At 61.9% G+C, this 57,081-nt stretch carries 57 protein-coding genes and 2 pseudogenes (2 of these 59 cut by a window edge); 19 read left to right on the top strand and 40 right to left on the bottom strand.

Annotation, left to right across the window (positions count from 1 at the left end):
- Positions 1-1,175 carry the 3' portion of a hypothetical protein gene (locus NF699_02445; protein ID USU05581.1) on the top strand. It extends 70 nt beyond the left edge of the window, so 1,175 of the gene's 1,245 nt are visible here — the last part of the coding sequence; its start codon lies beyond the left edge, outside the window; it ends in the stop codon at positions 1,173-1,175.
- Positions 1,176-1,211: 36 nt separating this feature from the next.
- Here NF699_02445 and NF699_02450 read toward each other — a convergent pair whose 3' ends face one another.
- Together NF699_02450 and NF699_02455 are read right to left on the bottom strand one after the other, a co-directional pair.
- Positions 1,212-1,916 carry a DUF4238 domain-containing protein gene (locus NF699_02450; protein ID USU05582.1) on the bottom strand — a complete coding sequence of 235 codons (705 nt, stop codon included), beginning with the start codon at positions 1,914-1,916 and terminating at the stop codon, positions 1,212-1,214.
- Complete coding sequence (locus tag NF699_02455) at positions 1,913-2,938, bottom strand: DUF4238 domain-containing protein (GenBank protein ID USU05583.1); 1,026 nt, start codon at positions 2,936-2,938, stop codon at positions 1,913-1,915. The genes NF699_02450 and NF699_02455 overlap by 4 nt, the downstream gene beginning before the upstream one ends.
- 148 nt (positions 2,939-3,086) lie before the next feature.
- Between NF699_02455 and NF699_02460 the strand changes: the two genes are divergently transcribed.
- Complete coding sequence (locus tag NF699_02460) at positions 3,087-3,290, top strand: hypothetical protein (GenBank protein ID USU05584.1); 204 nt, start codon at positions 3,087-3,089, stop codon at positions 3,288-3,290.
- A 673-nt stretch (positions 3,291-3,963) separates the two neighbouring features.
- Here NF699_02460 and NF699_02465 read toward each other — a convergent pair.
- A pseudogene (locus NF699_02465) lies at positions 3,964-4,113 on the bottom strand (LysR substrate-binding domain-containing protein).
- A gap of 53 nt (positions 4,114-4,166) precedes the next feature.
- Here NF699_02465 and NF699_02470 point away from each other — a divergent pair.
- Complete coding sequence (locus tag NF699_02470) at positions 4,167-4,889, top strand: IS6 family transposase (protein USU05585.1); 723 nt, start codon at positions 4,167-4,169, stop codon at positions 4,887-4,889.
- A gap of 10 nt (positions 4,890-4,899) precedes the next feature.
- Here the strand turns inward: NF699_02470 and NF699_02475 are convergent, their stop codons facing one another.
- Complete coding sequence (locus NF699_02475; GenBank protein USU05586.1) at positions 4,900-5,658, bottom strand: hypothetical protein; 759 nt, start codon at positions 5,656-5,658, stop codon at positions 4,900-4,902.
- A 381-nt stretch (positions 5,659-6,039) separates the two neighbouring features.
- On the opposite strand from NF699_02475, the gene NF699_02480 reads away from it, so the two are divergent.
- From NF699_02480 to NF699_02505, 6 genes are all read left to right on the top strand, one after another.
- On the top strand, positions 6,040-6,972 hold the full coding sequence (locus NF699_02480; protein USU05587.1) for a ferritin-like domain-containing protein: 933 nt from the start codon (positions 6,040-6,042) through the stop codon (positions 6,970-6,972).
- Entirely contained in the window at positions 6,969-8,000 is a 1,032-nt protein-coding gene (locus tag NF699_02485; protein ID USU05588.1) for a ferritin-like domain-containing protein, read from the top strand. The genes NF699_02480 and NF699_02485 overlap by 4 nt, the downstream gene beginning before the upstream one ends.
- Before the next feature lie 294 nt (positions 8,001-8,294).
- On the top strand, positions 8,295-8,915 hold the full coding sequence (locus tag NF699_02490; protein ID USU05589.1) for a porin family protein: 621 nt from the start codon (positions 8,295-8,297) through the stop codon (positions 8,913-8,915).
- Between the two features lie 175 nt (positions 8,916-9,090).
- Complete coding sequence (locus NF699_02495) at positions 9,091-11,316, top strand: hypothetical protein (protein ID USU05590.1); 2,226 nt, start codon at positions 9,091-9,093, stop codon at positions 11,314-11,316.
- A 186-nt stretch (positions 11,317-11,502) separates the two neighbouring features.
- Positions 11,503-12,012, top strand: a complete 510-nt coding sequence (locus NF699_02500) for an RNA polymerase sigma factor (GenBank protein ID USU05591.1) — start codon at positions 11,503-11,505, stop codon at positions 12,010-12,012.
- Positions 12,009-13,013: a FecR domain-containing protein gene (locus tag NF699_02505; GenBank protein USU05592.1), complete on the top strand. Its 1,005-nt coding sequence runs from the start codon at positions 12,009-12,011 to the stop codon at positions 13,011-13,013. The genes NF699_02500 and NF699_02505 overlap by 4 nt, the downstream gene beginning before the upstream one ends.
- A gap of 39 nt (positions 13,014-13,052) precedes the next feature.
- On the opposite strand, the gene NF699_02510 is transcribed toward NF699_02505, so the two are convergent.
- The 6 genes from NF699_02510 to NF699_02535 all read right to left on the bottom strand — a co-directional run bounded on the left by NF699_02510 (position 13,053) and on the right by NF699_02535 (position 18,566).
- Positions 13,053-13,634: a TetR/AcrR family transcriptional regulator gene (locus NF699_02510; GenBank protein USU05593.1), complete on the bottom strand. Its 582-nt coding sequence runs from the start codon at positions 13,632-13,634 to the stop codon at positions 13,053-13,055.
- Positions 13,635-14,012: 378 nt separating this feature from the next.
- A complete protein-coding gene (locus NF699_02515) occupies positions 14,013-14,765 on the bottom strand; it encodes an IS5 family transposase (protein USU05594.1) in 753 nt (250 codons plus the stop codon).
- A gap of 134 nt (positions 14,766-14,899) precedes the next feature.
- Entirely contained in the window at positions 14,900-15,502 is a 603-nt protein-coding gene (locus tag NF699_02520) for a TMEM175 family protein (GenBank protein USU05595.1), read from the bottom strand.
- Positions 15,499-16,728 carry an MFS transporter gene (locus tag NF699_02525; protein ID USU05596.1) on the bottom strand — a complete coding sequence of 410 codons (1,230 nt, stop codon included), beginning with the start codon at positions 16,726-16,728 and terminating at the stop codon, positions 15,499-15,501. The genes NF699_02520 and NF699_02525 overlap by 4 nt, the downstream gene beginning before the upstream one ends.
- Positions 16,729-16,861: 133 nt before the next feature.
- Positions 16,862-18,247, bottom strand: a complete 1,386-nt coding sequence (locus tag NF699_02530; GenBank protein USU05597.1) for an NAD-dependent succinate-semialdehyde dehydrogenase — start codon at positions 18,245-18,247, stop codon at positions 16,862-16,864.
- 61 nt (positions 18,248-18,308) lie between these two features.
- A complete protein-coding gene (locus tag NF699_02535) occupies positions 18,309-18,566 on the bottom strand; it encodes an Atu4866 domain-containing protein (protein ID USU05598.1) in 258 nt (85 codons plus the stop codon).
- A gap of 105 nt (positions 18,567-18,671) precedes the next feature.
- Here NF699_02535 and NF699_02540 point away from each other — a divergent pair, with 105 nt between their 5' ends.
- Both NF699_02540 and NF699_02545 read left to right on the top strand, forming a co-directional pair.
- Positions 18,672-19,577, top strand: a complete 906-nt coding sequence (locus tag NF699_02540) for a LysR family transcriptional regulator (protein ID USU05599.1) — start codon at positions 18,672-18,674, stop codon at positions 19,575-19,577.
- 282 nt (positions 19,578-19,859) lie between these two features.
- Positions 19,860-20,675, top strand: a complete 816-nt coding sequence (locus NF699_02545; GenBank protein USU05600.1) for a MipA/OmpV family protein — start codon at positions 19,860-19,862, stop codon at positions 20,673-20,675.
- A gap of 102 nt (positions 20,676-20,777) precedes the next feature.
- On the opposite strand, the gene NF699_02550 is transcribed toward NF699_02545, so the two are convergent.
- The 5 genes from NF699_02550 to NF699_02570 form a co-directional block, all read right to left on the bottom strand.
- Positions 20,778-21,848 carry a retropepsin-like domain-containing protein gene (locus tag NF699_02550; protein USU05601.1) on the bottom strand — a complete coding sequence of 357 codons (1,071 nt, stop codon included), beginning with the start codon at positions 21,846-21,848 and terminating at the stop codon, positions 20,778-20,780.
- A gap of 246 nt (positions 21,849-22,094) precedes the next feature.
- On the bottom strand, positions 22,095-22,712 hold the full coding sequence (locus NF699_02555) for a hypothetical protein (protein USU05602.1): 618 nt from the start codon (positions 22,710-22,712) through the stop codon (positions 22,095-22,097).
- A 295-nt stretch (positions 22,713-23,007) separates the two neighbouring features.
- Positions 23,008-24,414, bottom strand: coding sequence for an FAD-containing oxidoreductase (locus tag NF699_02560; protein USU06967.1), 1,407 nt, complete (start codon positions 24,412-24,414; stop codon positions 23,008-23,010).
- A 67-nt stretch (positions 24,415-24,481) separates the two neighbouring features.
- Complete coding sequence (locus NF699_02565) at positions 24,482-24,907, bottom strand: organic hydroperoxide resistance protein (protein USU05603.1); 426 nt, start codon at positions 24,905-24,907, stop codon at positions 24,482-24,484.
- Positions 24,908-24,991: 84 nt separating this feature from the next.
- Positions 24,992-25,594 (bottom strand): DUF308 domain-containing protein, encoded by a 603-nt coding sequence (locus tag NF699_02570; protein USU05604.1) that lies wholly within the window; start codon positions 25,592-25,594, stop codon positions 24,992-24,994.
- Between the two features lie 178 nt (positions 25,595-25,772).
- Here NF699_02570 and NF699_02575 point away from each other — a divergent pair, with 178 nt between their 5' ends.
- On the top strand, positions 25,773-26,351 hold the full coding sequence (locus NF699_02575) for a TetR/AcrR family transcriptional regulator (protein ID USU05605.1): 579 nt from the start codon (positions 25,773-25,775) through the stop codon (positions 26,349-26,351).
- A 62-nt stretch (positions 26,352-26,413) separates the two neighbouring features.
- On the opposite strand, the gene NF699_02580 is transcribed toward NF699_02575, so the two are convergent.
- From NF699_02580 to NF699_02600, 5 genes are all read right to left on the bottom strand, one after another.
- Positions 26,414-27,226 carry an NAD(P)-binding domain-containing protein gene (locus NF699_02580; GenBank protein USU05606.1) on the bottom strand — a complete coding sequence of 271 codons (813 nt, stop codon included), beginning with the start codon at positions 27,224-27,226 and terminating at the stop codon, positions 26,414-26,416.
- Positions 27,227-27,302: 76 nt separating this feature from the next.
- Positions 27,303-27,722, bottom strand: a complete 420-nt coding sequence (locus tag NF699_02585; GenBank protein USU05607.1) for a nuclear transport factor 2 family protein — start codon at positions 27,720-27,722, stop codon at positions 27,303-27,305.
- A 178-nt stretch (positions 27,723-27,900) separates the two neighbouring features.
- The gene (locus tag NF699_02590) at positions 27,901-28,674 is read right to left on the bottom strand and encodes a molybdopterin-binding protein (protein USU05608.1); all 774 of its coding nucleotides are present in this window, start codon (positions 28,672-28,674) and stop codon (positions 27,901-27,903) included.
- Positions 28,671-29,453, bottom strand: a complete 783-nt coding sequence (locus NF699_02595; GenBank protein USU05609.1) for a cytochrome b/b6 domain-containing protein — start codon at positions 29,451-29,453, stop codon at positions 28,671-28,673. The genes NF699_02590 and NF699_02595 overlap by 4 nt, the downstream gene beginning before the upstream one ends.
- A gap of 136 nt (positions 29,454-29,589) precedes the next feature.
- Positions 29,590-30,207 carry a hypothetical protein gene (locus NF699_02600; GenBank protein ID USU05610.1) on the bottom strand — a complete coding sequence of 206 codons (618 nt, stop codon included), beginning with the start codon at positions 30,205-30,207 and terminating at the stop codon, positions 29,590-29,592.
- A 205-nt stretch (positions 30,208-30,412) separates the two neighbouring features.
- Between NF699_02600 and NF699_02605 the strand changes: the two genes are divergently transcribed.
- Positions 30,413-31,141: an aspartate/glutamate racemase family protein gene (locus NF699_02605; GenBank protein USU05611.1), complete on the top strand. Its 729-nt coding sequence runs from the start codon at positions 30,413-30,415 to the stop codon at positions 31,139-31,141.
- Positions 31,138-32,772, top strand: coding sequence for an alpha/beta hydrolase (locus NF699_02610; GenBank protein USU05612.1), 1,635 nt, complete (start codon positions 31,138-31,140; stop codon positions 32,770-32,772). The genes NF699_02605 and NF699_02610 overlap by 4 nt, the downstream gene beginning before the upstream one ends.
- A 5-nt stretch (positions 32,773-32,777) precedes the next feature.
- Here NF699_02610 and NF699_02615 read toward each other — a convergent pair whose 3' ends face one another.
- The 5 genes from NF699_02615 to NF699_02635 all read right to left on the bottom strand — a co-directional run bounded on the left by NF699_02615 (position 32,778) and on the right by NF699_02635 (position 36,457).
- Entirely contained in the window at positions 32,778-33,179 is a 402-nt protein-coding gene (locus NF699_02615; GenBank protein USU05613.1) for a RidA family protein, read from the bottom strand.
- Positions 33,180-33,289: 110 nt separating this feature from the next.
- Positions 33,290-33,820 carry a VOC family protein gene (locus tag NF699_02620; protein ID USU05614.1) on the bottom strand — a complete coding sequence of 177 codons (531 nt, stop codon included), beginning with the start codon at positions 33,818-33,820 and terminating at the stop codon, positions 33,290-33,292.
- Positions 33,821-33,838: 18 nt separating this feature from the next.
- Complete coding sequence (locus tag NF699_02625; GenBank protein USU05615.1) at positions 33,839-34,687, bottom strand: alpha/beta hydrolase; 849 nt, start codon at positions 34,685-34,687, stop codon at positions 33,839-33,841.
- A gap of 49 nt (positions 34,688-34,736) precedes the next feature.
- Positions 34,737-35,561: an oxidoreductase gene (locus tag NF699_02630; protein USU05616.1), complete on the bottom strand. Its 825-nt coding sequence runs from the start codon at positions 35,559-35,561 to the stop codon at positions 34,737-34,739.
- On the bottom strand, positions 35,558-36,457 hold the full coding sequence (locus tag NF699_02635) for an NAD(P)-dependent oxidoreductase (GenBank protein USU05617.1): 900 nt from the start codon (positions 36,455-36,457) through the stop codon (positions 35,558-35,560). The genes NF699_02630 and NF699_02635 overlap by 4 nt, the downstream gene beginning before the upstream one ends.
- A gap of 95 nt (positions 36,458-36,552) precedes the next feature.
- Here NF699_02635 and NF699_02640 point away from each other — a divergent pair, with 95 nt between their 5' ends.
- Positions 36,553-37,455 (top strand): LysR family transcriptional regulator, encoded by a 903-nt coding sequence (locus NF699_02640; GenBank protein ID USU05618.1) that lies wholly within the window; start codon positions 36,553-36,555, stop codon positions 37,453-37,455.
- A 266-nt stretch (positions 37,456-37,721) separates the two neighbouring features.
- On the opposite strand, the gene NF699_02645 is transcribed toward NF699_02640, so the two are convergent.
- Positions 37,722-37,844 carry an SDR family oxidoreductase gene (locus NF699_02645; GenBank protein ID USU05619.1) on the bottom strand — a complete coding sequence of 41 codons (123 nt, stop codon included), beginning with the start codon at positions 37,842-37,844 and terminating at the stop codon, positions 37,722-37,724.
- 120 nt (positions 37,845-37,964) lie between these two features.
- Positions 37,965-38,576 (bottom strand): TetR/AcrR family transcriptional regulator, encoded by a 612-nt coding sequence (locus tag NF699_02650; GenBank protein ID USU05620.1) that lies wholly within the window; start codon positions 38,574-38,576, stop codon positions 37,965-37,967.
- A gap of 105 nt (positions 38,577-38,681) precedes the next feature.
- Between NF699_02650 and NF699_02655 the strand changes: the two genes are divergently transcribed.
- Entirely contained in the window at positions 38,682-39,884 is a 1,203-nt protein-coding gene (locus NF699_02655; GenBank protein USU05621.1) for an MFS transporter, read from the top strand.
- A 130-nt stretch (positions 39,885-40,014) separates the two neighbouring features.
- Positions 40,015-40,893: pseudogene (locus tag NF699_02660) on the top strand (alpha/beta hydrolase).
- Positions 40,894-41,193: 300 nt separating this feature from the next.
- Here NF699_02660 and NF699_02665 read toward each other — a convergent pair.
- The 7 genes from NF699_02665 to NF699_02695 all read right to left on the bottom strand — a co-directional run bounded on the left by NF699_02665 (position 41,194) and on the right by NF699_02695 (position 47,040).
- Entirely contained in the window at positions 41,194-41,958 is a 765-nt protein-coding gene (locus NF699_02665; protein USU05622.1) for a hypothetical protein, read from the bottom strand.
- 166 nt (positions 41,959-42,124) lie between these two features.
- Entirely contained in the window at positions 42,125-42,283 is a 159-nt protein-coding gene (locus NF699_02670; GenBank protein ID USU05623.1) for a hypothetical protein, read from the bottom strand.
- Between the two features lie 288 nt (positions 42,284-42,571).
- A complete protein-coding gene (locus NF699_02675) occupies positions 42,572-43,318 on the bottom strand; it encodes an SDR family oxidoreductase (protein ID USU05624.1) in 747 nt (248 codons plus the stop codon).
- Positions 43,319-43,433: 115 nt separating this feature from the next.
- Complete coding sequence (locus NF699_02680; GenBank protein USU05625.1) at positions 43,434-43,733, bottom strand: EthD family reductase; 300 nt, start codon at positions 43,731-43,733, stop codon at positions 43,434-43,436.
- 231 nt (positions 43,734-43,964) lie between these two features.
- Positions 43,965-45,611 (bottom strand): acyl-CoA dehydrogenase, encoded by a 1,647-nt coding sequence (locus NF699_02685; GenBank protein USU05626.1) that lies wholly within the window; start codon positions 45,609-45,611, stop codon positions 43,965-43,967.
- On the bottom strand, positions 45,608-46,201 hold the full coding sequence (locus tag NF699_02690; protein USU05627.1) for a cysteine hydrolase: 594 nt from the start codon (positions 46,199-46,201) through the stop codon (positions 45,608-45,610). Before NF699_02690 ends, NF699_02685 begins: the two co-directional genes overlap by 4 nt.
- A 101-nt stretch (positions 46,202-46,302) precedes the next feature.
- Positions 46,303-47,040, bottom strand: coding sequence for a hypothetical protein (locus tag NF699_02695; GenBank protein USU05628.1), 738 nt, complete (start codon positions 47,038-47,040; stop codon positions 46,303-46,305).
- A gap of 214 nt (positions 47,041-47,254) precedes the next feature.
- Between NF699_02695 and NF699_02700 the strand changes: the two genes are divergently transcribed.
- The gene (locus NF699_02700; GenBank protein USU05629.1) at positions 47,255-48,208 is read left to right on the top strand and encodes a LysR family transcriptional regulator; all 954 of its coding nucleotides are present in this window, start codon (positions 47,255-47,257) and stop codon (positions 48,206-48,208) included.
- Between the two features lie 15 nt (positions 48,209-48,223).
- Here the strand turns inward: NF699_02700 and NF699_02705 are convergent, their stop codons facing one another.
- From NF699_02705 to NF699_02730, 6 genes are read right to left on the bottom strand one after another with little or no spacing between them, the layout of a single operon-like run.
- Positions 48,224-49,831, bottom strand: a complete 1,608-nt coding sequence (locus NF699_02705; protein USU05630.1) for a long-chain-fatty-acid--CoA ligase — start codon at positions 49,829-49,831, stop codon at positions 48,224-48,226.
- 2 nt (positions 49,832-49,833) lie between these two features.
- The gene (locus NF699_02710; GenBank protein USU06968.1) at positions 49,834-50,646 is read right to left on the bottom strand and encodes an isocitrate lyase/PEP mutase family protein; all 813 of its coding nucleotides are present in this window, start codon (positions 50,644-50,646) and stop codon (positions 49,834-49,836) included.
- A 44-nt stretch (positions 50,647-50,690) separates the two neighbouring features.
- A complete protein-coding gene (leuD, locus tag NF699_02715) occupies positions 50,691-51,341 on the bottom strand; it encodes a 3-isopropylmalate dehydratase small subunit (protein ID USU05631.1) in 651 nt (216 codons plus the stop codon).
- Positions 51,342-51,345: 4 nt separating this feature from the next.
- Positions 51,346-52,758, bottom strand: coding sequence for a 3-isopropylmalate dehydratase large subunit (gene leuC / locus NF699_02720; protein ID USU05632.1), 1,413 nt, complete (start codon positions 52,756-52,758; stop codon positions 51,346-51,348).
- Positions 52,759-54,039, bottom strand: coding sequence for an MFS transporter (locus tag NF699_02725; GenBank protein USU05633.1), 1,281 nt, complete (start codon positions 54,037-54,039; stop codon positions 52,759-52,761).
- 56 nt (positions 54,040-54,095) lie between these two features.
- The gene (locus NF699_02730) at positions 54,096-56,468 is read right to left on the bottom strand and encodes a TonB-dependent receptor (protein ID USU05634.1); all 2,373 of its coding nucleotides are present in this window, start codon (positions 56,466-56,468) and stop codon (positions 54,096-54,098) included.
- Positions 56,469-56,617: 149 nt separating this feature from the next.
- Between NF699_02730 and NF699_02735 the strand changes: the two genes are divergently transcribed.
- Positions 56,618-57,081 carry the 5' portion of a GntR family transcriptional regulator gene (locus tag NF699_02735; GenBank protein USU05635.1) on the top strand. 217 nt of this gene lie beyond the right edge of the window, so only the first 464 of its 681 coding nucleotides appear in the window; the start codon lies at positions 56,618-56,620; its stop codon lies beyond the right edge, outside the window.

Here is a 57,081-nt window from a genome sequence, read left to right on the forward strand (position 1 = left end):
GCTATGGCGCGGCAGCGGAAAAGCTTGGTGCCGCCGCCGTCGGTACGCCGCTCGCCAGCCTGATCGGTCAGGCCACCGCGCGCGTGCTCGAAGCGGTGATGCCGTTCCGGCCACCGCGCGTTTCGTTGAGTGACACAGCCGATGCCGACGCCGTCGCCCGCTTCTCGCTCGAGGATGACGACGCCGATTTGCCGGATGACCAGCGCTTCGCCCGGATCAACGAAAGCGACGAGGCGTTCGCCGCGCGCCAGAAGGCCGGGTGGGATCGCTTCCAGGCGTTCGAGGCTAAGCTCACCAAAAGCGGTGCCGAGCTGATCCTGCGCGATATCGGCTCGAATGCGATGCGCGCGATCGCCGAAACCGACCTCGCCGCGCTTCAGGCCATTGCCAGGCAGTTGCTCGATGTCCCGACCAGCCGGTTGCCGCGCATCGCTAATCTCGCCTCTCGCATCGCCCGGGCGCTGTCCACCGCAGACCCGGATCTCGCCGTCGCGCTGTTCCGCCGTTGCACTGGCCGCGAGGCCTTTGTCCGCATCACGCGTTCGGCGGGTTCGATCCCGCTGATGACCTGGGATATCTGGCACAGCGAGGATTCCGGCGCGATGGAGGCGTTGCGTCGCGACCGGCTCGCGCGCTGTTCGAGTGACCACGCGCTGGCAAGTGAAGTGCTCGCCGCCTACCATGCCGGACGGCAATCCTGGCTGGAAGATTATGCGACGCGCGAGATCGCGACCGGCCATCCCGTCGCCACCGCTCGGGCGCTGACGATCCTTGGCTTCGCCGATGAGAGCGAGACCGCCGGCGCGACGATCGCGCGGTTCGACAATCATGGCGGAATGGTCGGGCGGGCCGCCGAGGCAGCGCGGTTCGCCTATGATCGCAACCGCTGGTCACGCATCTGGTATCAGCGCCTCGCCGAGACCGGCGACCGCGTCGACTTCTGGCGCTATGGCACCTTGCTCGCCAAGATCGCCGATGCCCGCATGGTGTTGTGGACCGGAGACTATGTGGAAGGCCCGCTGCTCGACCGGTTCGGCTATTCGCTCAACCGGCCGATCGAACGCCGCATCGAGGCGTGGAAGAAAAAGCGCGACGGCAAATTGTTCGGCCAGGACCAGCCACGCGATGTCTATCTCGAACCCGCACCCGACGGCTTCGATCTGAGCGAGGAATGATGTGCGATCCTGCGAAATGGTCGGAGCTGGGCGTCGCTATTCGGCGAAGCTTTCGGTGGATGAATAGAGATACTGCCAGGCGTTCTTGATCGTCGTGCGATTGATGCCGGCGATCTCGTCCGCGTCCGGCGTGCGAGTCACCGGTCCGAAATTCCGGTGCGCGGGGTCGTTCGACAGAAACAGGCAATGGCGGCTCGACAGCGGCAGCAGCATCGTCGGCTTGTTGGTGAAGTCGATCAACGGATTGCTGGAGGTCAGGAATCGTTGGTCGCTGCCCGGCGGGATCACGTTGAGCGCATAATAGAGCGGAATATAGCTCTCCCAATTGTCGAGTGCGGTCTTCAGCCGGACCACAAGCCAATAATCCTCGCTCCAGTGGCCGACCTTGTCGGGATGGACCGTCTCCAGCTCGTGCCGCAATCGCGGCTGGTTATGGTGCATGAACGAAATCGCCATGGCGAGCTTGCGGATATCGGCCGGGAACTGACCCTCGAGAATCTCCGTGATGACCTTCGACGCCATACCATCGATCACCGCGATCTGCTTCTCCGCCCAGTCCGGCGCATAGCCGGGCGGTGGATTGCGCAAGCTGTTCCAGCGCTTCTTGAACCCGAAGCGCTCATTATTGCCCTTGGTGATCTTCCCCGTCTCGCTGTCGAGCCGCCACAGCGCGCCGGCCTCGGTCTCGAACCGCTTGAGATAATAGCGCGGCGTATAATGGTGCCGCTTCGAGACCGTCATGGCATCGCCTCCGGTTCATCGGCAGGGGCTTCCCGAACCGCCGACTTCCGGTCGCGCTCGCGTGGTCCGTTCCACTTCGGCTTGTCGGGACGCGGGCCGAAAATGAACTGACCGAACGCATAATAGCCGCCTTCGGGCGACGGCACGCGGTCGAGCTGTGCCACCGGCGACAGCGCAGCGGAGCCCGCGATCAGCGACGCTTCGCGCGTACCGGACGCGAAGATCGTGTGGTAGCCGAAGCGGCAGATCAGCCGATTGATCCTGGCAATCGCCTTGCGGTCGGTGATCGTGCGGTGGCCGATGTCCGGCCGGCGCGGACGGCTGCGACCGCGCAGGACCATCCGGGTCGTCACCGGAAACAGCAGCTCGATCCGGCCGGCGTCCTGCGCAATCTTATAGGGTCGCATCGCCGGCGTCGGGACGCGCGGGTCATAATAGATCACCGGATTGTCGCTGGTGAGGAACGCGTGATCGGACGCGTTGTGCAGCACATCGAAGCTGAGCGTGGCGAACAGCTTGCCCATGTCGTTGAGCGCGCGCGCCATTATCTCGAGCGATTTTTGCGGGTCGATGGTGACCTGGATCTTCTCCATCAGGTCCGGGAAGCCCTCGGGGAGCGGCGGCAGCTTCCCGGCGGCGTGCATGAGCAGCGCCTGTGTGTGCACCGAGTGGCCGAGGTACAGCTCGGCGGGATCGCGGAACGCCGGCACCCGCACGCGCATGAGGCCGAGGAAGGTGATGATATGAGGCGCGGCTTCAAACATCGCCTCGCGGTTGGCGAGGGCTGTGACGATTGTCGGCCACTTCGTCTCGATCTCGCTGAAGATCGCCTCGAGTCGATCGTCGTTGCGCATACCCTCATCGTCGAACTGCGAATAATAATAGCGCTCGAACCCGGTCGACTCCGGGCGCTGCCGGAAGGGCCGAGCAGGATCGTCCTTGCGGAAGACCTGCAGCTGCCCCGCGGCATCACAGAAATTCTTCAGGTAGGTGACCGGGACGTAGTGGTGACGTTTCGGCATCGAGTGGAACATAACCAAAACATTGCCGCGCTGCCAGGCTGATCTTGGCCGCACCAATCATTTCGGTTGAAATTGAGTGACTTAGTGGCTGCGGATAACGCGAGGGTGCCCATCTATAACGGGGCGGCACGCTGGGCGATTCGGCTCGATGCGGGTGACCTCATTTCAGGCCGACTATAACGCGTGGCTGGCGGCCGATCCGCCGCACGACATCGTGCTGTTGCGCGCGCAGGTTGCCTTGGCTTGGCTCGATCGCGGCTGGGCCTTGCGCGGTGCGGTCGAGAAAGATGTCGCGGAGGCAGACATGCCAGAGTCGGAAGATCGGGCACCGCGGATCATTGGCTGCGGCTAGACGGGTGCGATTGGAAAGCCTTCACGACGACAGACACTGATAACAAGCTCGGCATCGGCGGCAATGGTCAGAAAACAGGTGGGTGAACTTCGTTTAAAAATGTCTGCAAGTAACATCACCATGCCTCGCGTTGAGGTCGCGGTGGAGTCTTCATTCTTACGTTGTCTATCAGAAGCCGCCAGTTGGCTTGCGGCCCAATTTCAGTCGGCCCATGAGAACAGGGGTGCGATCGCTGAATGTCGGCATTTGATAAGACCCGCCGTTCGCCGCGTCGCCGGTGAACGGCAGAAATGTCCCAAATCTAGCCGTGTTAGCATAGGAAGCACCTGGGCCTTCGAACCCGATTTAGAAAATGAATGAATGGCAGGAGTTGGGGAGCGGGGATGGCGGTCTGAATGACCGCAATTGGGTCGGAGCAGCCGCAATCTGCCGGTCGGTTTCCGACCCAAAGGTGGTCGTAGCCGAGGCACCGTGCCGATCTCGGGAGCGGACATTCCGACCCGGGTTTCTGACACACGCAAACCCTCGAAAGACCGTGGTAGGTTCTGCAGCGTCACAACCGACCGGTTCTGACACCTTCGGCTGTTATTTGTTGCACGCCATCGCCCTCAACCAAGCGGTCCTGATACGCACTGTGAAGGCTCTCGATCTTTGAACGAGGTTCAGTCGCAGACTAGCTCCTGAGGCGCAGCGCATCGACCAGCAAACGGAACGCCAGCGAGTTTTGCCGCCGACTGGGATAATACAGGTGATAGCCCGAAAAGGGCGGACACCAGTCAGCCAGCACGCGCACCAGCCTGCCGGAGGCGAGATCATCCTGAACGGCTCCGTCAAACCAACGTGGCAGACGGGGCAGGGGGCTGATATTGACGGCGAATGAGCCGGAAATCGAGGGCGCTGCCGCCCAGTCCGTTTCGCCGTTTCAACTCGTCGCCGGAGGTGGTCCGGCTGGTGGTGCTGATGTACGTGCGCTTTCCGCTGTCGTTGCGGAACGTGGAAGATCTGCTGTTCGAGCGCGGGATCGACATCTGCCACGAGACGGTGCGGCTGTGGTGGAACAGGTTCGGTCCGCTGTTTGCCAGCGACATCCGCCGTGCACGCGTCAGCCGCATGCGAGGTTTCCGTCACTGGCGATGGCACCTCGACGAGATGTATGTGAAGCTGAACAGCGAGATGGTCTACCTGTGGCGAGCGGTGGATCATGAAGGCGAGGTGCTGGAAAGCTACGTCACGCGCAGTCGCGACAAGGCGGCGGCGCTGGCCTTCATGAAGAAGGCCCTGAAACGCCACGGCTCGCCCGACACTATAACGACTGATGGTCTACGCAGCTATGGTGCTGCCCTGGACGAGCTGGGCTGCCGCGCCCGCCAGGACATCGGCCGCTGGGCGAACAACCGGGTCGAGAACAGCCATTTGCCTTTTCGACGAAGGGAGCGGGCGATGCTGCGGTTCAGGCAGATGAAGACGCTGCATAAGTTCGCCTCGGTTCACGCCAACGTTCACAACCACTTTAGCCTGGAGCGCCACCTCACCGACCGACAAACCTACCGGGAACGACGCTCCGCCGCGCTGGCGGAATGGCAGAATCTTGCAAGCTAGGCGGCAGCCATCAAAGACCGGCATGCATCATGTGGAGAGCGGTTCGCGTTAGACTGACAGCACCGATCGCGGCAATGGACGCGCCAAAGCCGTTTTCCAGAATGTCGCGAGCTGAGGCAAGCGATGAACCGGTGGCAAAGATGTCGTCCACGACGAGAACGCGCGTTTGTGTGAGATCGGGCCCCTCGCCATCGACGGCGAACGCCCTGAAAAAAGGCCTCAAGACAATTTCGGTGTCCTTGGCCTGAAAAATCGCGTCGGGGTTTGTGCCCTCCCAAGCGTGCATCTGTGAGCCCCAAACGCTGCGTTGCCGTGGCGACATCCTCGCCGGTGGATTAGCCTTCGCTTCCGCAAGCACTTCGCCAACGGTGCGCTTGCGAAGGAACGTTGGTTCCAAAATTGGCGTGCCGGACACGTCCGACACCATAGCTGCAAACTCCGCGCAGAACGGTGACGAAGACGGTAAAGGCAGCACAAAATCGAACTTCTCGAGGTCCGCATGTGGCGCCTCGAGGATCAAGCGCGCGCGTGCCATGAGTTGGCTCTTCCAAAAGGGCAGGATCGAAAACCCCCTGCGCCCCTTAAGGGCGTGGATCAGCGGATTGCCGTCATCGCGCCGTTGGCCGCGCTGGTTTCGACTGAACACATGCAACAGCGGCATGCCTTGGAAACGTGCTCGGTAGGGGGTTCCCGCCACCGACGTGTCGACGCCATTCTCATGCTGATCGTTGATCGTGACGGCTTTTGCCGCCGACACCTCAATGCCCATTTCGTCTCCAGCCCGCCGTCAGGAACCCATGGGCATTCGGAGCAGGGAGCCTCTGGAGTGTCCACTCGAGCAACGCATGTGCTTTGCTGACCGCTGCAATGCAAGCGTGGCCGGGTGCACCGCCGCGTCTCGGCTAATCCGACACCGGGCGATCAAGGGCAGAGTTGACAACATCCAGACTACCTACTAGTCGGCATACATCGCGGGGCGAACTACCGGGCTCCACGTTGGTCGCGCGTTTTAACGGATTTGCAAAACGGCTCGCTGCCAACCCTGCAGTCGAAGTAATCTTCCTGCCGGACGGATGTCTGCGTGCTCGCTAGGCGATCACATCATATGGCATCTCTAAGATATGCAGAATGTAAGGCGGATGTTCTACAGATGAAGACTTATTTGAATCAATCTCGTCGTGCATTCATGCGGAAAGCCGCCGTTTTCGCGAGCTCGTCGGCTGTTGGTACTGTGTCAACCGCAGCGCTTGCGGCAAACGACAGTAGCTCCGATGCTGACGAGATAAACCTTGCTATAAACCTCCTTTACCTTCAAGCCCAGTATTACACCCGCGCTTTAGGTTCGACGATACCGGCAACCCTCCCCGCTGGGTCGGGAGCAGGAGGTAGCGTAGAGGGAGGCACCGCTGTCACCTTTGCGGACCCGCTCATACGAGCTTGCGCTGAAGAACTCGCAGCGGACAAGGTTGCCCATATAGTGCTCCTACGCCAGCTTCTTGGAAGCAACGCAGTATCACAGCCTGCTATCGACGTGTCCGCCAAGCCTTCGGGCAGTTTCTCGACGTTTATGCGATTTGCTGGACTGATTGATGGGGCGTCGGCTTTCGATCCGTATAGCAGTGATGACAGTTTCCTGCTTGGCGCATTCATAACAGAAGACGTCATGCCAACGTTATGGCGTGCCAGTGTCGCGCAGATCGTAAATCCCGCTGCCCGGGAAATCGCCGCGGGGATGCTTGCGACCTCCGCGCACCATGCTGCTCTGATCCGCAGCCTTATCCTTGATCGCGCAATTGTCAGTCCCGGGCTGATCGCGGCAGTCCAGGCCATCTCGGATACTCGCGATCGATTCGACGGCGGCACGGAGATTGACCAAGGGCTTGGCCAGATGTCGCGCGCTCCGGGAGCAGCTGCTTCTACAATCATTGCGAACATCGCACCGACCGATGCCTTCGGATCCGTGTACAGTCGCGGTTCCGGCCCGACGCTGGGGATCATGTACATGACGGCAGGCACCGCCTCGAACGGGGGCTTTTTTCCTGCGGGTGTCAATGGAACCCTCAAGACGAGTGCACCGGCATGAAACTCCTTAATGATCTAGATGTGTTGCCCACTCAGGCACCGTCCACGACGATAACGCACGAACGTGCGCGCCGTTCTGTAATTGCCCGGTCGGTACTCGTCGGAAGTGCGCTCCTTGCGGTGTCGCTAGCAGGCTGCAATGACTCAGGCCAATCAGGCTCGTCTACCCCACCCAATGGTGGCGCCAATCCGGGAACAGGCTCCGTTCGACAGGAAGATGTTGATATTCTCCATTTTCTGCTGACGTTTAAGTATCTGGAAGCGGAGTTTTTTTCGCAAGCGGCTTTTGGAGTCGGGCTGCCCGATGCGTTGCTGGGTCGGATCGGCCAGCGGGGTGATGTCGTGGGGCCACGCCTCGTCAACTTCTCTAGCGCCGCCATCGCTGCCCAAGTGCGTGAGATCGCGTTCGACAAGATCGATCAGATCTCTGTTATTCGGCAGCTACTGTTTCCGATCCCGCAATCTGATCCCACATTGGACACGACGGTCGCGAGACCTGCCATCGATCTCGCGGGAAGCCAAAATGGCGCGTTTTCGCAAATGGCTCGACGCGCTGGCATCGTCAGTGAGGCTGCCTCGTTCGACCCCTATCTGAGTGATGACAATTTCCTTCTGAGCTCATTCTTTCTGAGCGATGTTGCTGTTGGTCTTTGCAAGCAACTCATCGGTAAGGTGCAGCAACAGGCGTACGCCGGCATCCTTGCCGGGATACTTGGATGCGATAGCTATCACGCCGCATCGATCAGGTTCAATCTGTATCGAGCGATATCCAAGAACCCCGACCTTTCCCGACAAATCGACGCCGTTTGCCGCCTTCGCGATACACTTGCGGGAACGCGTGGGGATCAAGGTGTTGTCGATACGGCATCCAAGCCTAACCTTTCGCCTACCGATGGCTCTGGACTTGTGTATGCAAGAACGCCGGGTCAGGTGCTCAACATCCTATATCTAAACAGCGGCAGTGTGCAAATGGGTGGATTTTTTCCCGCAGGCATCAATGCGAACATAAGAAAATCCGGCAGTCAGTAAGTGATTGATACGCCAACAGCCCCCTGACGCCCGTTTTTTCCGATTTTTCGCTTCAGCAATCCGCATGCGGCAAGAGGGCCGCGTGTTGACGACAGGGATGCCTATAGTTCCGCCAGACTACCATCCAACGGGAAATCGTTGAGGCGGTAGCGGCAGACCTAGGGCCCCGGGATTTTTTTGGCATCGCGTTGCGGGTTCCTACCATCGGCTCCGTTGGCGCAGAACAGGTTGCTTGAACACAGGAGCCTGCGGCGGTCGGCATCGTTCACTGCCCATCATCATCTAGGAGGCTTCATGCCGTTCGTTGCGCGTGCACTTATTTTGACTATTCCTGCCCTGATCGCCACCACGGCGCAGGCGCAGACCTTTTCTGGCCCCCACGTTGAGGCAGTCGCAGGACTGAACCATGACAAGCGTGAAGTGCTTGGCCGCGACCTCAAGGATGACAGCTTCGTATATGGCATCGGTGGTGGCTACGATGTCAGAACCGGAAATGTCGTGATCGGCGCGCTTGGCGAGATCACGGGAACCACGAACAAGAACTGTGGAACCTACGACATCAAGGCCACAATGCAGACCCCTAGCTTCGCTGGGCGTGTCTGTACTCGAGGGCAGCGATCGCTGTTCGCCGGCGCCCGCCTCGGTTATGTCGTAGGAGATCATACGCTGGGCTATGTTCTCGGCGGGTACGAGAATGTCCGTTCGAAGTCCTCGGTCGACGGTACACTCGGAGGCGTCATGGAAAACCGCGATAGCCATATAAACGAAAACGGTTTCCGGCTGGGTGCCGGCCTCGAGCATGCGCTCTCCAGCCATGCCTTCATCAAGGCAGAATACCGGTACTCCCGCACGGGACCTCAGGGGCCAACCTCAGAGCGTCATCAACTCCTCAGCGGCATCGGGTTCCGCTTCTAAAGTGCCCCGGTAATTGGTTTTGGCGCGGTTGGATCGGGCTTTTTGCAGAGGTCGCTGGCTCCTGCACATCGGCTGCCTTTCGGCCGTCTGCGTTCCGGCTCGGACCTTTGCGTCCGAGCCGGAAACGTTCAACATACCATCGCTGTCGATTGTTGAAGCGATCGAACGATTAAGCATGCAATCCGACCTGTCGATCGGAGGCATGCTGCACGTCGATCCGCGCCTTCGTACCAAGGCTATTAAGGGACGAGTGTCTGAAAAGACGGCCCTGAAGCATATGCTTAAAGGTACCGGGCTGCGCGCGGTGCAGGTTGGCCAGCATAGTTTTCGGCTGGAGCGGGAAGCTCCGATCCCAAAGTCTGTAGCGCCGGACCGTCCTTCGTCTCCACCACTGGAAGAACCACCGCAGGACATCGTTGTCATTGCAAAGCGATCGTTACCTGCCTCGCTGCTCGGCGGAAGCGTTGACTATGTCGCTTTCGACAGCGCGCTTAGCAACAATGATGCTCGCCGTGGCCCGGCAGAGTTAGCCAGCCGCATTCCCGCCATCTCGTCAACAGCTCTAGGTCGCGGCCGCGACAAGTTGTTCCTTCGCGGGATCGCAGACTCAAGCTTCGCAGGCGCTACTGAAGCAACGCTGGGCGAATACCTGGGCGAAGCCAGGCTCAATTTCAACGCTCCGGATCCGGGATTGCTTCTCTATGACATACGCCGTGTCGAGCTGTTAAAGGGCGCACAAGGCACCTTGTATGGAGGGGGGACCCTCGGTGGCGTCTTGCGCATCGAGCCTGAACGGCCCAACCTATCCCGCAGTGCCGGTTTTGTAGATGGTTCAATCTCGACAACACAGAACGGTGAGCTTGGCGGGGCGCTAGCCGGCGTCATCAACTTGCCGATCATTTCAGAGAGTGTTGGGGCTCGCCTGCTCGCCTACCGAACACGCGACGGCGGCTACATAGACGACGTGAAACGGGACCTAAAAGACGTCAACCGCACAATCACGTCGGGAGGAAGAGGCCAGATTCGCATCGAGCCCGGCACCTGGCGGGTCGACGTCACTGGAACCTACCAGCGCACCCTGTCGCACGACAGCAACTATGCCGTGGCGGGCGAGGGATCGCTCGAGCGAAGAACTAGCGTTGCACAACCATCCTCGAACCGATTTAGCCTGCTCGACGTCGAGGTCCATGGCCCGGTCGGAGAAGCCGAGCTTGTCTCCACGACGTCCGTCGGGCGCAACGTTCTCAGCGCAACATACGATGGGACGGAAAAGGCCGGCGTACCGGCAGCCTTTCGCGATGATCGTCGCCTTACAACGTTGAGCCATGAAACGCGCTTCGCACGATCGTCCGCTAAAGGCAGCGGTTGGGTGATCGGTATTGCAGCTTTTGCAGAGCGCGATGTGGCACAACAGGTTGGCGACCAAACGATCCTCGCTAGCCTTGCGTCCAATCTCCACAGCAACCGCCTTAACGTCGCCCTGTTTGGTCAACGTTCTATTCGCGCGAGCGAATTCTTGTTCACGGCAGGGCTCCGATCGACTTTCTCGCGGCAACAAGCTGACACTACGCTCATCTTAGCATCAAACGGGTTCTCGAGAGGCGGCCAGACTGAACGCAATGCCTCCCCGATGGCGGAAGCGACGTGGCTTATCGATGCGAATTCATCGCTTTCCCTCTCGCTTAGACAGGGATTTCGGTCAGGTGGAAATTCGATCTATCGGGTCGATCAAAAATTCGCCAACGTTCTAACGCCAGGCTTCTACTCGATATACTACGAGCAGGACCAGATACGCGCGACCGCGTTGGAGTATACTTACAGGTCCACCGGAGGGCAGCCGTTAGATCTCAAGGCATCGTTGACAGCTGTGAGATGGAACAGAACGCAAAGCAGCGTAGTCGATGAATATGGCTTCCTGTATACCACGAATTCGAATGGATCGTCCTTACTTAATGCAGATCTGTCGGCATCGTGGCTTATCAAATCCGACACGACGTTACGGGCCGGCAGCTCATTGACCAAGCGCATAGGCATCGGTCCCGGCTCCGCCGTCTCCGAAGTCCCGAGCGTACCGAGTGTCGCTACCTTTGCCGGTATCGAATGGCAGAAGACCATTGCAAATGGCTGGAAAGCCAGTCTCGAAGGGCGCCTCGCGTATCGAGGAAAATCGCGCCTCGGCTTCGCCTTCCTGCATGACGTTAGCCAAGGCGACGCGATCTTTACTAGCCTGGCGGCGCAAGTTTCACACCGGCACTCCTCCCTCACGCTGTCTGTGGAGAACATCCTCGACGACCGCTCTAGTCTGTTCGGCTATGGCAATCCGTTTACCCTCAGATCTGAGCAGCAGCTGACGCCGCAGCGCCCTCGCACGCTCACCTTGGGTCTGCATGCAAGTTTTTGATCGCGCCCATGCGGGTTCATCAGTCACGTGTCGTTTGACCATCACAAGCAGGTGGAGCGATATAAATTGTCCGGACGGGCGGCTAATCATGCCTTATTCAGGCGCAACGACACGCGACCCTATGAGCGGCGTTCGGTGGTCTACTTGGTTCCCAAGGGGCTTACTCACGTGATTTCCGCTCCGACGTTGATCGACCTGTTCCATGCGAACCGCGACATGATCCTACGGTACATGCGAGCGCACGGTTTTGCCGATCAGGCTGATGATCTGCTGCAAGAGCTATGGCTTAAAATAGGGCGCACACCTCCTGTCGCCGAGGTCTCGCGAGCGTATTTGATGAAGATGGCGCACAATCTCATCATCGACGAGGCGCGAGCGGCTAAGCGGCGGAAAGAACGCGACCACATGTGGCAGGACGGCGAGACAGGCCTTCTAGAAGCAGACCCAGCGCCAAATGCCGAGCAGATCGCGATAGTTCGTGACGCCCTTCGGAGAGCTGAGGAGGTGCTCCGTCAGCTTGGCCCAAAAACTGAACGCATTCTTCGTCGTCATAGGATCGATGGCGTTTCACAAAAACAGATCGCCCTCGACGAGGCGTTATCACTCAGTTCGGTGGAGAAGCATCTGCAAAAAGCCTACCGAGCGATAGCATTGATGCAAATTGATTTGGACGGGGCTGTGGGGGCGCCACGATGACCAAGCATGTCCGCGGTGACGACCTGTCAGACGCACTTGACTGGGTCATCCGCATCCAATCGCAGGAGTTCGATGACTGGGAAGCTCATGCGGCTTGGCTTGAGGCAGATCCCGGCAATCCCGTACTATATCATCGGGCCTCTGAGGCACTGACCGATGGCATATCAACCTTGCAACAGCTGGCTCGCGAACCGTCACCTATCGCCGCGAACGATACGTCCGTTCGACCCGGCACCTTCCGCACCCATCGAGCCTGGTGGACAGGAGCCGGCCTTGCACTCGCAGCATCGATAACCGCCTTCGTCATGTTACCCCAAAGAGGAGTGGAGCCGGAGCGAGTATATCAAACAGCAGCAGGTCGTAATCGACAGGTCACGCTCGCCGGTGGCACGTCTTTGGCTCTAAATGGCGATACGCGAGTGGTTGTGTTGGGTAGAGCACAGCGGATGGTTGTCGTGCAGAAGGGTGAGGTATTTCTCCGGGTTGGTCACGATGCCAGACACCCTTTTGAGGTCGTGACAAGCGGGCAATTGTTTCGTGATGTCGGAACCGAGTTCAACGTTAGCGTACACGGCCGCGCAACACGCCTTGCAGTCGCCGAGGGCGCGGTGGCGTTCGATCCAGACGGCGAAAACCTTCGCATCGGCGCAGGTGATGCGCTTGTGGTATCAGGTCGAAACGTGACGCTCTCCAAAGTGGCTTCGCACAGCGTCGGTAGCTGGCGGCATGGGCGGCTTGTCTACGTGAATGACACCTTGGACATCGTGGCAGCTGACTTGACGCAATCGTTGGGTGTGCCGGTCGACATAGCTCCCGAGCTTGCTCATGCGCGCTTTACAGGTGTGCTGCCGCTAAAATTGGGTCCTCGCGACGTGGTCTACCGTTTGGCAAACCTACTGGATGCAAAGGTAGTGAAGACCAAGTCAGGTTGGTCTGTTGGGGGTTCGGCATCAGAGACTAGGGCAAGCCAATACAATATGTTACGGCCAATCACGAAATAGTGTCAGAGACAAATTTTCTGTGCGTAGGTTCCCAGGCAATTACACGCGCCCCGGGACCTGCATGCGGTTGATAAAGGCATCAACAACAAGACTGAATTTGGTCGGATCCTTGTAGGCCCGGGCCATGATCATGGCGCCATAAACTGCTGTTTGAAAGAATTGAGCAGAGAACTTCGGCTCGAGTTCCAGCCGAATGTCGCCCTTCTCAAGACCTAGCGTCAGCACGCGCTCGATCCAGCGACCGAGGTCATTGAAGTGCCCCTGTACAGAGGCGCTCACTTGCTCGGGCAGCCCGGGCAGTTCGGCCGCAAGGACGCCGGCAAGGCAGAAGGTCGCGGAATCGTTCTCAATGCAACGCTTCCAGTAATCTACATACGCTACGAGTTGCGCCATTGGGTCGGGATTGTGATCTTCCAGCAAGCTGAGTTGAGCGCGGATGTGATCACGCTGCTGCTCGACGACTGCGACAACGAGGTCAACCTTGGAGGGAAAGTGGTGGTGGATGCTCGGCTTCCGGATGGCAAGCCGCTCAGCGAGATCCGCGTAACTAAAGCCGTTATAACCGACATCGGTAATGAGCTTGGTCGCCTCCTCAATCAGCTTGTTGGCGGTGCCGCTCATGCCCACTCCTTCACTACCTACTAGAAGGCCGATATACCTAGCCTCATCGTGTTTACAAGCTACCTATCGCTTCAGACCGGCGCCTGCGCCTTTCTGCACGGCACAGCAGCCAACTCATGTCTGCCCCCAGTTAAATTGTGAAACGATCTAGGGCGGGAACCCGCCATCCTAAGGTCTTGATGCTTAAGATTGTTGAGCTACCTGGGCGGCGCCAAAGCCGATCGGGTGCTGCTCGGCGGAACAAATCAAAAAGGCCGGCATCGCCTATTTGTCTCAACGCCTGCACGACCGCGATGGGCTAAAAGCGTGACGCCGGCTGATTGCCAGCAGCTTTATGTCGTAAAGTCTCGGTTGCCGTCCTCTAGGGTTCAGACTCATTCAGAGCCAGAACGCCAAAGCGGTTGCCAGCGCGACGCCTGACAGGAAGTTGGCCGCGAGCTTGTCGTATCGGGTGGCGACGCGGCGGAAGTCCTTCAGGCGGCAGAAGGCGTTCTCGATGAGGTGGCGACCGCGATAGCGGTCCTTGTCATAGCGGATGATGCGCTTGCGGTAGCGCCGACCTGGGATAACGGGGACAGCCCCTGCATCGCGCAACGAGCGCCGCAACCGGTCGGCGTCGTAGCCCTTGTCGCCCAGCAGGTAGCGCATGTGCCCGGCGCGCTCGAGAAGCGCGGGTGCGGCCTTGATGTCGCTGACGTTGCCGGGCGTCAGCATCAGCGCATACGGGCGGGCCGATGACGTCGGTGAGCGCGTGTACCTTGGTGGTCCAGCCACCGCGCGAACGGCCGATCGCTTGGCTCGATCGCCCCCTTTTGCGCCGAACGCCGCGCGCTGTGCCTTGACGTAGGTGCTGTCGATCGCGGTGCTTTTCGTGACCGCGCCGGTATCCACCAAGGCATCGAGCAGCTTCAGCCAGAAGCCCCTGTGCGACCAGCGGTTGAAGCGGTTATAGATTGTCGTCGACGGACCATAATCGGCCGGGCAGTCGCACCACCGGCAACCGACCTTCAGCACGTGCAGGATGCCCGAGATTACCCGACGATCATCCACCCGTCGGGCACCGGGCTGGTTCTTTGGCAAATGCGGTTCGATCGCCGCCCACGCCTCGTCCGAAAGCCAAAACAGCGCCATCCCGCACCTCTTTTGATCCACACCGCCTGTGAATCAGGAAAGCCGCACGCCTTCAAGCAGATGATTGGGTTTGGACCCTAGTCTATCGGTATCGGTCAGTCCTGCTTTCAGAGTGTGTGGGCCAAATCTTGAGGTTACGAGAGGGTGGCTTCGGGTATCCTCGTGACCGCGTCGTCTCTCAGCAGATAAAACGCCATGCAACCGATGATTATCGCAATGCCCATCAGGGGGCTAGCCGCTGACACCGCAGTAGCAAGGATGAACAAGCACAGGGTTAACTGCGACAGTCGCTCGATCTTCGCTCGTTCCCTCCGGGTCACAACTTGGACTGCGATATCGCGAAGTATGCGGCGTTGAAGGAGCAGATACGTTGCGTTAACAAGAACGAAGGCCGCCGAATAGAGCATGGTTGGCCAAGCCGCCATCCGTGACTGCGCCATCCAGGCGGTAGTGAAAGGCAGGAGTGACGTCGAGAATAGATGCGCGAAGTTCTCCCAAATGAGGAGGCGCGTCACTGTTTGGGTGTGACGCAATAGATTGTGATGATTGATCCAGACCGTCGCGACAAAGAGATAACTCAGCGCGTAGCTGACGGCGGTTGGCCAAAGATCGATTAGGCTGGCCAAAGACGCGCTAAGGGGTGGTCTGAGCTCAAGAACTAAAACGGTGATCAGGACCCCAAAGATCGCGTCGGAGAACAGCACCATCCGATCATAGGAGCCTTTATGAGTCATCATGACCGTGGCTTCGGCAAGCCAGCTCCGGCATCCTTGTTTTGATGCGAAGCGGTTAAGTGCCGGGACGATCGTTCATGATACACAGTTACCAGAAAGGCTGCGAGAGACCAGCTGCAAAGCGCCGCTGCCGCACCCTGCCATCCGCCAGCCTGCCAAGCCATAGTACCTGAGGCAGTCCCTATTGCGCCTCCGATGAAGAAGACGATCATGAAGGCGGCGTTGATCCGGCTGTGCGCGTTTGCATCGAGCCCGTAGAGTTGGGCGAGGTTGTTGACCTGGGTACCCTGAACACCAACGTCGATCACAAAGGTCGCAACGACCAAGGCAACGATCGAGCTTGGTAGCAATGCCGCAACCAGACACCCTGCGAAAAGCAATCCTGTCGTGAGCAACTGCGCTCGCTGAGGACTGCTCTTATCAGCTTGCCGGCCAAACCACGGTGCCGCGAGGGCACCGCCAATCGCGACGATGCCGAACAAACCGATGCGGTCACTGTCAAAGTGGAAGGCCGGGCCGCTCAGCTGGAAGGTCAGTATCGTCCAGAAGCAACAGAACGCTGCAAAAGCGAGACCGCCCATAAGCGACAGGCGGCGTAGCTCAGGGAAGCGCCCCAATTGTCGAGCTGTGGAGACGAGCAGCGTCGCATAGCCGTCGCGATGCCCGCCGCGCTGCGATGGCAGCGTGAATTGGACTAACATGGCGACCGCGATCGCCGCACAGCCGGACATCCCGTAGACGAGCCGCCAGCCGATCCAGTCTGCGAGAAGGCCGCTTATGATCCGGGAGCTCAGGATGCCGATCAAAGTCCCGGTGAAAACCAGCCCGACGACTCTTCCGCGCTCGTTCGGCGCGGCAAGTGACGCGGCCATTGGGACAACGATCTGAACTGCGGCCGTGCAAACGCCAAATAGGAGACTGATAAGTCCCGCCGTGCGGATGTCCCGCGTGGCAGTCATAGCGATTAGGACGACACCCAGAGCAAGCTCCAACACCACGATGAGGCGTTTGCGGTCGAGCATATCGCCGAGCGGCACGACAGCGAGGATGCCCAAGGCCATGCCCCACTGGCTGAGCGCCGGGAGGAAGCCGACGCCGGCGGCCGAGGTCCCGAACGATGCGCCGATTTGGGTGAGAATAGCCTGCGCGTAGTAGATGTTCGCAATCGTGGTACCGGTGGTCACCGCCATGATCAGGAGCTGCGCGCGGGAGAGTGAGGTGGTGGTCATGAGCTACCGTGGGTCGTGCAGCCGCATGCCCACCGCCGCCCTGAGCGCGGTCGGAGGGATCGACTTGGTTTGAAGAAGGTGGGCGCCTTCGGCCCCCGGCGGTGGGGGGGGAGGGGACCGAAGGCGCGGTCCGTCAGGCCTTGCGGGTGAGGCCGGCCATCAGGACGTACTTGACCTCAACGTATTCCTCGATGCCGTAATAGCTGCCTTCGCGGCCATAGCCGGATTGCTTCACGCCACCGAACGGGACCGACGCCGTGCCGACCGAACCCGAGTTGAGGATCACCATGCCCGACTCGATCTCCTGCGACAGGCGGAACGCCCGTCCGAGGTCGCGGGTGAAGGCGTAGGCGACCAGCCCGTACTCGGAGTTGTTGGCTCGCGCGATCACCTCCTCCTCGGTGTGGAAGCGATAGATGGGCATGACCGGACCAAAAATTTCGGTCTGAGCCACCGCCGCATCGTCACCGATATCGGCCAAGATCGTCGGTTCGTAGAACAAGCCGCCAAGCTCGTGCTGCTTGCCGCCGACAACGACACGGGCACCGTGGGCGCGAGCATCGTCGACCAGCGCCGCGACCTTATCGAAGCCGGCCTGGTTGATCAGAGGGCCGACCACGAAGTCCTCGCGCATGCCGTTGCCGACCTCGATCTTGGCAACCCGTTCCGCGAACGCTTCAACGAAACGATCGTAGATCGCATCGTGCACGTAGAAGCGATTGGGCGAGATGCAGACCTGGCCCGAGTTGCGCAGCTTAGCTGCGACGGCGCCGGCAACGGCTTCCTCGAAATCGGCGTCGTCGAAGACGATGAAGGGTGCGTTGCCGCCTAGCTCGAGCGTCATCTTGGTGAGCGTAGCGCCGCTGGCGCTTGCCAGCAGCTTGCCTACTCCTGTCGATCCCGTGAACGAAATTTTGCGGATGCGCTCGTCGCCGGTGAACAGCTCGCCGATTTCCTTAGGGTTGCCGGTCACCATCTCGAATACGCCCTCGGGGATGCCGGCCTTCCGGCCATATTCCAGGAGCTTGTAGGCGGTGAGCGGCGTCAGCTCCGACGGCTTGATGATCATGGTGCAGCCAGCTGCCAGTGCTGTGGCGATCTTGCGGCAGATCATCATGAACGGGAAGTTCCACGGCGTAATTGCTGCCGTCGGTCCAACCGCCTGCTTGATAACCAGCACGGACGCGCCAGCAGCGTGGGTCGGAATGGTGTCGCCGTAAACACGCTTCGCTTCCTCGGCGTACCACTCGATGAAGCCGAGACCGTAGTCGATCTCGCCCATGGCTTCGGAGATGCACTTGCCATTCTCCTGAACCATCACTTCGGCGAATGCGCGCTTGTCTGCCCGGACCAGCTCAAACCAGGCACGAAGCAGCTCGCTACGCTCCTTGGCAAGCCGGCGCGACCATGCCGGGAACGCATCGCAGGTCCGATCGATAGCTGCCTTGACCTCATCGAAGGACATTTCGGGAGCTTCGCCAACAACCGAGTTGTCAGCCGGATTATAAACCGTAATCATGATATACCTCTTTCTGGTTTGTCATGGGTGGTAAGAAAGCGTCAGATATCTTTGGAAACGATCAGTTTGCGGTGGGCTCTCGAAAGAACTTCATGCCGACATGATGGAGAACGCCGTTGACGAACTCACCGTCGGCTTCAAAGCCTGTGTCATCCCAATAGTTGATGTGCGAACCCTCGACCTCATAACGGCCTTGGTAAGCGCTCGCCTTGTTGCCTCTGGCTTCGTCGTACCGGCCGTTCGGGAGAAGTTCCTGACGGATATAGCCATCCGCCGTGACCCACATTCCAACAACCGTGTCAGGTGGCGTCGATGCCATTGATTGTCTCCGCATTGACTGTGCGGAGGTTCAATTAGCGAGCCGCCAGCGACACTTCCAATATATCAGCTATCAAACTTGATACGTTTGATGTATCGGATGACTATGGACCTTCGTCACCTTCGGTACTTCTTGGCAGTTGCCGAGGAACTGAATTTTCGCCGCGCGGCGGAGCGCCTGAACATGGCGCAGCCTCCCCTGAGTTCGCAGATTCATGACCTGGAGAGGGAGATGGGGGTATCGCTGTTTCGGCGAGTCCCCAAGGGCGCGGAGCTGACGGAGGCGGGAATAGCGTTTCTGGCCGAAGTGCCCGCTGTGTTTGAACAGGTCGAGCGCGCAGTGGGAATGGCGCAGCGTGGCGGCCGTGGTGAAGTTGGTCGGCTCCGGGTCGGCTACACCGGCTCAACGACCTTTAACGAAGTTGTACCGGAGTCGCTTCGTAAGTTCCGACGGGCCTACCCAGACGTCGAGCTCGCACTTGACGAGCTGAACAGTAGCTTCCTGCTCGACAGGCTGCTTCATCAACGGCTCGACGCAGCGTTTATCCGGCCTGGCAAAGAGCCGCCCGCTAATGTTAATATTCTATCGCTCCCATCAGAAAGTATGATGGTCGCGGTGTCTAGCGAGCACCGGCTTGCAGGGCGCTATGCCGTGGAACTTCGGGAACTCGAAGGTGAGCCTATGGTCCTATTCTCTCGAGCGCTTGGATCGGCCTTTTACGACGAGATCATCGAGAGCTGTCGGGAAGCCGGTTTCGAGCCCAGGGTCGAACAGGTCGCTCCCCAAATACCATCCATCTCAAACCTCGTAGCTGCCGAGATCGGCGTTTCGATTGTTCCAGAACGAGTGGCCGCTGCGGCTGTGACGGGAGTGTCCTATCTACCGATTAAGGGGATCGCTCCGGTCGCTCGTATTGCTTTGGCCACGCGGATCGACGACCGCAGCGTCATCACGAAGAATTTCAGAGCGCTTGTGCAGCATGCCTCGAGGCAATCTCGAAATCAGAGTTAGGCTCGATGGGATCAGTTTAATGCAACTCAGCACAAACCTTCTCTCTTGAAACGGTAGGTAGATTGATCGCGACACGCGCATCCGGGCCCAAACTCAGGCTGTGATGAGTACCTTCTGCTGCCGCCTTTCAATTGAGCGCGAAGGCGAGTCGCCGGTCGTGGCCTATTAGCCCTTCGTTCCAACGCGAGCTCCCCGCCCAAAAGCTAATTGACTAACTACCAACCAGTAGGTAGGCAGCGATAGGTTTGCTGTAGCGGCCGCGGGCCGACTGATGGAGCGTTTATGAAAGCTGGTGATTTCGTCCACATATGGAGCTCGGCATCCGTCGCCGTCGGAATTCTTGCCTTGCCGGCTCCCGCTCTTGCCCAAGTGCAGACGGCTGTGTCGATGGCGACTGAAACACCCGACGATGCGAGCAGGCGCAATCACGTCGTCATCGGGATAGGAGCTGCGGCGGTACCGGTGCTGCAAGGTTCCAAGGACTATCGTGTCCTCCCCGTACCTGCGATTGACGTGCAGCAGGGATGGTTATTTGCCAATCTTCGCAACGGCATCGGTGTCGTCCCGATTGAGATGCAGCATCTAACGATTGGGGCTGGGGCAGTTTACCTGCAGGGCTACCGTCGGCGCGACGTGCCGATAGGCGTCGACAGGCTTTCCGATGGCGTGGGCGTTCGTCTGTTCGGGGCAATACGATCAGGTGGGTTCCTCGGCAATCTGGGTGTAACCAAGGGGCTCGCGGGACAGACCAAGGGTGTGTTGGTAGATGCGAGCGTCAGCTATCCGGTTCCGATCACGCCGCGCCTGAGCTTGACGCCGACGCTGGGCACCACATGGGCGAATGCCAAGTACAACGACCGATATTTCGGCATCAATGATCGCGAAGCGCTGGCATCGGGGCTAGCGCGTTTTTCGGCCGGTGCCGGCTTCAAGGACGTTTCGGAGACGCTTACCGCGAGCTACCGTCTGACCGATCGCATTGGTCTGAGCGTCACGGGCGGCGCCACCACGCTGCTGGGCGATGCGGCGGATAGCCCGCTAGTACGGCGCCGGACGACGCCTACGGGTCTGCTATCCTTATCCTATAGCCTCAGATAAGCAGCAATGGCATCGGGCTGGCGCTTGCGCAGGCCCGCGGAGCACGTCGGCTTCAAGAAGAACTGGGGGAGTGATCCTCTGCTCCGCTGAAACATTGCCGGATCACTCCCGCAACGCCGCCACGGCCGCGATGATCATCCTGTCGAAGTCGAGTGACAGCAGGTCGAGCTGATTGATGACGACGCCACCAATCCGCCCTACGCCACTGCGCTGCCGGTTCACCGAAACGTCGGTGCCGCGCACTGGCGCGCCGGCCAGTTCGAAGTCGAGCGTCGGCAAGGTAAGCGATTTTACGTGCAGGATACCGCCCGCTCCTCCGAGGCGCCCAGATCGCTCGGACGCGGATGCGACCTGGGACACGCCGAGCTCTTTGAAGCCGGCTTCCGACAGCTCGACCGCGTTGGATCCGGTATCGAGCTGCGCAGGGCGCTGGACGGAGCCTAGCGTGACCGGCGCGCCTATGCTCCCACCGGCCCAGTACATCGGGAAGGACTTTGCAACGCGCGCGGTCGCGGGAGCACAAGCATTCGCTCCCAGGCAAAGGGTCGATCCACGGTCCAGCCAGGCGACCTGGCGAAATGCGGCGAGTACCGGCAGACCGAGGATCCCCGGCATGACACTACCGTCCGGAAGGCGGAGCATGGCATCGGGAAGGACAAGGACTGGGACATGTCGTACTCGAGCAGACCCGATGGAAAGCGTGTCGATGACGCCCAATCGGCCAGCAACTTGGATCGGTGTGGACGTGGCGATCGTCGCGCTTCCTTCCACCATGCGCACGCTCAGTTTGGTGGCGGTGCTCTCTGGGACCGTCGTTAACTCGGCGCCTGTGTCGACGATCCAAGACGACGTCGCGTCCCCCGTGGCGACCTCTACCGTAAGGAGTCCGACGGTGTTTCGTGCTATTGGGACGGTTGCCGAGCCCGTCGTCGTCGATTTCGGTTCGTGTCGGAAGGCGTTGGCAATGGCGGCGTCGTCGGACGCGCCCGTGATCGTTGCGAGGCGCCCGCAGGCTGCTGCCCATCGCGCCCCTTCGGCGAGCACGCCGTAGCCGGCGCATAGACGCTGCGCGAGCATGACGCGTTCCGCCTCCGGAGCTTCGGGATGGCGATTGAGCCACGTCTCTATGGCCATATGCTGCTGCAGGCCGCCTCGTTCCGCATCGAACGCCAACGCCAACGCCTCGGCTCCAGGACGGGGCTGATACGGGTCGGGTGGTGGGAGCGGGACAACCTGCGACGCGAGGAGAAGGGAGAATATTATCATTTATGTTCAGGCGATCGACAGGAGGTTTGGATCTTGCCAAGCCGGAGAAATAGCTCAACGACGCACAAGCTGGCGAAACGGCTGGCGCTGCTGCAGGCGATGCGAACGGCGATCTCTTTCAACCGCAACAACGACGGTGGATCGCTTGGCTTGTCATCCCAGCGCAAGCACAGCTCCAGGCGCGAAGTGGCCAACCGGCGTTTCCACCGCCTGATCGCCCGCGCCGGGTCGTGTAGCACCGGTGATCGGAAGCCAGAGAGCAATCGCAATCGGCTTCGCTGCGGAAGAGGCGACGACGGTCACCGGCATGCCGTCTCTGTCCGAAGTGTCCCAGGAGAAGGATTGGCCCGCTGCTACCGGAGCCGGAACGTGCAGCGTTTCGAGAAGCTGGCCGTCGGAACCGAAAAAGCTGACATCGACATCGGCGTCGCTCGCCGTTCGAATTTGACCCGCATAGGAACCAGTCTTCATCGCTACTGCCGTTCCTGTTTCCACCAACGCGGTTCGCCCGACCCAGCTGCCAACGTCGATTCCGCCGCTGCGATTTGCGAGTTGCTGCAGCGTAGCGCTGATATCCTGTAGCGTTGAAAGCTGAGCCAACCCTGCAAGTTCGCCGACCGACTTCGTCGGATCCTGCGGCACAAAGGGATCCTGATACTTGAATTGCGCAAGCAGCAGCTGAAGAAAGTCAGGGGTCGTAACTTGCGATACACTCGCTGTCGAAGCGTTCGCTTTACTGGAAGGCGTCGTAACGCCGATGCCGTCGACCATGATCAGACCTCGTTCTATCAGTCCTAACTACCTTCTGGATGGTAGGCTGTCAATTTAGATGGGGTGAGCGGAAGGGGGTTCGTTTCGGGCGACGGTGACGAGACTCGGGGTTCGACATGTCCGGACTGATGACATGTGGATTGACGACGTTCCGATTGCCGATGTCAGAAGAAAGTTACGCTTATGAAACGACCTTCTTGAGCAGGAGCAGCTGGGCATGCTGGCTCGGACTGTGCACCCGGAGCGAACCAGCACCTTCAAGCAGTGAAGGCCTCGCCTTCGATCTTCGCCAACATCATCGGCCAGGATCGGTGACGGCTGGCGTCCGCGACGGTACCAGATCTTGAATGACCGTAGGTATGAGCTCGGAGACGGTCGGGTGTATCGGCACCGCCCAACGCAGCGTGTCGATCGGTTGATCGGCGTTCATCATGTCGAGAATACCATGGATTGCCTCGTCGCCGGCCGTGCCGAGGATCGCCGCGCCGAGGATGCGGCGCGTGTCGGCATCGGCGACGATTTTCATGAAGCCTTGCGTCTCGCCTTTCTCCACGGCGCGGCCGACGCGCGTCATCGGTCGCTTGGCGTGGAGCAGCCTGCGCCCACTCGCTGCGGCCTCGGCATCGGTCATCCCTATGCGCCCGAGCGGCGGATCGATGTAGAGGGCGTAGCCCGGCAAGCGCTGGCTGACTCGGCGGTCCTCCCCGTCGAGGAGGTTGGCGGCAATGATCTCGAAGTCGTTGTAGGCGGTATGGGTGAAGGCGCCGCGCCCGTTGCAATCGCCCAGCGCGAAAACGCCTGACACGCCCGTCTCCAAGCGATCATCGACCATGATGTAGCCGCGCGCATCGGTTTCAATCCCCGCCTGCTCCAGACCAAGATCGTCGGTGTTCGGCCGCCGGCCCGTGGCCATCAGCACATGCGTGGCGAGGATCGGCTCGGAAGCGGCGTTGCAGCTCATCTGCACGGCAATCTCGTCGCCTTGCGCCTCGAAGCCGATGCAGTCCGCGCCGGTCCGGACGGAAACGCCCTCGGTTTCCAGTATTTCGCGCACGGTGACGGACACGTCCAAGTCCTCCCGTCCGATGAGCCGATCCAGGCGTTCGACTATTGTCACCTGCGCGCCGAAGCGCCGGTACATTTGCGCGAACTCCAAGCCGATGTAGCTACCGCCGACGATCACGAGATGTCGCGGCAGTACGTCCAGCGCGACCATGTCAGTGTTGGTGAGGATGGGCACGTCGTTGATGCCCGGCATGTCGGGGATGACGGCGCGCCCCCCGACGTTGATGAAGATGCGCGGTGCGGTGATCTCCTCGCCGCCAACCTCGACTACCCGTGACGCCGTGAAACGCGCGTGTCCGCGGATCAGCTCGACGTTTTCCATGCCCGCGAGCCAGTTCTCGTTGCCGGTTCGCGAGTCGACGATGACCTTGTTTGCACGGGCCGCGACCGCCTCCATGTCGACGACGGGTGCCGATGGGACGGTGAAGCCGTAGTCGTCGCCACGCCTTGCAGTTCGAATGGCCTGCGCACTGGCGATAAGGGTCTTGGTGGGCTTGCACCCGGTGTTGACGCAGGTGCCGCCGACCAAGTGCCGTTCAATCAGGGCGACCGTCATGCCGACGTCGTTGAGCCGTCCGGCGAGCGACGGACCGGCCTGGCCGGCGCCGATAATAATCGCATCGAAGCTGCGCATAATGTTCAAGTCTTTCTAGCATTGGTTCGCCCGTGGCGGGTCGGGCCTGCGCGGCGCAGGCCCGACCCGGTCATGCGAGCGTCAGCCGGACGTCGACGTTGTTGCGGGTGGCGTTGGAATAAGGACAGACGCCGTGCGCAGCCTCCATCAAACGCTGCGCGTCCGCCTCGTTTAGGCCGGGCAGGCTCACTGACAGTTCAACCTCAAGACCGAAGCCGCCCTCCGACCGCATGCCGATCCCGACAGTTGCGGCAACGGAGGCGTCTTCCGGCAACCGGAGCTGGAGCTTCTTAGAAACCCCCTTGATCGCGCTAAGAAAGCAGGCCGAGTAACCTGCGGCGAACAGCTGCTCGGGATTGGTTCCCGCGCCACCTGCGCCACCCAACTCCTTAGGCGTGGAGAGCTTTAGCTCAATGCTTCCGTCCTCGGTGCGGGTGCGGCCCTCGCGGCCTCCGGTGGAGATGGCAGTGGTGCGGTATTTGACGTCGATGGACATGATCAGGCTCCTAAAGAAGGTAGACGAACACGCTCGCCGCGCGGGCAAGTCCTATGGCGAGCGGGTTGAAGGGCGGTCCCAGCGTCAGGCGGCAGCGCTACGCGCACCGCGGCGGGCGTCGCTCACCGTCAGCCACACCGCCGAAACGAGGAAGTAGAAGGCGCCGAACGCCGCATATGGTGCAATGTTGGCGATACCGACGGGCTCGGCGCCGGCCGCCATCTTCAGCATGAAGCCACCGGCCAGGATCGACTGCGCGCCGCTAAGCCCCATGGCCCATTGCGCGCCCGTCGTTCTCCAGCGGCCGATTGCGGTCGCAAGCTGAAACAGCCCGGCGAAGGCGGCCCAAACGCCAAACACCTTGAGGACCGCGGCGTTGCTCTGGCCAAGTGCGACGACGACGGCAATCGTGGTGACGATGCTGACAATGAAGTTCAAAAGCTGGCTCTTGTTGCGCCCAATGCCTCCGCTGCGGCTCGCATCAACGTAGTTCGCGATTGCGTCCCATGCCGGATACGCCACGAGCATGACGGCAGCGAGCGGTGGCGTGTTCTTGGCCACGGCAAACGCCGCGACGACCCACACGGCGGAAAAAGCGAAGCGTGTGTAGTAGTAGCCCTTGAGCCATTGGCTCGTAGAGGGCTGCCTGAACATGGTGGACCGGTGATCGACAGTTTGGATTGACATGGCATTTCTCCGTGACTTTCACCCTACTAGTAGGTAGGCTGATGGGAGTCAACAGGTCTGTGCCGTGCGGATTTCCGAACAATTTGCCTTTTTTTTTGAGAAAAAGGCAGCGTTGCTCCGCGTGCGATAGGCACTTCTCGATGAACAACCTATATCCTCCCTATTAGGAGGTAGGCAGATGACGGCGTTAAGTGGTACGGCGGAAAAGCTGGTCGTTGGCGCCAAGCAGCTGATCATGCTGGGTGGCTATAACGGGTTCAGCTATGCCGATCTTGCGGAGCGCTACAGCATCCGAAAGCCCAGCATCCATCATCATTTCCCCTCCAAGGTCGATCTGGTCGTCGCCGTAGTCGAGCGGGGACGTGCGGCGATCCGTACGCAGATCGCCGCTGCTCGGGAGACGACGCCTGTCGCGATGGATCAGCTGCGCATGTACATTGAATATTGGGAGCGCTGCATCGTGGACCAGAGCGCTCCGTTCTGTCTGGCGGGTGTATTGGCGGCGGAGTTGCCTAGCCTGCCGCAGCAGATCGCCGTGTCGGTACGCGGGCATTTCACCGACTTGGCGGAGTGGCTGGAGGATGTGCTGGTGCTTGGCGTGGAGCAGGGTTCTATGCGGCTAGAGCAGTCGCCGCGGGCGGAGACCGAGAACTTCATGGCGGCGGTCTACGGCGCGATGCTTGTCGCCCGGGCGTTCGATGATCCGACGCGCTTCGCCGCCATTGTCGAGTCGCTGATCGAGCGCGTACGGGTCTAAGGTTTCAAATACGCGGACGTCCCGCCGCTCGACAGCGGCGGGACGTCCGCGATGGAACGAACCTACCGGGAAGGTCGCATCATCACCGATGCGAGGCGTAGCACCGCCAGCCAGTTCGCAGGTTTACTGCGGTCCAAACCAGCCATGAACCGAGCGCCACTAAGTAGTGTGGTCTTTGGGAAGTGCGGCGGTAGTCTGGACATCAGCTTCATCGCCACGTCCCGCTTTGGCTTCACGCTGTCCGCTCTAGCGCGCGCTAACAAGGCGGCGAGTTGATCGCGTGTCCCGTCCGTGCAGTATGCCCGCTGTCCGATCTGCTGGCGCCAGGAGTTCGCCAGTGATCCGGCATCCAGGGCGTCGAAACCCAGTTCCTCGACGAGCTTCATGACGGCGGCACGGGTCTGCGGGTCGTCACCGGCGACGGGCAGTGCGATTCTGTTGAGCGCTCCGGCGGGCCGACCACCATGCTCCAGGCTGAGGTCGGAGATGCTGTTGAACGCCTTGACGACCGGGAGACCCAGCTGCTGCGCCACCCAGACGGACTCCGGCATGCCCTCATCGATCTGCAGGATCGGGCCGTCGCGAAGCGGGATGTAATTGCCGGCATCCACAATGGTTTGGCCGTGTCTCCACGAAGCGACCAGATCCTTCGGTAGACGCGGTATCGCACCTAACGGGATGGCGAGGATCAGCAGCCGCGCCTCGGCTGCCAATTCGCTGATCTCCACGGCCTTCGCGCCGCTCGCAACGGCGAAGTCACGCAAGCTACTCGGCCCTCGCGAGTTGGCGACTGACACCTCGTAGCCGAGTGCGGTCAAGCGCCTGGCGAGGACGCCGCCAAGTTGACCCGCTCCGACGATTCCGATCGAGCTCATCGGTATCCTTCCATGATTATTGCAAACGCCAGCCGTGTCATCGGACGGTTCTTCGAAACCTCAGATCCTGACATGGTCAGCGGCTTGCCAGGCTCATAAACCACGCGGGTATCTCGTTGTAGCAGTGGAAGGAGACCACCTTCTCGTCGCGAAGGTGAAAGACGTCGCAGCACGGTATGTCGAAGGTCTCGCCCGTCGGAGGCACCACCCCCTTCGCGGTGCGGAGGTCGCCGAGATGGGTGCCTTGCAGCCGAAGCTCGACGATCACGGCATCGCCGACCTCATAGAACGATAGCAGTTCGCGGTGCATGTCGGGAAAGGCGCTCGCGATGCCCTGGATGGGCTGACGAACCTGGTCGCCCGTCCATCGCATGCCGGAGCCCTGATCGAGGAAATAGCCATCGTCATGGAACAGGGTGGCGAACCTGTCCGCGTTGAGGGACGTGCCCTCGGCTGCGGCATAGACTTCACGAATGATCTGCTCGTTTGTCGTCATGTCGTCTTCCTTCTCGTTCGGAACTGCTGCTTCGTTAGGACGTGGAAATCAGGGGTGGGGGAGCCGAAGGGTGGCGGCGGGTCGCTGCGACGGCTTGCAGTGGTTCGTGGCCGTCGTCTGGGGGCAGCACTGATCCTTGACCGTGCCGGCGGCCGCCCGTGTTCCCGTCGTCTCGCCGCTATATCCCCGCATACCATTCGTAGCCGCGGTCTTCCCAATAGCCGCCCTTCCCACCGCCGAGATGGGCGAAACTGTCGACCAGTTCGATCCGCCGAATGTATTTGGTCTGCTTGTAGCCGAGCTGACGTTCGACCCGAAGGCGGAGCGGAGCCCCGTGTCCGACCTCCAGCGGGTGCCCGTTCATACCGTAGGCGAGGATTGTCTGCGGGTGGAAGGCGTCGATCAGGTCGATGCTGCCATAGTAGCGCCCGCTGCCGTCGAAGGTCTGCTCGAGCTCGTCGTAGCAGTGGAACACCGCGAAGCGCGCGTTGGTTCTGAGCCCGGCTGCGCGCAAGACCAGCCCGAGCGGCACGCCCGTCCATTGAGCGATGCCGCTCCATCCTTCCACGCAATCGTGACGGGTGATCTGGGTGCGCGCGGGCAACCGCCGCAGCTCGTCCATCGACAGCGCTATCGGACGATGGACGAGACCGTCGACCTTCAGCCGCCAGCCGGCGAAGCCGTTCTCCTGCAGTTCCGCATACTCCTCGCCGTCCGGCTGCGATGTGCCGTTGACCCGGAACACCGGCGACAGATCGGCGACACCGTATTCGCGCGCGAGCGAGCCGCCGATCGCCAGTCGCTGCGCACGCCGGGTCAGACCTTCCGCCTTGGCAAGGACGTCATTCACCGAGGCGTTGCCGGCGAGGCCGTCGCAGCCCGTCAGCGCCGCGGCGCTGAGGCCCATCAGCCCGCCGGTCAGCAGCCGGCGACGAGAAAGGTCACTGGTCATTCGGTGTCTCCCAGCTTGATGACGTATCGACCCGTGATCATCGAGCGCATGTTGTTGATGGGCCCCGACAGCACGACCATGAGCACGTGGACGATCACGAACAGGACCAGCAGCGACGCGGTCGCAAAATGGAGGGTGCGCGCGGACGCGCGGCCGCCGAAGAGGTCGAGCAGGAACGGTGCGGCAGCGTCGAACCCCGGCGACATGGTTAGTCCGGTGAGCAGCATGGTCGGCAGGAGTCCGACTATGACCGCGAGATAGGTGAGCTTCTGAAGAGCGTTGTAGCGGCGCGCCGCCTCGCCTTTGGGAAAGCGTAGACGGGCATGGTCGAGCATCTCGTGCCAGAGATGGCGCGGCCGCACCTCACTGCGGGAGGGCAGCAGGTCGCGTCGGAAGTGGCCGAGCGCCAGCGCAGTGCCGAGGTAGACGAGACCGTTGGCCACGAACAGCCAGGCGAAGAAGAAGTGCCAGCGCCGCCCGGTGGCGAGGTCCTGACCGGAGGGCAGGGTGATCCAGGACGGGAAGCCGCGCGTGACCGGCTCGCCATCCTGGCGAGACACGCCGAGAACGCCGGTCGTATCCATACGGCGTCGGCCCAGGTGGAGCACGCCGCGCGGATGGTCGCCATCCCCGGAGGCATCTATCCGGGCGACGTAGGGGTCGGCATCGGCGCCGATTTGGCCCCAGTGCAGCGACGGATAGGCGTTCAGGATCTGCAGTCCGCTGAACAGCAGCACCGTCAGGCAGAGGACGTTGATCCAGTGGGTGACGCGCGTCACTACGCCATGACGGTGGGTGAGCACTCGACGCGGGGAAGCGTCGCCTGGTGCGGCAGGTTCTTGGTCGGACATCGCGGGCCCTTAAAAAAACAGGGGATGGGGCGCCGGCGAGGGGGGAGGCGCCGGCGCCGTCACCTCACATCGGCGGAACGACGCCGTTCTTGCCGACGACGACCTGATGCGCGACGAGCTTGCCGCCTGCGCTCTCCGCCCCGATGAACACCTTGGCGCCAGGCTTCAGGTCGGCCGGCGTGGCGCTGGCGAACGAGACCACGGGCGCGGACGGCGGGATGGTGATCGTCTTTTGACCGCCGTTGTAGGAGAGGTTGACCGTCTGGCCGTTCACGCCCTTCACTTTGCTGGTGACGGAGGCGTTGGTCATCGAGCTCTGCGGCTTGAGATCCCAGCCGTAGCTGCCCTCGCCGAGGCCCTTCAGCGCCGGCGGGAAGATCAGGACCTCCAGCGCCCGGTCGCCCTTGGCGTTCTTCATGGAAGCGATGCCGACGAAATCGCCCGGCTTGATCGCCGCGACCGACGAACGGGCGAGGCTGCTGATCTTCCAGCCGTCCGCCAGCGCGACGTCGACGACCTTGCCCTCGCGCGACCTGACCTTGAGGGAGGTGGCCGTCGCGCTGATCACGCTGCCGCGGACGTTCGCTCGGCCGGAGTTCTGAGCTGCGAGATTCGTGCCGGAAACGGCAAAGAGCGCGGTGACGGCCGAGATGACGGCACGCACCAGATGGTTTTTCGACATGGGGATATCCTTTTGGGACTTGCGGTGACGGGCCTACCCCGCACACCAACCCATGTTGCCTACCTACTAGACGGTAGATGGTCAAGTGTCTATTGAGCTTTGGCAACCCTCGCCGCGAGGAGGCAGCGGCATGGATCACCCGGTTTTATTGGAGCTGGTCCAGTCCATGCTATCTGGCCTCGAGAGCAGAAAACGGAGAACGACCATGCGTATGATCGGTCTGATCGGCGGAATGAGCTGGGAAAGCTCGGCGGAGTACTATCGCATCATCAACCAGGAGGCGCGCAAACGTCTGGGGTCGACTGCCTCGGCGCGTTGTCTGCTTTGGTCGTTCGACTTTGCCGAAATCGAGGCACTGCAGCATGCGGGCGAGTGGAGTATCTTGGCTGAACGACTTGCAGATGCGGCGCAGCGGCTGGAGGCGGCCGGAGCTGACCTGCTGGTGATCTGCACCAACACCATGCACCGAATGGCGGACGAGGTGCAGCGCGAAATCAGTATACCGCTGCTCCACATCGCCGATCCCACGGCGGAACGACTCGTCGAAAGCGGGTTTCGCAAAGTGGGCCTGCTCGGGACGGCGTTCACGATGGAGCAGGACTTCTACAAGGGCCGGCTGCGCGAACGATACGGTCTCGATGTCGTGATCCCGAACGCTGAGGACCGGGCGACCGTTCATCGGATCATCTATGAAGAGTTGGTCGCAGGACGTATCGAATCCTCCTCGCGTGACGCCTATCGGGCGGTGATCGCTCGCCTGGTCGACGACGGAGCCCAGGCGGTGATCCTCGGCTGTACCGAGATCATGCTGCTGATCGGTTCGGAGGACAGCCCGGTGCCGGTCTTTGACACGACCGCGCTGCACGCGGCCGCGGCGCTCGACTACGCACTGGCCGACATCCATCGGGCATCGACAGAGGCAACAGACCGATGACTGAATTCCAACATCGCCATCGAGCCGCGACCGACGCGGTGCGTGCCACCCTTATGCTTGGCGCAGCCTGGCTTCTGCTCGGCGCTGCCGAGCCGGCAGCCAGCATCGTCGTCACCTTACCGGCCGCATCCGCAGCAAAGGCGAGCGACCGGTTGCTGATCTTCGCGGAGCCCGCGACGGCCGAGAACGAGCATACGGAATCCGTCGATCTGGGGCGTAACGCCAAGTCGGTGTCGGTCACCGGGGTGGATGTGCGGGATGTCGGCACCAAGCGTTCGGTCGCCGTCGACACCAGCGCCCTCGGCTACCCCGAGAGCTTCGCGGCCCTTCCGGCGGGCACCTATCGCGTTCAGGCGGTGTTCGATCGCAACGGTGACTACAACTATTCCGGTCGCGGAGCGGGCGATCTTGTTTCCAAGGTGGTCACCATCACTTTCCCGCTCGCTACACCGCCCATCATCCCGCTCGATCACGTTGTGCCGCCTCAGCCGGATCAGTTCGACACCGCCGGGCTTCCGCCGGTAGCGGCGGAGCAGATTGCAGCGTCGCGCCCACATCTGCACGAGGAGCGCATCGCCTCGCCATCGCTGACACGTTTCAAAGGAAAGGCGCAGGCCATACGCGCCTGGGTGCTGACGCCGCCAGGCTACGATCCGCAGGCGCGGGTGACCTATCCGACAATATACACCGCCGGTGGCTTCGGCGCGACGCACCGGTCGGACGGGCAGCAGTTGTCCAAGCAGTGGCATCTGATGGAAACCGGCGCGCTCCCGCCGATGATCTGGGTCGCGCTCGACTTCTCCTCGCCGAGCGGGACGAGCGAGTTCGCGGACAGCGCGAACAACGGGCCGTGGGGCGAGGCGCTGGTCGGCGAGGTGATACCCGCGCTGGAGGCTAGGTACCGCATGGATGCCCGGCCGTCCGGACGCTTCCTCACGGGACACAGCTCTGGCGGATGGTTCGCACTTTGGACGATCGTTCGTCATCCGGAGCTGTTCGGTGGCAGTTGGGCGACGTCGCCCGATCCGGTCGACTTCCACGACTTCCTCGGTGTCGATCTCTACGCCCCAGCTTCGAATCTGTATCGATCCGTCAACGGCACGCCGCGTCCGCTAGAGCGCGATCACGGCAAGGTCATCGGCACGATCGAGGAGGCTGCAAGGCTCGAGCGTGTGCTCGGTCATGACGGAGGGCAGCTCCGTTCCTTCGAGTGGACCTTCTCGCCACGCGGTCGCGACGGCAAGCCGACGGTGTTGTTCGACCGGAATACGGGAGCGATCGATCCCGCGGTCGCTGCCTATTGGCGCGATCGATATGACATCGCGCACCGGATCGAGGCGGAGTGGCCGCGACTGGCGCGAGCTCTCGACGGCAAGGTACACGTGGTCGTCGGCGCCGAGGACTCCTACTATCTGGATGGTCCGGTGCACCGGCTCGATGCGGCGTTCCGCAAGGTCGGCGGCAAGGCCGAGTTCCGTTACGTGCCCGGCGCGACCCACGCCGTCTCCATGGTCTATGCCAAGGACGGTGATCGCAATGCACTGTGGAAGGACATGACGAGCAAAATGTATGCCGTGGCGCGGCCTGGAGCGAAGGTCGCGATCAACTCCGCATCGGCTCCCGTCAAATGATGCTGCTATCCAGATACGGGATTCATCGCAATACACTTGATTTCGACAAGAAGCCCGTCCACGGCGAGGTCGGAAACCCCAATGCATGTCCAAGCGCACCTTCCGCGAGGAAAGCGAAGGTCTTTGACCTTTCGGAAAAGATCGATGTTCTGCGCTAGGTCGACGTGGAATGTTGTCATTTCGACCACGTCGTCGAACGTACAGCCGGCCGCCGCCAATACGAGATCCACGTTATCCCAGCACGCGTGAAATTGCTGCTCCGGGTCCGTGATGACGGACAGGTTGCTATCTCGACCTACCTGTCCGGCACAGAAGACGAAGCCGGCCGCTTGTACGGCTGGAACGTAGCCGGCGCGGTCTACGATGTTCTGCATCGATGGCGGGATGATGCTGATCCGATCGGTCATAGAAGTCTCATCATCGCTAACGCGCGCATAATGGCGATGCGCCGACACATTGTTGAAGCCACAGTACAGATGCGACGGTGTTTGGCGATAGCTGCCGTGGCCGGCACTGCTTAGTCTTCATCCTGCCACCTGCGCAGCGCAGTCTGATCGTGGTAGGCCATGCGCGTCGGCGTCGTGAAGAACTCAATCGTCGTACCCCACGGCATACGGCAGTAGCAGACCTTGTTTCCCTCGCCCTTCTCGGTCGCGTAGGGGATTTCCCGCGGCGCCGTAAGCGGGGTTCCGCCCGCCTTCTCGAAGCGCTTCACCGATGCGTCGATGTCGTCGGTGTAGATTCCGAAGTGCGTGATGCCGAAGTCGCTCGCCCGGACTGGCTGCGCCTGTTCGGGGCCATGCATCTCGAACAGCTCGATGTCCGGACCGGTGCCGATCTTGACCATGGCCTGGCCGCGGACCACAGTTCCGGGGAAAGCGCCAACGGCCCGCTCGAACTCGGCCCCCTGTCGCGGGGCATCCTGCGGGCCGAACGACTGGTAGATGACCTGGCCGCCGAACGCCTCAACGAGAAACGATTTCGCCGCTTCGATGTCCGGCACCACGATGCCGATGTGGTTGACGCCGCGGATTGCGGGTGTGGTCATAACGATTTCCCTTCTGCTTCAGTGTGATTTTACGAAGTCGATCAGCGCTGCGGCGACTTCATCTGGGCGTTCGTCCGCGACGTAATGACTGCAGAGCGGGAGCGATCCGCCGGTCACGTTTGCGGCGAACTCCTGCAGCATTGGCACCATTTGCGCCCCGAACCGCTGATCTCCGCCCAGACCGAGGACCGGGATTGCCAGCGGCTGCTTCTTGTATGTCAAAGCGGCCGCATGGTCGTCCCTGAGGGTGCGATACCATTCCATGCCGCCGCGCGTGCGGCCGGGCAGCGACATCGCCCTGGCGTAGATCTCGATGTTTGCCGGATCGAAGGAACTGTGATCGTGGAAGCGCTCTGCCATGAAGGTCGAGATGTAGTCGTATTCCCGACCGTGGATCAGGCGCTCGGGCAGGTCGCGGTTCATGTGGAAGCCGAAGTGCCAGAGCCTAGCGGTCGTCGCCTCCCATTCACTCCAACCGGGCAGCGGAACGTCGAGGACCGCGAGGTGGGTTACAGCCTCCCGGAAAAGGGCGGCTTGCGGCAGGGCGACCATTCCGCCGATGTCGTGGCCGCACACTGCATAACGCTCATGCCCGAGCGCACGCATGACCTCGTGCGCGTCGCGTGCCATTGTCGCCTTGTCGTAGCCGCCCTGCGGACAGTCGGAGAAGCCGGCGCCGCGCAGGTCGATCGCGACGACGCTGAACTGCTCTGCCAGCAGCGGCATGACGCCGTGCCATTCCCACCAGGTTTCCGGCCAGCCGTGAAGCAGGAGGATCGGCGGCCCCGACCCCCCCGAGACGGCGTTGATCCTGATGCCGTTCACCGGCACCAGCTGCTGGGTAAAACCGTTCAATGCTGCGATCATGAGCGCACTCCCGCGATCGTTGAGTTGGAGGTGGATCAGGCGCGTAGGATCATGACGGGTTGAAGTCCGTCGCGATCGAGACGGCGCGCCAAGCGTCGATGTCGTGGCGGAAGGCGGCCAATTTGCGCTCCGCGATGTCGTGCGCGACCGGGCCGAGCGGAAGGTGGAGCGGGCTGTTCTCGTCGTCCACCGCGCGCAGGATCACGGCGACTGCCTTGTCGGGGTCGCCGGCCTGCTTGCCGTCCGAACGTTCACGGTAGGGCTTGCGCGAGGTGGGGGCGTATTCGGGCATCTCGTTCGCAGCCATGATGATCGAACGGCCAAGGAAGTCGGTGCGGAACGGGCCCGGCTCGACGATCACCACGCGGATGCCGAACGGCGCCAGCTCGCCCGCGAGCGCCTCTGAAAGGCCTTCGACTGCGAATTTTGCTGCGTTGTAGTATCCGCCACCCGCTCCACCCGCGATGCCGGCGCCTGACGACATGTTGACGATGACGCCGCCATTCCTGCGCAGGATCGGCAGCGCGGCTCTGGTCGTTTCGATTAGGCCGAATACGTTGACCTCGAACATCGGACGGTATTCCCCGGGCGCCCCCTCCTCGATCGCACCGAACAGCCCGTAGCCCGCATTGTTGACTAGCACGTCCAGCCCGCCAAACGCCTCTTCGGCGCTCGCCACCGCCGCCCTAGCGGTTGACGTGTCCGTCACGTCGAGTGGCACAGTGATCATGCGACCGCCGAAAGGGGCAGCCAGCGCCTCTATGTCGGCGACGTTCCGTGCGGTCGCGACGACCTGATCGCCGCGCTGCGCTGCAGCTAGTGCAAGACGCTGGCCGAAGCCGCTCGAACACCCCGTGATCAGCCAGGTCCTCATGATGTCTTCTCCGTTTGATTGTGTGCCGCCGCGGTGCTGTCGGTTGCGCGGACGGTGGCATCGGCCATAATCGACCAGTCCTTGTCGCCGAGCCCCAGCGACACGGCCCGATCCAAGCGTTCGCGCACGGTATCGAGCAGAGGCAGGGGACGACCGAGATCTTTGCCCGCCTCGGTCGCGAGGCGCATGTCCTTGAGCGCGAGCCTGGCTTTGAAGCCCGGCTCGAAGGACTGCTCGGTGATCTGCGCGCTGTAGCTCTCGTAGGCGCGACCGGCGAACAGCGTGGCGAGGATGAGCTCGAAGAAGTCGGCGCGGTCGAGCCCAACGCCTTCGGTCAGCTCGACCCCCTCGGCCAGCGCCTCGATCGCCATGCCGATCATCATGTTGCACGCGAGCTTGGCCACGTTCGCCCGGGCGGGATCGTCTCCCAACTTCCAGACCTTCTCGGCCAGCTGCGCCAGGATCGGTTCCACGGTCTCGACGGCATGCGACTTGCCGGCCGCGAGGATGTTGAGCTGGCCGCTCGCGGCGACGGTTGGGCGACCGAGAACCGGGGCGGAGACATAGCCTAGGCCTGCTTCCTCGTGCAGCGTCGCGAGTTCGCGTCCGAACGCCACCGAAATCGTCGACGCGACGACGTGGACCAGCCCGGGTCGCGCGCTGGCAAGAAGGCCGCCGTCGAGGATGACCTCGCGGATCGCGGCATCGTCGGACAGCATGGTCAAGACCACGTCCGCCTGGAACGCGTCTGCGGCCAAAGCGACGAGCGTTGCGCCGGGAACGGCGTCGCTTGCGAGTTCGCTGCGGTTCCAGGCCCGGACCTGATGGCCGACCTTCACGAGGTTCAGGGCCATGGCGGTGCCCATGCTTCCGAGACCGATGAGGCCTACCTCCATCTGACTGACTCCTTCTGCTTGGATGCCGAGAACGGTTTCCGCGTAACGACAATTTAGGCGGTTGAATTTGATCAATAACTGCCACTATCGCACCTTTGCTGTTCAGTTTTGTGGGTGCTGAGTTGTGCGATATGGAATGGAGTGACGTCAGGATCTTTCTCGCCATCGCCCGGACGGGCACGCTCGGTGGCGCGGCGCGTGCGCTCGGGAGCAGCCATCCCACTGTCGGACGCAGGCTCCGTGCGTTCGAGCAGGCGATCGGTCACACGCTTTTCCAGCGGACCGCGGATGGCTTTGTACTGACGGAGGAAGGTGACGGGATCGTCGCGCTGGCCGAGCAGATGGAGGAGGGCGCACTTACCATGCAGCGCCGCCTTGATGGTCGAGAGCAGACTCTCAAAGGCAGCTTGCGGATCGCCTCGGCCGACTGGTTCGGCGCCTATTTCCTGCCGCCGATCATCGCCGACTATACCAAGACCTATCCGGAGGTCGACGTCGAGGTTCTGACCGGGACCCGGCTGTTCAATCTCGCTCAGCGCGAGGCCGACGTGGCCTTCAGGATCGTGCCGTTCGACACCGCTGATCTCGTGCAGCGCCGGTTGTTTCGGCTCGATTACGGCGTCTACGTCGCCGATGGAGCGCCGGAGCCGCGGTTTGGCGATGGAGCGGGATTTCGGCTGATCACGCACGATACCTCGACGGGCCAGTTCCCCGATATAGCCTGGCTGATCGAAAGCTTTCCAAATGCACGGCTCATCCTACGATCCAACAACCGCAACGTGCAGGGTAGGATGTGCCGCGAGGGTGTCGGCATCGCGGTGCTTCCTCAGGTTGTGGGCAGCCGGATTCCCGGCATCCGCAAGCTCGATCTCCCGGATGAACCGCCGTCGCGCGAGATCTGGATGGGATATCACCGCGACCTGCGGCGCCTCCAGCGCCTGCGGGCGTTCATTTCCACCGTGTCAGATCATCTCGCGCAAGGTGTCGTAGCGCCGTGAGTTCGTCCGACGGCTACGACTGACCGCAAACGGGATCGGGCGAGTGATTATCTGCGCATGCTTCGAGCCGGCGAGCATCGCTGTAGCCGTAATTTGTGCTCTCCGAGCGGCCAATCGTCAGAACCGGCATGACGGGCTATCGCAGGAAGGCGGCAGGCGCCTTCCTGCGATAGCCCAGGGATCGGAGGGCTGATCCGGCCGCCTCTGCCCGCCCGGGGATGTCGAGGATCGGCGCGCAGGAAAGGAGCTTCCAAGCCGATCCGCCTTCAGGCCCCCATCGCACCGTCGATCGTGTGCATGGCCCCGCTGACGAACGCCGTTTCAGGACTGGCGAGCCAAGCCACCATCGCGGCAACCTCCTCGGGGCGACCATGACGCTTCACCGCCATGAAGGCCTCTGTGCATTATTCGGACACAGATTAACGGTAGCGCGTCACCAGCCAATCCCGGAGTTGTCGTCTCCGCGATTGGCTGATTTGATCTTACTGGGATGCCGTAGTGCAAGCTCGTTAAGCTCGCAGAATGTTCGCATCCCAAGCGCTCAGAGCCTGTGTGACACCGGCATCGAGGTCTTTGGTCGAAACGCCATCTCGGGCCTGAATGGACAAACCGACCAAAAGCCCTTCGAACAAGGTGGCCAATCCGGCCGAGTTTGTCTCACGACGCAGCGTACCATCCGCAATCGCAGTATCGACACAGGCTAGGATCGCCTTGCGGTTCGCCTCTCGCTCGGCGCTCGTCAGTGCCTGAACCGACGCTCCACCTTCGGAGCAGATGATACTCGAAAGCGCGACCATGCAGCCGGTCGGATGCGTAGGATCGGTCTGCATCTCCGCCGAGCGGCGCAACGCTTGCTCGATCCGCTGACGTGGGGTCAGGCTTTGATCGCGTAATGCCAACATGACCGTGCCATGTGTGGCGAGATAATTGTCTAGTGCAGTGCGATACAAAGCCTCCTTGGAGCCGAACGCGGCATAGAAGCTCGCCGACGAGATACCGCCCATCGACCGGCGAAGCTGCTCCAGCGACACGCCTTCGAAGCCATGCTCCCAAAACAGGTGCATTGCCTGGGTAACCGCTTCGTCACGATCAAAGCCGCGCGGGCGTCCGGTACGGGCCATATCAAGCTCCTTTGCTAATTCTGAATTAGTTGATCCACAAGTCATTGACAACCAGTTCGGGCGCGCCCTACTTATGGACTGTTCAATCCATAAGTAGGGCGCGTAATGACAGATCCAATACCCGCGCGCGAGGAAGGCGAGCGCGACCAGCTGCCGATCTCTGCGCTTTTGGCACTCGCCATGACTGGCTTCACCGCCATCCTGACGGAAACCCTACCGGCTGGCTTGTTGCCGCGTATCTCGGAGGGGCTCGGCGTTTCCGAAGCTCTGGCTGGGCAGACCGTCACCGCCTATGCGGCGGGATCGCTCATCGCCGCGATACCGTTGACCGCCTGGACGCAAGGCTGGCGGCGCAAGCCGACACTGTTGGCGGCGATCATCGGCTTCCTCATCTTCAACACCATCACCGCCATGTCCGGCAATTACTGGCTGACGCTGGTCGTGCGTTTCCTTGCCGGCGTAGCGGCCGGCCTCGCCTGGGGCATCCTGGCCGGCTATGCGCGCCGGATGGTGGTGGGCCGGCTCAAGGGCAAGGCGCTGGCGATCGCCATGGTCGGGACGCCGATCGCACTGTCGCTCGGCGTACCGGCGGGGGCCTTTCTCGGTGCGACTGTGGGCTGGCGTGCGGCGTTCTTTGCAACGTCGGGAACGACTGTCCTGCTGATTGGCTGGGTGCTGTGGGCGGTGCCCGACTTCGCAGGCCAGTCGGCGCACCGGCGGCTGTCGATCAGCGCCGTCTTCGCTACACCCGGCATTCGTCCGATCCTCGCAACAATCTTCGCCTGGATGACCGCACACAATATCCTCTACACCTATGTCGCGCCATTTTCCGTCCTGTCGGGCCTCCATGGACGGGTTGATCTGCTGCTGCTTACGTTCGGCGGTGCGGCACTTGCCGGTATCTGGGTGACGGGGCTGCTGGTCGATCACATGTTGCGCCGCCTGGTGCTGGTCAGCTTGATTGCTTTCGCAGGCGTAGCGCTGGCCTTCGCCCTCTTCGCTACGGTTCCCGCGGTGGTGATCGCCGGTATTCTCGTGTGGGGCCTGTCGTTCGGGGGCGCTGCGACGCAACTTCAGACGGCGTCGGCTGATGCGGCTGGCGATGGCGTCGATTTGGCCAACGCCATGATTACCACGGTCTGGAACAGCGCGATCGCCGCGGGCGGGATCGTTGGCGGCCTTCTTCTCAATCAATCGGGTGCGGGCGCATTCTCGTGGGCAGTGCTCGTACTCTCGTTGATCGCCCTCTGCATCGCTTTCGGCGCACGCCGGCACGGCTTCACGCCCGGCCCCCGCGTGCACGCCTGACCTACTCTCAACAAAGGACTATGTAATGTTTTCTACCTTCTTGAAGCGCGCTGTTTTGGGTCTCGCACTGACGGCAGCATTCGCCGGCACGATCCCCGCGGCGCCCGCAGCGCCCGCGGCCGCAACGACTGAAGAGTTTCCGTCACCGATTGGATTCACACCCGGCTTCGCGCAAGTGGATGGTGTGAAGATGCACTATCTGAAAGGCGGCGCTGGTCCGCTCGTGCTGCTTGTTCACGGGTTCGGCCAGAGCTGGTACGAATGGCATCAACTGATGCCGCTTTTAGCAAAAACCCACACGGTCGTGGCGGTGGACCTGCCAGCGCTGGGTATGTCGGGGGTGCCAAAATCGTACGCGGGTCAAGACATTGCGCCGCTACTGTACCGGCTTGCCAAGAGCTTTAGCCCGAACGCGCCGTTCAATCTCATCGCGCACGACATCGGCATCTGGAACACCTATCCAATGGCTGTCGAGCATCAGGCCGACATTCGCCGGCTCGTCTACATGGAAGCGCCGATCCCCGATGAACGGCTCTACCAATTCCCCGCCTTCACACCCCAGGGAGAGTCGCTGGTTTGGCATTTCAGCTTTTTCGCAGCTGGAAACCAGCTTCCCGAAACACTTGTCACCGGACACGAGCGCTTCTTCATCGAGCATTTTATCAAAGAGCATGCCACGAACAAGGACGTGTTCACACCTGCGCTGCTCGACATGTATGGTCGGTCTTATGCCAAGCCCCAGACGCTGCATGGTAGCTTCGAATATTACCGAGCGCTCAATGAGACTGCTCGCCGTAACAAGCCATTAAGCGCGACCAAGCTGACAATGCCGGTACTAGCCATCGGTGGCGGTGGCCATGGCGGCATGGGCAAGCTCCAAGGCGAACAGCTAAGTGAGTATGCCACCAATGTGACGAAGAAGGTTCTGCCGGAGTGTGGACACTGGCTCCCCGAGGAGTGCGCGTCGGCGCTCAACCCAGTCGTCGTGAATTTCCTTACAGCGAAGTAACCATAGTGATGCCGGCAGCTATCCACCCCGCTCCACTCGATAGCTGCCGGTCTTCCCGCCACCAATCATCGACCTTCACCGCAGCGACCTTGCGGCTCTAAAAGGTCGCTTTGGTGCCGTAGGCCCCACTCGCCGAGCAGGCGAAACGGCTCCCGCAGCGTTCAGCCTGACGCGTGATCAAGTAGACAAGAGTTATAGGCGCAGTGGACGCACGGTCGGGTTCCCGACCGCAAATTTCGACAAGCGCGAACGGGGAGTTCAGTATCGCCGGATGGGTGGTGGAACCTGTCGGGGGCTCGCTCAGACGTCGACTTGATCTACTTTAATCACGGAAGGTGTGACCGCAGTCCAAGTGAGCCCGGTCAGCGCAGCCAGCAACGCCGTCTCCACGAAGAACTGCCCCTCGGCCGCAAGAGCCATCGGCAAGCTGTCCTTGATCCAGAAACTGAAGAGGAAGGTCGCGACGACACGACCTCTGATCAGAAGTAGGAGCCCGGTGAAGAGTGCGATGCGTCTGGCCTTCGAGCCGTTCAGCGCTGGCCACACCAGATAGATCAGCGCGAACGAGGCGATCGTCGGCTCCAAAAACATGCCGTAGATGAACTTGTATTCGTAAAAGCCGTAAGGTGGCTTGTGCGCCTCGGGTGCCTCGCCCAGATGCAGCGCGAGGGTGACTGTGTCTGCCAGGCTCCTGAGCAGCGGCTGCAAAGCGAAATAGCCGATCGCGCTGGCTGTCGCGACGGCGACCAAGGCGACGACGGGCCGGTCGGCGCTTATTTTCCGGCCGATGACGACGGCGGCCGCGCCGCTGTAGAAGGACAGCAGCGTGCCAGGCAGGCGGGACATCAGGAGGCCGACCCAACGCAGGTCAATCCACCCGTCTGTCACGACGTTGTCGACGACGATGGCGCGTATCGTCTCCTGTAGAAGAACGATCAGCAATCCGAACGTCGCGGCGGCCAGCAGAATGCTTTTCTGGGACAGGTACCAGCCCGCGAGGCGACAGGCGCACAGCATAGCCGCGAGGCGTACGAACTGTCCGATGTACCTCGCCCATTCCGGCACGTCGTTATCGTGAGGGAAGGGGATGCCTAGGTGTGCAATGGCGAGGTCATGTGATACTAGCGCGAGAAGGGCTGTGATTACTGCTCCGCACGCGACAAAGATCGATTGCCAGCGCGATAGGGCAAGCTGTCCGGCTGGCCTTGTCTTAGTCATGGGGATTTCAACCTCAGGTGTGCCGCTGCCGCTGCGCTGCCGCTGCCGATCCTGCGAATGCCGGATGACTGGTCACGATCGGGCGACCGCCGCCGTGGCGAGCTATGAAACCGACCTGCGCGTCGAGGGGCAGGCGTAGGTCCGGACTGAGTGGCACGACACGTTCGCTCACGGGCTTAACCTTTTGAGCCCTTCACGCGCAGCTCTCTGCTGTGCTTGACACCCTGTCCCGGCATGTCTGCCGGCGTTAGGTCCTTTTGGAAGAAGACTCGGTTGAAGCCATTGTCCATTCCTCGTCCCATCTCGACGAAGCCCAGGCGTGGATTCGGATGAGCTCTCGAATGAGGACAGCGTCCGACGCCTCGGCCGGCCTGATCTTCATGCTCTGGGTCATCGAATCTCTCCGCCGGCTTCGAGTTTACGTCACACCTGTCGCCCGTCCCGGCATGGGTGCAGGCCTCTAGGCGGCAATGCCGCCGTCGACGAGGATGCCCGAGCCGGTAACGTACGCTGCGCCTGGACCCGCGAGGAACGCGACGGCTTCGGCGACCTCCCTCGGCTTGCCGTAGCGCGCGATGGAGAGGCTTGGGAGAATGGCGGGCGCGAGCGGGCCGTTGGCCGGGTTCATGTCGGTGTCAATCGGGCCGGGGCGCACCAGATTGACGGTGATCTCGCGGGGGCCCAGCTCGCGTGCCAAGCCTCGGGTGAAGCTCTCCATGGCGGACTTGGTTGCTGCATAGACGGCGATCCCTGCGAAGGGCACGTGCACGCCGGCGTTGCTGCCCACGGTGATGATGCGGCCGCCGTTCGGAATGTGTTTCAGCGCAACCTGTGTGATGACGAAGACGCCGCGCACGTTGATGTTCAGCTGCAGGTCGATGTCCTCCAGCGGCTGCTCGGCGAACGAGCCCGCGCGCAGCACGCCGGCGTTGTTCACCAGGATGTCTAGGCCGCCGAGATCGGTTACCGTCCGTTCGACCGCGTTCCGACTGGCTTCCGGGCTGGCGGCATCTGCCTGAATGGCTACCGCGTTGCGCCCAAGCGCCTGCATCTTGGCAACGAGGGCCTCGGCCTTGCTCCCTGACTGCTCGTAAGTGACTGCGACGTCTGCGCCGTCCTCGGCCAGCTTCAGTGCAATAGCGGCGCCGATGCCACGTGCGGCGCCGGTGACGAGCGCACGTTTGCCGGCGAGAGGAGTGGAATACATGTTACTGCTCCTTGCGGGAAATTCGATCGTCTAGATGGATGGCGGGAAGTGGCTGCGCCGTTCCGGCGCAGCTCCATCTTCTGCCGCCCGTTCGGCGGGTTCCGAGAAGGCTCGCTCAGGCTGGAGAGCCGATAACCCTCGACACGCTGGCGTCCGTGAAACAAGGGACGTCAGCCATTACCGTCGCCGTCTCGGGAGAGGCGAGCGCAGCATGAATCGCGGCCTCATCGCGAAACCTGTAGATGCCTATCGAGACATCCCTTGCGTCGGTTTCGCGCGGGAAGAACGCTGAGGCGCTTTCCAAGCCATATCGCCGCCAACATTCCAGGGCGAGTGGCAGGTGAACGTCGACGTAATGATCGCGGTAGAAGAATGACCCGCCACTGCAGGTCACCATCATGATTGCTTGTGCCATGCCAACCATGTGGGCTGAACAGCATCGATCATAAACTTACGAAAGTGCACGGTGGCTGTTCGCTTTCGTGCCGCGCTCCTGCGCGGAATAGCGCTGTAGTACGGGCCAGTTGGTGCTTAAGCTGGATCATACCCGACGTGGCGCCATCGTTGCGTCCGTTGTCGGAAGCGCGACGCCAGCCAAGCTCACGGACGCCACCCGGAACTGGTAAGCGTCACTCAAAGTACGCGCTCAGAGCTGGGCCGCGCTGATCTCGTATAGCTGCGCTGCCGGAGCGCTCGCGGCAGCTTCGAGACCCAGCGCTTCGGGTACGAGCTGATCGAGATAGAAGTCGACGAGCGCCTTCTTGGTCGCGCTTGCCGAGTGGGACGCCGCCTCACGCGACAGGAGCCAGCCGCTGGTGGCGACCGAGAGCATCGTGAGAAAGGGATAGCTCGCCGCTAGTCGGTCGTCGGGGTTCGCGTCTTGCAGTCTATGGCCAACGGCCTCGCAGAGGGCGATCAGCTTGCCCAAGGCCGGGTGGTGCGCGCCGTTTCGCATGTCTACAATCAGCTTCTCGAACGCCGCTCCGTTCGAGAGGGCGAGCTTGCGCCCGACGAGATCTGCCGCCTGGATGCCGTTGGTCCCTTCATAGATCGGGGTGATCCGTGCGTCGCGAAAGAAGCGTGCCGCGCCCGTCTCCTCGATGAATCCCATTCCGCCATGCACCTGCACCCCGAGACTCGCGACCTCGTTGCCCAGATCGGTCGCGTGTGCCTTGGCAAGCGGAATCATGATCTCGAGCCGATCGTGCGCGTCCGCGTCGTGCTTGGCGCGCTCCACCTGCGCGCAGGCGTAGTAGACGAGCGCGCGGGCGGCATCCGTCTGTGCCCGCATCCGCATCAGCATGCGGCGCACGTCGGGGTGTTCGATGATCGCGCTCGGGGCGCCGGTGCGCACTCCCTGCATGCGCTCACGGGCATACGCCGCCGCCTTCTGCGTCGCCGCCTCCGCGACCTGCACGCCCTGCAGGCCGACGTTGAGGCGCGCGTTGTTCATCATCGTGAACATCGCGCGCATTCCACCGCCCTCCGGACCGATCAGCTCGCCGGTGCAATCGTCGTGGTCGCCGAACGACAGCACGCAGGTAGGCGAGGCGTGAAGCCCCAACTTGTGTTCGATGGACACCGTGCGCACGTCATTGCGGGTCCCGTTCGGGCGCACCTTCGGAACGAGGAAGAGCGAGATGCCCTTAGTGCCTTCGGGCGCATTCGGCGTGCGCGCGAGGACGAGGTGAATGATGTTCTCCGTCAGGTCGTGGTCGCCGAAACTGATGAAGATCTTGGTTCCCTTCACCCGCCACATGCCGTCATCCGCCAGCGTGGCCGTGCAGCGTAGCGCGCCGACGTCGCTGCCGGCCTGCGGTTCAGTGAGGTTCATGGTTCCAGTCCACTCGCCGGTCACGAGCTTCGGCAGGTAGGCCGCCTTCTGCGTCGGACTGCCGTGGTGCTGTAACGCTTCCACCGCGCCGATGGTCAGGATGGGCGCCAGCGCAAATCCCATATTGGCGCTTCCCAGCGTTTCCAGCACCGCTGCCTGCACCACGAACGGTAGTCCTTGTCCGCCTGCCCCCGCCGGTGCGCCGATGGTCCCCCAGCCGCCATCCACAAATGCCTTATACGCCGCTCGGTAGCCCTCAGGCATGACCACATCTGCGCCAATCAGCTGTGGACCGATGGTATCCCCGGCGTGCGAAAGCGGTGCCCACTCGCGGCTGGCCAACTGTGCGGCACCCTCCAGCACCGCGTCGAGCGTGTCTGCATCAACCCCAAGTTCGGCAATGCGGGCGACGTGGTCCAAAACGAAGCGTTGCTCGGCAATTGGAGCAGTATAGCTCATGATGTGCCCTCTAGGTTGGCAAGTACACGCGATTCCGATTGCGAGAGCAAATCGTGGATATCCTGTGCGCGGCAGACCTGTGCGATGCGCGGGAAGACGTCGTCTGCGCTGTTATCATGTGCGTGCGCGCTCATGTCGGTCATCGCATCCACCGGTAGCACCACGTCGAAGCCGAGTTCGTAAGCCTGCCTCGAGGTGGTCTCCACCCCCGCACTTGTAGCGATGCCCGCAATGACGACCTTGGTGACACCGAGGTCACGCAGGAGCCTTTCAAGGCCGGTGGCAGTGAACGCTCCCCAGCTGCGCTTGCTCAGCAGGTGGTCGCCGGCCTGCTGATCTAGCTCTGGAACGAGCTCGGCGAAGTCGACCGGCAGTTCGCCCAGCTCCAGCGGCCGATCGACACGGCCCGGCGGGATGCCAATGACGTTGACAAGTACGACCGGCAGCGAGTGCCTACGGAATGCTCGCGCAAGCGAGGCTGCGCGTTCAACCACATCCGCGGCTGGGTGGGCAGTGGGGAAACCGATGATGCCCTTCTGCAGATCGATGACGATGAGCGCCGCTTGACGGCCGATCGTGTGGACGGACATGAGCGGGACCCTTGAGTGCGGTTTGATGTCCTGCGCCGAAGATGCGCTACGACGCAGGACCAGGAGGTATCGGCTATCTCGCCGCTTGGCGGCGGGTCCCCTCAGGCGGCGGCCGCGTCGAGCTGCTCCTTGTGCACGTAGTGGGTCGGACGCTCGGGCAGGCTGAGGCCGTAGTCCTTGCGGCCGACATCCGCGATCTTCTCGTAGAACGCGCCGAAGCGTATCACTTCCATGTCGGGCATCGAGATGATCGTGCTCGAGATGCCTTGTGGATTGTAGTATTTCCCGAGGCCCAGATCGGTCTCCACATCTGCCACCGCACGGATCTCAGGCTCGATGCTCTCGAGCGAGAACTTGCTACCCTGCAACGAGACGTTGGCCGAGGAGCCCACGATCGGGACGAGCTCTTCGAGGCACATCGGCGCGAGTTCGTTGAGCAGCGGGCCGCCATTCATCAGCATGCTGAAAGTGCCGTTCTTGGTGGAGATGTCGCGGACCCACGGATCCATGGCCTGCATGTAGGGATGATCCATGCGCACCGGCGCCACGATGGTGAACGGCAGGTCGAGGTCCACCGCGACAGTTGAGATGAAGTCGCGCAGCTTGTCGTCGAGGATGTGCAGTTCCTTCGACATCGAAATGTTACCGAGCCCGCCGCACTTCTTGCCCGCTGCCCGGTTCTTTGCCGCCAGCGACCGCTCGATCGCCTCGCGGCTGCTGCCGCCGATCGAATAAGCGATGTCCAACGCGAGAATGGCGAGACCGCCATCCTTCACAGCGTCGAATACGCGCTTGGCTTCCGATTTGATGAAGGTCGGATCGACCGTCTTGTGCACCATTCTCCATCTCCCAATGCTGTTCAGCGTGTTTCGGGCGCTGTTACGTTCAGTGCCGCCGCTGTCCTGAGGGATGCACCTGCCGCGGCAGGTCGGCTAGTGAGCTGGATCGATAAGAGATATCGATGACGTAAATAGTGGAGACGTTCGGCTCGACGAGCTCGTGCGCCGTTAGTGAAAGTGGCGGCCCGCTTGTCGGGCAGGAAGGGAAGCGCGGATGGCCAGCCTGAAGAATATCGATCTACGGCTGCTGCAATGCCTGGACGTATTGCTCAGGGAGCGCAGCGTAACCCTTGCTGCGGAGCGGTTGCAGATGAGCCAGGGTAACATGAGCAATTCACTTGCTCGGCTTCGCGACCTGCTCGGAGACCAGTTGCTTGTCCGGACGGCGCGCGGAATGCGGCTCACCGACCGCGCGGTCGAGCTCCACCCGGAAGTGCTGGAGCTGGTTCGGCGGATGCAGTCGCTGCTCGATACCGAAGACGACAGCGACGTGGCGCATGCCCATCGCCGCATCCGGGTTGCATGCACAGATGCCACCGCGCTGTTCGCCTTGGGGCCCCTGGTGGAGGAAGCGAGGCGCCATGCGCCGAACCTGCAGATCGAGATCTCGCAGATTCTCAACCGGCACGTCGCGGAACCACTGGGCGACGGCACTATCGATCTGGCAATCGGTTCCTATATCGAGCTGTCGGAAGCGCTGCAGGTCAGCCGCTTGCTGTCATATCGCATGCTCTGTGTTGTGGGTGCCGACAGCAAATTCGCCTCCGCCGGCATGGACTTGGACAGCTACAGCAAGGCCGCTCACGCGCAGTTCGCCGTCAGCCAGGGCTTTCGCGCCACCACCGAGATCATCATCGACCAGGCGCTGACGGATCTTGGCAGGACACGCGCAGCACGACTGACGTCACAGTTCGTAACGGTGATCGCGGAAGCGGTCTCCAGAAGCGACCTCGTCGCGGTCATGCCGGATTTCATGCTGCGGTATTTTTCTGCACGGCTGCCGCTTGTCGGTCTGCCGATGCCGTTCGACATTCCGGAGTATCCCCTTTCCGCCGTCTGGCATTCACGATCCAAGGGCGATCGGGTGCTGGCGTGGTTCCGTCAGCAGTTACGTCGCCATCTTCATGGCGATCACGGCCGACCCATACCTATTCGCGACAACACCTGATCGTAGAACAGTCCTTCAGCTGGCGAGATCGCTACGAATCGCCTTCTTGTCGATCTTGCCCACGCTGGTCCTCGGCAGCGCCGCCACACTGATGACGCGGTCGAGCAGAGCGAAGCGGTTGATCGTCCCGCTCTCCACCCATCGGGTGAGGAAGCTGTTGAGCATCTCACGCGTCGGAGCGGCACCGGGCACCGGGACCACGACCGCGACGGGCCGCTCCTGCCACTTGGGGTCGGGTATCCCGACGACAGCCACCTCCACAACGTCGGGATGCTGTACGATCAACTCCTCCAACGTCAGCGACGCGATCCACTCGCCGCCGGTCTTGATGATGTCCTTGAGCCGGTCGCGGATCTGGACCACACCAGCCGGATCGATCGTCGCTATATCCTGCGTGTGGAGCCAGCCGCCGCGCCAGAGCTCCCGCGAGGCGTCGTCGTCGCCGGGGTAGCAGGGTGTGAGCCAGGGTGCGCGCAACACTAGTTCGCCCGTGGCGATGTCATCTGCGGCAAGCGGCCGCATGTCCCCATCGACGATCCGCATGGACACGAGCGGGATAGGCTTGCCCGCCTTGATCGCAAACCAGGGGTCGTCGCTGTCCTCCCCGAGGCTGATTACCGGGCCAGTCTCCGACATGCCGTATCCGGCCGCCACGATCATGCCGGTCTGCCGCGCCGCGGCGGCAAGTTCGCGGGTCAACGCGCTGCCCCCCACCATCATCTGCCAGCCGTCGAGGCGCTGGCCTTGTGCGGCCGCGGCGGTAAGCACCATCTGCAGAATTGTCGGGACGCCGTGCGAGAAGGTTACGTTCTCCAGCGCGCGTAGGCGCAGGATCATGTCCACATCGTAACGCCCCGGATAGATCTGACGGAGGCCGAGCATCGTCGCCAGATAGGGCATGCCCCATGCATGGACGTGGAACATGGGCGTGAGCGGCATGTACACGTCGCCGGACCGCATGCCGACGCCCCGCCGGCCGCCGAGCGCAGATCCCAGCGCGAGCGTGTGCAGCACGAGCTGGCGGTGGCTGAAGCATACCTGCTTCGGCAAGCCGGTCGTGCCGCTGGTGTAGAAGGTCGTGGCGGTGGCATTCTCATCGAAGTCGATAAATTCGTGCTCGGGGTCGGCCGCGGCTAGCAGGTCCTCATACTCGCCAACCGCCCATTCGGGCAGGAGCCGCTGATCGTCGCAGATTGCGATCACCGCTCGCACATCGGGAAGCTCGTCACGCATCTTCTCGAACAACGGCCAGAAGTCAGCGTGCACCACAACGATCTGCGCACCTGCATGTGCGATGGTGTAGCGCATCTGCTCGGGTGAGAGACGGATGTTCGCTGTCTGCAGCACCGCGCCCATCATCGGCACCGCGAAATAATGTTCGAGATAGCGGTGGCTGTCCCAGTCGAGGATCGCGACCGTCGTGCCCTGCACCACGCCGAGCTCGCTCAGCGCCGACGCCAGTCGGCCGATACGGCGTCGCAACTCGCGATAGTCGTGACGCACCACATCGCGATAGCCGATCGTCTGATCCGCGTCGCCGTGCAGGCTGGCATCCAGCAAACGGGCAATGGTCAAGGACGTGTCGACCCGCTCCGGCGCGGGCGTTGCAAAGCGAAGCGGCACGCCTAAGCCTCCACCGAGGTGCGCAACTTGTCCCATGTCGCCGAACCGAACAGCGCGAACACGCGTGCCGGGGTCAGATCGCCGGGCAGCTCTGGATGCATGCCGGTCTCCTTGAACGATCGCAGTGCATCGAGTGCTGCTCCGACGATCGTGCCAAACACCAGCGCCGGTGCGATCACCATGTCAAAGCCCATATCGCGTGCCTGCTGAAGGTCGAACACGGGCGTGACGCCGCCCTTGACCATGTTGAGCAGACACGGGCCCCTGACCAGACCGGGCACCGCGGCGGTCTCCTCCAAAGTAGTCATGGCCTCGACGAAGCCGATATCTGCACCGGCATCCAAAGCGGCGTTGACCCGCCAGATCGCTTCATCCATTCCGGCGACGGCTCGGGCATCCGTACGCGCGATGATCGCCAGGTCGGGATCGCGCCGGGCAGCGACAGCCGCGCGGATCTTGATAAGGAACTCCTCACGCGAGACAATCTCCTTACCGGTCAGATGCCCGCACCGCTTGGGGCTGAGCTGGTCCTCGATGTGCAGCGCGGCGACACCGGCTGCCTCGTATTCTTGGATCGTGCGGGTGACGTTCAGTTCGTTGCCATAGCCGGTATCGGCATCGGCGATGGTCGGAATCGACACAGACCGGGCGATCCGTCCAGCCTGCGCCGCCATTTCCGTTAGGGTCAGCAAGCCATAGTCCGGGAGGCCGTAGGTCGAGGACACCCCGGCGCCGGTCATGTAGACTGCGCCGTAGCCCGCGGCACTCACCAGCATGGCGGTCGCCCCATCGTAGGCACCGGGCGCTACGATCATTTCCTTGTCTCTCAGCGAAGCACGCAGTTGCTGACGAGGTGTAATCATGCCGCCTCTCCGGAGTCACGCGGCGTGGGCCGGTCGATCGGCTCCCACGCCCAGGGTCGATCGTTGCGGTCGCGGGTCTGCCAGGCTTGGATGACCGCCTTGTCCCTGAGGGTGAGCCCGACATCGTCCAGACCGGCTAGCAGCCCTTCGCGGCGCAGCGGATCTATGTCGAACGAGTGCGTCTCACCCGCAGCGTCGATGACGAGCTGACGCATCAGGTCCACGCTAAATGCCGGACCATCCGGCCGTGAAAGACCCATGAGCTGCTTGACCTTTGCTTCCGGCAGGCGAACCGGCAGCACGCCGTTCTGGAAGCAGTTCGAGTAGAAGATGTCGCCGAAGCTGGGCGCAACGACGACGCGGATGCCCTTTTGCGCGAGTGCCACCACCGCGCCCTCTCGCGACGAGCCGCAGCCGAAATTGCTGCCCGTCAGCAGGATCGGCGCATTCCTCCACCCCTCACGGTTGAGCGGGAACTCCGGGTTCTCGCTTCCGCCCGGGCGATAGCGGAGCGCCTCGAAGGCATATTGCCCGACCTGCGTCTGGTCCCCCTGCGTAAGGCGCTCGATCCGAATGATGACGTCGGTGTCGATGTTCGCCAATGGCAGCACCGCGGCAGAGCCTGTGACGACGACGAGTGGCTGCATGGTTCTAGAGGCTCCTGGCGTCGGCAATGCGGCCGGAGATGGCGCTTGCCGCCGCGGTCGCGGGGCTGGCGAGGTGGGTGCGCGCACGCGGGCCCTGACGCCCGACGAAGTTGCGGTTCGACGTGGATACGCAGCGAGCGCCGGGAGGCACGGTTTCGCCATTGGCGGCGACGCACATGCTGCACCCCGGCTCTCGCCATTCGAAGCCGGCGTCGACGAAAATGCGATCAAGGCCCTCCGCCTCCGCCGCGCGTTTCACCTCCCACGAACCCGGCACAACCCAGGCGCTGACGCCAGGTGCGACCTTGCGACCCTTCGCGATATCGGCTGCCGCGCGCAGATCCGGCAAGCGTGCGTTCGAGCAGGAGCCGATGAACACCCAGTCGACCTTTGCATCCGAGATGCGATCGCCGGGCGTCAGGCCCATATAGTCTAATGCGAGGCGCATATGCTCCCTTCGCGTGATATCCGCCACAGTATTGGGGTCGGGCACGCGGTCGTCGACTGACATCGACTCGTCCGGAGCGATGCCCCAACTCACCACGGGAGCAACGCGGGCGGCTTCGATCAGCACATCTCGGTCGAACACGGCATCGCTATCAGATGCCAGCGCCCGCCAGTCCTCCACAGCCGCCTGCCAGGCGGCTCCACTCGGAGCGAACGGGCGACCTTCAAGGTATGCGAACACTTTGTCGTCTGGCGCCACGAAGCCAGAGCGCGCACCCATCTCGACGGACAGGTTGCACAGCGTCAGCCGCCCCTCGACATCGAGCGCGCGCACCGCCTCGCCCGCATATTCGATGGCATGCTGGATGCCCCCGCCGGTTCCGATCACCTGCAAGACATGCAAGGCGAGATCCTTGGCGCTCACGCCCCTGCCAAGCTTCCCTTCGATCCGCACCCGCATCGATTTGGGCCGCTGCATCCGGAGCGTCTGGGTTGCAAGCGCGTGCATGCTCTCGGACTGCCCCACGCCGAAGGCGAGGGCCCCGACGCCACCGTTGGTGCAGGTATGACTGTCGCCGCAGATCAACGTGGTGCCGGGAAGCGCGATCGCCATCTCAGGCGCCATCACGTGGACGATGCCCTGGCCTCGCTGGCCCACATCGTAGAACCTAATGCGCTCACGCGCCGTTCCTGCCTGCAACCGCGCCCAGAGCGCCCCGCCGGGAGCGTATGTGGTTGCGGAACGGCCGGGGCGGCTTGAGACTGCGTGATCTGGTGTGGCGAATACCAGGTCCGGGTTGCGGACGGTCAGGTCCCGCGAGTGCAATTGATCAAGCGCGATCGGGCCGGAGAGATCGTGCAGCACGTGCCGATCGATATGTAGCAGCGCCCAGTCGTTGCCGAGGTCGCGGATGACGTGCGCGTCCCAAATCTTGTCGAGCATGGTGCGCGGGGAGGGGGTGACCGACATTCAAGCCGCTCCTTCATTGCCAAGAAGCCGCATACGGCGGCGATAGATTGGAAGCCCGACTAGGATCAGCCCGCTTCCCACTACCGTTCCGATGAGGATGACGCAGGTCAGGGCATGAGCGATGGTGGCCTGGCCCTCAAACAGACGGTCGCCGAGAACGCCGACCAGCAGCGATCCCATGGAGTTGCAGATCACCGCGTTGGACATGGTGTTGAAGCCGGCAAGCCGGGCCCGGATGGTCGATGGAAGAGCTTCTCCCATCATCGCGAAGGCGCACACGGTGGGCGCGTAAGAGAAGAAGGCGCCGATGGTGACAAGGACGAGCGAGAGCGTGAGATCGGACGTCAGGTACCCCGGAATGGTGAAACACGCGAAGATGGCCGCACTTGCCACGCAGACCTTGAGCGTGGCGGCAAGATCGCCGCCCTTGCGCAACTTGGATATCATCCAACCGGCGGCAAACGAGCCAAAGATCATGGCGATACCTGCCGTCGAGCCAACGGTCAGGGCCGCAGTAGCCGCATCCAGGCCATGCGCACGGGCCAATGCCGGCACGATCCACACAAAGTTGGTGATCGTGGCCATCTGCACTACCGACAGGCTGACGTAGAGCGTCAGCAGTAGGAGCGGATTAGCCGCGACAAAGCTACGGACGCTGCCATCCTCCGTCCGTACGGACGTCTCCGGCGTGCGGCGCGGCGGTTCGCGCATCGCCGCGCCGACTGCTACGACGAAGATCACACCTAGGCAGGCCGCAGCCACGAAGAGGCTTTGCCACGGGCGCAGCGTTCCGAATATTGGCAGGGACAATCCGCCCATGCGGGTGATTGCGCCGATCAGCACACCGCCGAAGAGCATCGCAAGCACGGTTCCCAGCGCGCTCGCGCTATGGAACAGTCCGAAGGCCCGGCCGCGTTCGGCGAAGCTGCGCGTATCGCTGAGCAGCGAGACCGCGAGAGGCATCACGGCCGCCTCGCCCATGCCAACCAGAGCCCGGGCAGCGAACATGGTGCCGAATGAGTTGGCGAACGCAGTGGCAAGGGTGGCGGCGCTCCACAACGTCACCGCCACGATCAGGACGTTCTTTCGCGATCTCCGGTCTGCGAACCAGCCGGCGATGGGACTGAAGGCCGCGTAGCTCAACGCGAAGGCCAGTCCGGCGAGCAGGCCAAGTTGGCTGTCGGAAAAGCCGAACTGCGCCTTGATCGGCTGGAGTGACAGCGAGAAGATCGCCCGGTCAACATAGCTCAGCAGGGATGCGCAATAGAGAACCGGGAGCACCGAGACGGGCTTGGCGCCTGCCTCTGCGGTGCTGGAAGAGGATGTTTGGCTTAGCATCAGAACTTAAGCCCGAACCGCGCACCGATCGTCCGAGGAGTGCCAACGGCACAACGATATACGGTTCCGCCGGTATTCCGATCTCGAAGGCCAAATACACTGTCGAGAACTTGTGGAAAGATGTAGGTGCAATAGCCTTTGTCGGTGAGGTTCTCGCCGTAAACGGAGATCGAATAGCGATCGTCCGGAGCCGAAATGGTGAGGCGTGCGCCCAGCAGGCTATAGCCTTTCTGAATCGCCTGGGGATTCGCGTTCGAGTCCGCGTTCAGGCTGGTATCAGAAATGAAGGACAAGTCGCCGCGTAGCGAGGCTGTCCATCCCGAAGCGGTCAGATCGAAGTTATATTCTGCGCCGGCCGAGCCCTGCCATTTCGGGGAATAGTTGTTGCGCTTTCCGGTGAGGTCCTGCGTGCCGCCAAAACCCGGCAGTCCGGCAGCGTTGCGATAGCTCAGGAACTCGCTGTCTAGATAGGCAACCGCTCCGTTGATGCGGAAGCCGCGAGCAGGGATCAGGGTCGCTTCCGCCTCCACGCCCTGCTGGCGGAGCGAACCGACGTTCTTCACGGTCGTGGTGACGCCGTCGAAGCCGCGATCCTGATAATCGCTGATGTCCATGCGGAACGCGTTGGCATTGAGGGTCAGAAAGCCGCCCCATTGCGACTTGAACCCGGCCTCGTAGTCGTCGACGAGTTCGGAGCCGAACACGCGGGCGTTGCCCAGAGCAACGGTGCCGCCGCCGGAGTTGAAGCCGCCTGACTTGAAGCCGGTAGAGTAGTTTGCGTACAGAAGGACATCGCGCACTGGCTTCCAGGAGAGGTTTGCGCGCCAGGTGAAACGGCCGTCCTTGAAGCCGAGATCCGAGGATTCCGCGCCGCGCAGCAGGCGAGCTGCGGGATTAGCAATCCGCTGCACGAAGCTGCCGTCCTTATCGTCATGGGTGTAGCGGCCGCCTAGCGTGATATCGACGGTGGGCGTCAGCGCGTACGTTGCCTGCAAGTAGGCAGCAACGCTGTTCAGGTCCTGACGGAACTGCGCCGTACTCGCGTCGAGAAGAGGCGACGAAAGGCAGGTCGGCTGCAATGCCGCCGAGGCGAGACTCACCACGACATTGCAGAAATCGTTGGTGAAGGAGAACCGCTCGCCAATGCGGAAGTCTTCCTGGAAGTAGTACAGGCCACCGACGAAGTCGAGTTTGCCTCCCAGATACGTGTCAGAAGGCGAGATCAGTTGCAGCTCGTGCGTCTGGCTGTTCGATCGGTACGCACTGTTGCGTGCCACCGTCTGGATTGGGAGCGCCGCAAGGTCGCTGTCGATCTGGTCGTTTTTCCAGCTGCGGTAAGCGTTGATGAGGCGAAAGGTGAGGCCGCCGGACGTCTCGTACGAAAGATCGCTGGTGAGACCGAACTGGCGATCGTCAAGGTTATTGTAAATGGCGTTGCTGTTCACACGGTCGAATGGATTCAGGTCGAGCGCGATGCCGCCGAGGCGCGTCTGGAAGTTTGCCAGGGCGGTAGGGGTGAAGGTGTCGGGCTTAAACTCGATGTTGGCGCCGCCGTCGCCTGTGTTGGTGCTGAAATCTCCCCTGAGCAGCCAGGTGACGTTGTTCAGCGGTTCGAGCTTCAGGGTCGCGCGTGCCGCGATCGTGTCGGTTCCGCCGAAACGATGGTTGCCGACGCGGGTGCGGGCATAGCCGCCATAGCTACTGACCAAGCCCGCGAAGCGGAACTGCGCCTTATCCGAGAAGGGCAGGTTGATCGCCGTCGTCGCCTCGTAAGTGTCAAACGAGGCAACCTGCGCCGAGGCATCTAGCGAGAACTTGTTGGTGGGCTTTCGCGTGTGGATGCTGAGCGCCCCTACGCTCGCATTGCGGCCGAACAGCGTGCCCTGCGGCCCGCGGAGAACTTCCACGGTTTCAACATCGTAGAAGCGCCCGATCAGGGGACCGGGTCTGGGGACATAAATGTCATCCTGAAACGTGGCGACGGATGGCTCCACAGCAGTCGAGGCCGACGCGCCCACGCCGCGAACGTTGATGCGGACGGACGCGATCTGCAGCTGTCTGGTAGAGGTAAAGCTGGGCGTGATCCGGGCGAGTTCGCTGATATCGTCGACGCCAGACTGTTGCAGCTGAGCCTCTCCGAATGCAGCGATCGAGATCGGCACACTCTGCACACTTTCCGCACGCTTCTGCGCGGTGACAACGATATCCGCCAGCTCGCTTCCGGTCGGGTCAGCTTCCTGTGGCTTGGCTGCAGGGGCCGCTGCTACCGGCGCCGGATCGGACGTGCCAACGGTCTGCGCTTGCGCCAGCGATCCATGAAGGACCGCCGCGGTCATGATGGTCGAGGCGAGCAACACGCGATGATGCTTCATCTTCCTAACATCCTCCCAGACATGCCGGGCGTATTCGCCATCGGCAGGCAGGTTTTACGATCGTCCTTCCGACCAGTCAATATTCTAATAAAATATTCTATTAGAATCCTCTTGGATTGACCCTGGTAGATGCCCGGGTAGGGTGTGGCATGGGCGAAAAGGTTAAGAAGACGGACGGGACCGTGGTCGATCAGACGATCGACGCGATGCGGGCAGCGATCCGTTCTGGGCAGCTCGTCCCGGGACAGCGTCTGGTCGTAGCTGACATCACCGCGATGTTCGCTGTCAGCGCCGGGCCGGTGCGCGAGGCAATTCGACGGCTCACCGGCGAGGGTCTGATCGAGATTGTACCGCATCGCGGAGCCTCGGTCCGCCGCATTACACCGAGCGACCTGGAAGAAATATTCGAGCTGCGCGGAGCGGTGGAAGGCCTTGCCGCGCGGCTCGCCGCCGAGCGCGGAGACGCATTGCGCGCCGAGCTGTCCACCATCATGGCGGAGATGGAGCGAGTGGCCGTGGCGGAGGATATCGATAGCTATCTTGCCAACAACACTGCTTTCCACGATCTCATCTACCGAATGGCGCACAACGAGCGTGTCCGCGGACTGGCGGC

It is taken from the genome of Sphingomonadaceae bacterium OTU29LAMAA1 (genome assembly GCA_024072375.1).
In the GTDB taxonomy this organism is placed as follows: domain Bacteria; phylum Pseudomonadota; class Alphaproteobacteria; order Sphingomonadales; family Sphingomonadaceae; genus Sphingomonas.

Bases quoted from the DNA above. Each gene is read 5' to 3' on its own strand.
- NF699_02450 (USU05582.1), bottom strand. From the start codon at position 1,916: ATGACGGTCTCGAAGCGGCACCATTATACGCCGCGCTATTATCTCAAG.
- NF699_02455 (USU05583.1), bottom strand. From the start codon at position 2,938: ATGCCGAAACGTCACCACTACGTCCCGGTCACCTACCTGAAGAATTTC.
- NF699_02460 (USU05584.1), top strand. From the start codon at position 3,087: ATGCGGGTGACCTCATTTCAGGCCGACTATAACGCGTGGCTGGCGGCC.
- NF699_02470 (USU05585.1), top strand. From the start codon at position 4,167: ATGAGCCGGAAATCGAGGGCGCTGCCGCCCAGTCCGTTTCGCCGTTTC.
- NF699_02475 (USU05586.1), bottom strand. From the start codon at position 5,658: ATGGGCATTGAGGTGTCGGCGGCAAAAGCCGTCACGATCAACGATCAG.
- NF699_02480 (USU05587.1), top strand. From the start codon at position 6,040: ATGAAGACTTATTTGAATCAATCTCGTCGTGCATTCATGCGGAAAGCC.
- NF699_02485 (USU05588.1), top strand. From the start codon at position 6,969: ATGAAACTCCTTAATGATCTAGATGTGTTGCCCACTCAGGCACCGTCC.
- NF699_02490 (USU05589.1), top strand. From the start codon at position 8,295: ATGCCGTTCGTTGCGCGTGCACTTATTTTGACTATTCCTGCCCTGATC.
- NF699_02495 (USU05590.1), top strand. From the start codon at position 9,091: ATGCAATCCGACCTGTCGATCGGAGGCATGCTGCACGTCGATCCGCGC.
- NF699_02505 (USU05592.1), top strand. From the start codon at position 12,009: ATGACCAAGCATGTCCGCGGTGACGACCTGTCAGACGCACTTGACTGG.
- NF699_02510 (USU05593.1), bottom strand. From the start codon at position 13,634: ATGAGCGGCACCGCCAACAAGCTGATTGAGGAGGCGACCAAGCTCATT.
- NF699_02515 (USU05594.1), bottom strand. From the start codon at position 14,765: ATGGCGCTGTTTTGGCTTTCGGACGAGGCGTGGGCGGCGATCGAACCG.
- NF699_02520 (USU05595.1), bottom strand. From the start codon at position 15,502: ATGATGACTCATAAAGGCTCCTATGATCGGATGGTGCTGTTCTCCGAC.
- NF699_02525 (USU05596.1), bottom strand. From the start codon at position 16,728: ATGACCACCACCTCACTCTCCCGCGCGCAGCTCCTGATCATGGCGGTG.
- NF699_02530 (USU05597.1), bottom strand. From the start codon at position 18,247: ATGATTACGGTTTATAATCCGGCTGACAACTCGGTTGTTGGCGAAGCT.
- NF699_02535 (USU05598.1), bottom strand. From the start codon at position 18,566: ATGGCATCGACGCCACCTGACACGGTTGTTGGAATGTGGGTCACGGCG.
- NF699_02540 (USU05599.1), top strand. From the start codon at position 18,672: ATGGACCTTCGTCACCTTCGGTACTTCTTGGCAGTTGCCGAGGAACTG.
- NF699_02545 (USU05600.1), top strand. From the start codon at position 19,860: ATGAAAGCTGGTGATTTCGTCCACATATGGAGCTCGGCATCCGTCGCC.
- NF699_02555 (USU05602.1), bottom strand. From the start codon at position 22,712: ATGGTCGACGGCATCGGCGTTACGACGCCTTCCAGTAAAGCGAACGCT.
- NF699_02565 (USU05603.1), bottom strand. From the start codon at position 24,907: ATGTCCATCGACGTCAAATACCGCACCACTGCCATCTCCACCGGAGGC.
- NF699_02570 (USU05604.1), bottom strand. From the start codon at position 25,594: ATGTCAATCCAAACTGTCGATCACCGGTCCACCATGTTCAGGCAGCCC.
- NF699_02575 (USU05605.1), top strand. From the start codon at position 25,773: ATGACGGCGTTAAGTGGTACGGCGGAAAAGCTGGTCGTTGGCGCCAAG.
- NF699_02580 (USU05606.1), bottom strand. From the start codon at position 27,226: ATGAGCTCGATCGGAATCGTCGGAGCGGGTCAACTTGGCGGCGTCCTC.
- NF699_02585 (USU05607.1), bottom strand. From the start codon at position 27,722: ATGACGACAAACGAGCAGATCATTCGTGAAGTCTATGCCGCAGCCGAG.
- NF699_02590 (USU05608.1), bottom strand. From the start codon at position 28,674: ATGACCAGTGACCTTTCTCGTCGCCGGCTGCTGACCGGCGGGCTGATG.
- NF699_02600 (USU05610.1), bottom strand. From the start codon at position 30,207: ATGTCGAAAAACCATCTGGTGCGTGCCGTCATCTCGGCCGTCACCGCG.
- NF699_02605 (USU05611.1), top strand. From the start codon at position 30,413: ATGCGTATGATCGGTCTGATCGGCGGAATGAGCTGGGAAAGCTCGGCG.
- NF699_02610 (USU05612.1), top strand. From the start codon at position 31,138: ATGACTGAATTCCAACATCGCCATCGAGCCGCGACCGACGCGGTGCGT.
- NF699_02615 (USU05613.1), bottom strand. From the start codon at position 33,179: ATGACCGATCGGATCAGCATCATCCCGCCATCGATGCAGAACATCGTA.
- NF699_02620 (USU05614.1), bottom strand. From the start codon at position 33,820: ATGACCACACCCGCAATCCGCGGCGTCAACCACATCGGCATCGTGGTG.
- NF699_02625 (USU05615.1), bottom strand. From the start codon at position 34,687: ATGATCGCAGCATTGAACGGTTTTACCCAGCAGCTGGTGCCGGTGAAC.
- NF699_02630 (USU05616.1), bottom strand. From the start codon at position 35,561: ATGAGGACCTGGCTGATCACGGGGTGTTCGAGCGGCTTCGGCCAGCGT.
- NF699_02635 (USU05617.1), bottom strand. From the start codon at position 36,457: ATGGAGGTAGGCCTCATCGGTCTCGGAAGCATGGGCACCGCCATGGCC.
- NF699_02645 (USU05619.1), bottom strand. From the start codon at position 37,844: ATGGCGGTGAAGCGTCATGGTCGCCCCGAGGAGGTTGCCGCGATGGTG.
- NF699_02650 (USU05620.1), bottom strand. From the start codon at position 38,576: ATGGCCCGTACCGGACGCCCGCGCGGCTTTGATCGTGACGAAGCGGTT.
- NF699_02655 (USU05621.1), top strand. From the start codon at position 38,682: ATGACAGATCCAATACCCGCGCGCGAGGAAGGCGAGCGCGACCAGCTG.
- NF699_02675 (USU05624.1), bottom strand. From the start codon at position 43,318: ATGTATTCCACTCCTCTCGCCGGCAAACGTGCGCTCGTCACCGGCGCC.
- NF699_02680 (USU05625.1), bottom strand. From the start codon at position 43,733: ATGGCACAAGCAATCATGATGGTGACCTGCAGTGGCGGGTCATTCTTC.
- NF699_02685 (USU05626.1), bottom strand. From the start codon at position 45,611: ATGAGCTATACTGCTCCAATTGCCGAGCAACGCTTCGTTTTGGACCAC.
- NF699_02690 (USU05627.1), bottom strand. From the start codon at position 46,201: ATGTCCGTCCACACGATCGGCCGTCAAGCGGCGCTCATCGTCATCGAT.
- NF699_02695 (USU05628.1), bottom strand. From the start codon at position 47,040: ATGGTGCACAAGACGGTCGATCCGACCTTCATCAAATCGGAAGCCAAG.
- NF699_02700 (USU05629.1), top strand. From the start codon at position 47,255: ATGGCCAGCCTGAAGAATATCGATCTACGGCTGCTGCAATGCCTGGAC.
- NF699_02710 (USU06968.1), bottom strand. From the start codon at position 50,646: ATGATCGTAGCGCCCGGTGCCTACGATGGGGCGACCGCCATGCTGGTG.
- leuD (USU05631.1), bottom strand. From the start codon at position 51,341: ATGCAGCCACTCGTCGTCGTCACAGGCTCTGCCGCGGTGCTGCCATTG.
- leuC (USU05632.1), bottom strand. From the start codon at position 52,758: ATGTCGGTCACCCCCTCCCCGCGCACCATGCTCGACAAGATTTGGGAC.
- NF699_02730 (USU05634.1), bottom strand. From the start codon at position 56,468: ATGAAGCATCATCGCGTGTTGCTCGCCTCGACCATCATGACCGCGGCG.